This window comes from Gammaproteobacteria bacterium, assembly GCA_017999615.1.
Taxonomy (GTDB): Bacteria; Pseudomonadota; Gammaproteobacteria; order JAABTG01; family JAABTG01; genus JAGNLM01.
The window spans coordinates 1-57,181 of the sequence record JAGNLM010000011.1 but is presented as its reverse complement, the minus strand read 5'-3'; the positions used below and the strand labels follow the sequence as shown (position 1 = coordinate 57,181).

The 57,181-nt window shown below is 71.5% G+C and carries 54 protein-coding genes (1 of these 54 cut by a window edge); 37 read left to right on the top strand and 17 right to left on the bottom strand.

The window, feature by feature from the left end; translation table 11 throughout:
• From KA217_09650 to KA217_09610, 9 genes are all read left to right on the top strand, one after another.
• On the top strand, positions 1–405 hold the 3' portion of the coding sequence (locus tag KA217_09650) for a pilus assembly protein PilM (protein ID MBP7712710.1). The gene continues 657 nt to the left of window position 1, outside the view; only the last 405 of its 1,062 coding nucleotides appear in the window; its start codon lies beyond the left edge, outside the window; the stop codon is at positions 403–405.
• Positions 405–1,019 carry a PilN domain-containing protein gene (locus KA217_09645; protein MBP7712709.1) on the top strand — a complete coding sequence of 205 codons (615 nt, stop codon included), beginning with the start codon at positions 405–407 and terminating at the stop codon, positions 1,017–1,019. The genes KA217_09650 and KA217_09645 overlap by 1 nt, the downstream gene beginning before the upstream one ends.
• Positions 1,016–1,636, top strand: a complete 621-nt coding sequence (locus tag KA217_09640; protein ID MBP7712708.1) for a type 4a pilus biogenesis protein PilO — start codon at positions 1,016–1,018, stop codon at positions 1,634–1,636. The genes KA217_09645 and KA217_09640 overlap by 4 nt, the downstream gene beginning before the upstream one ends.
• 21 nt (positions 1,637–1,657) lie before the next feature.
• On the top strand, positions 1,658–2,218 hold the full coding sequence (locus KA217_09635; protein MBP7712707.1) for a pilus assembly protein PilP: 561 nt from the start codon (positions 1,658–1,660) through the stop codon (positions 2,216–2,218).
• Between the two features lie 21 nt (positions 2,219–2,239).
• Positions 2,240–4,402 carry a type IV pilus secretin PilQ gene (locus KA217_09630; protein MBP7712706.1) on the top strand — a complete coding sequence of 721 codons (2,163 nt, stop codon included), beginning with the start codon at positions 2,240–2,242 and terminating at the stop codon, positions 4,400–4,402.
• A 178-nt stretch (positions 4,403–4,580) separates the two neighbouring features.
• A complete protein-coding gene (aroK, locus tag KA217_09625) occupies positions 4,581–5,099 on the top strand; it encodes a shikimate kinase AroK (GenBank protein MBP7712705.1) in 519 nt (172 codons plus the stop codon).
• Entirely contained in the window at positions 5,096–6,169 is a 1,074-nt protein-coding gene (aroB, locus tag KA217_09620) for a 3-dehydroquinate synthase (protein ID MBP7712704.1), read from the top strand. Before aroK ends, aroB begins: the two co-directional genes overlap by 4 nt.
• 81 nt (positions 6,170–6,250) lie before the next feature.
• On the top strand, positions 6,251–7,420 hold the full coding sequence (locus KA217_09615; protein MBP7712703.1) for a deoxyguanosinetriphosphate triphosphohydrolase: 1,170 nt from the start codon (positions 6,251–6,253) through the stop codon (positions 7,418–7,420).
• Between the two features lie 15 nt (positions 7,421–7,435).
• Entirely contained in the window at positions 7,436–9,007 is a 1,572-nt protein-coding gene (locus KA217_09610) for an AAA family ATPase (GenBank protein ID MBP7712702.1), read from the top strand.
• A gap of 15 nt (positions 9,008–9,022) precedes the next feature.
• Here the strand turns inward: KA217_09610 and KA217_09605 are convergent, their stop codons facing one another.
• A complete protein-coding gene (locus KA217_09605; protein ID MBP7712701.1) occupies positions 9,023–9,826 on the bottom strand; it encodes a hypothetical protein in 804 nt (267 codons plus the stop codon).
• Positions 9,827–10,073: 247 nt separating this feature from the next.
• Here KA217_09605 and gltB point away from each other — a divergent pair, with 247 nt between their 5' ends.
• The 10 genes from gltB (at position 10,074) to KA217_09555 (ending at position 22,374) form a co-directional block, all read left to right on the top strand.
• On the top strand, positions 10,074–14,714 hold the full coding sequence (gene gltB / locus KA217_09600) for a glutamate synthase large subunit (protein ID MBP7712700.1): 4,641 nt from the start codon (positions 10,074–10,076) through the stop codon (positions 14,712–14,714).
• Positions 14,715–14,717: 3 nt separating this feature from the next.
• A complete protein-coding gene (locus KA217_09595) occupies positions 14,718–16,151 on the top strand; it encodes a glutamate synthase subunit beta (GenBank protein MBP7712699.1) in 1,434 nt (477 codons plus the stop codon).
• Between the two features lie 72 nt (positions 16,152–16,223).
• Positions 16,224–17,288: a uroporphyrinogen decarboxylase gene (gene hemE / locus KA217_09590; protein ID MBP7712698.1), complete on the top strand. Its 1,065-nt coding sequence runs from the start codon at positions 16,224–16,226 to the stop codon at positions 17,286–17,288.
• Positions 17,289–17,292: 4 nt separating this feature from the next.
• Positions 17,293–18,108 carry a bifunctional DNA-formamidopyrimidine glycosylase/DNA-(apurinic or apyrimidinic site) lyase gene (mutM, locus tag KA217_09585; GenBank protein ID MBP7712697.1) on the top strand — a complete coding sequence of 272 codons (816 nt, stop codon included), beginning with the start codon at positions 17,293–17,295 and terminating at the stop codon, positions 18,106–18,108.
• A gap of 95 nt (positions 18,109–18,203) precedes the next feature.
• Positions 18,204–18,503: a hypothetical protein gene (locus KA217_09580; GenBank protein ID MBP7712696.1), complete on the top strand. Its 300-nt coding sequence runs from the start codon at positions 18,204–18,206 to the stop codon at positions 18,501–18,503.
• Positions 18,500–19,645, top strand: a complete 1,146-nt coding sequence (locus tag KA217_09575; protein ID MBP7712695.1) for an ABC transporter permease — start codon at positions 18,500–18,502, stop codon at positions 19,643–19,645. Before KA217_09580 ends, KA217_09575 begins: the two co-directional genes overlap by 4 nt.
• Positions 19,642–20,319 (top strand): ABC transporter ATP-binding protein, encoded by a 678-nt coding sequence (locus KA217_09570; GenBank protein ID MBP7712694.1) that lies wholly within the window; start codon positions 19,642–19,644, stop codon positions 20,317–20,319. Before KA217_09575 ends, KA217_09570 begins: the two co-directional genes overlap by 4 nt.
• Positions 20,320–20,348: 29 nt before the next feature.
• Positions 20,349–21,350 carry a hypothetical protein gene (locus KA217_09565; GenBank protein MBP7712693.1) on the top strand — a complete coding sequence of 334 codons (1,002 nt, stop codon included), beginning with the start codon at positions 20,349–20,351 and terminating at the stop codon, positions 21,348–21,350.
• Positions 21,347–21,862 (top strand): TlpA family protein disulfide reductase, encoded by a 516-nt coding sequence (locus tag KA217_09560; protein MBP7712692.1) that lies wholly within the window; start codon positions 21,347–21,349, stop codon positions 21,860–21,862. The genes KA217_09565 and KA217_09560 overlap by 4 nt, the downstream gene beginning before the upstream one ends.
• Positions 21,859–22,374: a nitrous oxide reductase accessory protein NosL gene (locus KA217_09555; GenBank protein MBP7712691.1), complete on the top strand. Its 516-nt coding sequence runs from the start codon at positions 21,859–21,861 to the stop codon at positions 22,372–22,374. Before KA217_09560 ends, KA217_09555 begins: the two co-directional genes overlap by 4 nt.
• Before the next feature lie 31 nt (positions 22,375–22,405).
• Here KA217_09555 and KA217_09550 read toward each other — a convergent pair whose 3' ends face one another.
• From KA217_09550 to KA217_09530, 5 genes are read right to left on the bottom strand one after another with little or no spacing between them, the layout of a single operon-like run.
• Complete coding sequence (locus tag KA217_09550) at positions 22,406–22,654, bottom strand: YfhL family 4Fe-4S dicluster ferredoxin (protein MBP7712690.1); 249 nt, start codon at positions 22,652–22,654, stop codon at positions 22,406–22,408.
• A 4-nt stretch (positions 22,655–22,658) separates the two neighbouring features.
• Positions 22,659–23,171: a pantetheine-phosphate adenylyltransferase gene (coaD, locus tag KA217_09545; protein MBP7712689.1), complete on the bottom strand. Its 513-nt coding sequence runs from the start codon at positions 23,169–23,171 to the stop codon at positions 22,659–22,661.
• A 12-nt stretch (positions 23,172–23,183) separates the two neighbouring features.
• Positions 23,184–23,768, bottom strand: coding sequence for a 16S rRNA (guanine(966)-N(2))-methyltransferase RsmD (rsmD, locus tag KA217_09540; GenBank protein MBP7712688.1), 585 nt, complete (start codon positions 23,766–23,768; stop codon positions 23,184–23,186).
• Positions 23,765–25,108, bottom strand: coding sequence for an insulinase family protein (locus tag KA217_09535; GenBank protein ID MBP7712687.1), 1,344 nt, complete (start codon positions 25,106–25,108; stop codon positions 23,765–23,767). The genes rsmD and KA217_09535 overlap by 4 nt, the downstream gene beginning before the upstream one ends.
• Entirely contained in the window at positions 25,098–26,474 is a 1,377-nt protein-coding gene (locus KA217_09530; protein ID MBP7712686.1) for an insulinase family protein, read from the bottom strand. Before KA217_09530 ends, KA217_09535 begins: the two co-directional genes overlap by 11 nt.
• An 87-nt stretch (positions 26,475–26,561) precedes the next feature.
• On the opposite strand from KA217_09530, the gene ftsY reads away from it, so the two are divergent.
• From ftsY to KA217_09505, 5 genes are all read left to right on the top strand, one after another.
• Complete coding sequence (gene ftsY, locus KA217_09525; protein ID MBP7712685.1) at positions 26,562–27,533, top strand: signal recognition particle-docking protein FtsY; 972 nt, start codon at positions 26,562–26,564, stop codon at positions 27,531–27,533.
• 15 nt (positions 27,534–27,548) lie between these two features.
• Entirely contained in the window at positions 27,549–28,223 is a 675-nt protein-coding gene (gene ftsE / locus KA217_09520; protein MBP7712684.1) for a cell division ATP-binding protein FtsE, read from the top strand.
• 44 nt (positions 28,224–28,267) lie between these two features.
• Positions 28,268–29,206, top strand: a complete 939-nt coding sequence (gene ftsX / locus KA217_09515) for a permease-like cell division protein FtsX (protein MBP7712683.1) — start codon at positions 28,268–28,270, stop codon at positions 29,204–29,206.
• Between the two features lie 99 nt (positions 29,207–29,305).
• On the top strand, positions 29,306–30,157 hold the full coding sequence (rpoH, locus tag KA217_09510) for an RNA polymerase sigma factor RpoH (GenBank protein MBP7712682.1): 852 nt from the start codon (positions 29,306–29,308) through the stop codon (positions 30,155–30,157).
• A gap of 13 nt (positions 30,158–30,170) precedes the next feature.
• A complete protein-coding gene (locus tag KA217_09505) occupies positions 30,171–30,569 on the top strand; it encodes a TraR/DksA family transcriptional regulator (GenBank protein ID MBP7712681.1) in 399 nt (132 codons plus the stop codon).
• A 127-nt stretch (positions 30,570–30,696) separates the two neighbouring features.
• Here KA217_09505 and ccoS read toward each other — a convergent pair whose 3' ends face one another.
• Genes ccoS through bioB form a run of 7 tightly spaced genes read right to left on the bottom strand, consistent with a single transcriptional unit; the run spans position 30,697 to position 38,101 of the window.
• Complete coding sequence (gene ccoS / locus KA217_09500) at positions 30,697–30,984, bottom strand: cbb3-type cytochrome oxidase assembly protein CcoS (protein MBP7712680.1); 288 nt, start codon at positions 30,982–30,984, stop codon at positions 30,697–30,699.
• Between the two features lie 38 nt (positions 30,985–31,022).
• Complete coding sequence (gene cadA, locus KA217_09495; protein MBP7712679.1) at positions 31,023–33,473, bottom strand: cadmium-translocating P-type ATPase; 2,451 nt, start codon at positions 33,471–33,473, stop codon at positions 31,023–31,025.
• A gap of 59 nt (positions 33,474–33,532) precedes the next feature.
• On the bottom strand, positions 33,533–34,216 hold the full coding sequence (bioD, locus tag KA217_09490; protein MBP7712678.1) for a dethiobiotin synthase: 684 nt from the start codon (positions 34,214–34,216) through the stop codon (positions 33,533–33,535).
• Positions 34,213–35,031 carry a malonyl-ACP O-methyltransferase BioC gene (bioC, locus tag KA217_09485; GenBank protein MBP7712677.1) on the bottom strand — a complete coding sequence of 273 codons (819 nt, stop codon included), beginning with the start codon at positions 35,029–35,031 and terminating at the stop codon, positions 34,213–34,215. Before bioC ends, bioD begins: the two co-directional genes overlap by 4 nt.
• Positions 35,032–35,053: 22 nt before the next feature.
• Positions 35,054–35,833, bottom strand: a complete 780-nt coding sequence (gene bioH, locus KA217_09480) for a pimeloyl-ACP methyl ester esterase BioH (GenBank protein MBP7712676.1) — start codon at positions 35,831–35,833, stop codon at positions 35,054–35,056.
• Complete coding sequence (gene bioF, locus KA217_09475) at positions 35,830–36,999, bottom strand: 8-amino-7-oxononanoate synthase (GenBank protein ID MBP7712675.1); 1,170 nt, start codon at positions 36,997–36,999, stop codon at positions 35,830–35,832. Before bioF ends, bioH begins: the two co-directional genes overlap by 4 nt.
• Before the next feature lie 22 nt (positions 37,000–37,021).
• Positions 37,022–38,101 (bottom strand): biotin synthase BioB, encoded by a 1,080-nt coding sequence (gene bioB / locus KA217_09470; protein MBP7712674.1) that lies wholly within the window; start codon positions 38,099–38,101, stop codon positions 37,022–37,024.
• Between the two features lie 452 nt (positions 38,102–38,553).
• On the opposite strand from bioB, the gene KA217_09465 reads away from it, so the two are divergent.
• A complete protein-coding gene (locus KA217_09465; GenBank protein ID MBP7712673.1) occupies positions 38,554–39,234 on the top strand; it encodes a ComF family protein in 681 nt (226 codons plus the stop codon).
• A 65-nt stretch (positions 39,235–39,299) separates the two neighbouring features.
• Here the strand turns inward: KA217_09465 and gyrB are convergent, their stop codons facing one another.
• The 4 genes from gyrB to dnaA all read right to left on the bottom strand — a co-directional run bounded on the left by gyrB (position 39,300) and on the right by dnaA (position 45,517).
• Positions 39,300–41,714, bottom strand: coding sequence for a DNA topoisomerase (ATP-hydrolyzing) subunit B (gyrB, locus tag KA217_09460; protein MBP7712672.1), 2,415 nt, complete (start codon positions 41,712–41,714; stop codon positions 39,300–39,302).
• Positions 41,715–41,747: 33 nt separating this feature from the next.
• Entirely contained in the window at positions 41,748–42,824 is a 1,077-nt protein-coding gene (gene recF / locus KA217_09455; GenBank protein ID MBP7712671.1) for a DNA replication/repair protein RecF, read from the bottom strand.
• A gap of 21 nt (positions 42,825–42,845) precedes the next feature.
• Positions 42,846–43,952: a DNA polymerase III subunit beta gene (locus tag KA217_09450; protein ID MBP7712670.1), complete on the bottom strand. Its 1,107-nt coding sequence runs from the start codon at positions 43,950–43,952 to the stop codon at positions 42,846–42,848.
• Positions 43,953–44,152: 200 nt separating this feature from the next.
• Entirely contained in the window at positions 44,153–45,517 is a 1,365-nt protein-coding gene (gene dnaA / locus KA217_09445) for a chromosomal replication initiator protein DnaA (protein MBP7712669.1), read from the bottom strand.
• A gap of 164 nt (positions 45,518–45,681) precedes the next feature.
• On the opposite strand from dnaA, the gene rpmH reads away from it, so the two are divergent.
• The 12 genes from rpmH to KA217_09385 form a co-directional block, all read left to right on the top strand.
• Complete coding sequence (gene rpmH / locus KA217_09440; protein MBP7712668.1) at positions 45,682–45,816, top strand: 50S ribosomal protein L34; 135 nt, start codon at positions 45,682–45,684, stop codon at positions 45,814–45,816.
• The gene (gene rnpA / locus KA217_09435) at positions 45,758–46,222 is read left to right on the top strand and encodes a ribonuclease P protein component (protein ID MBP7712667.1); all 465 of its coding nucleotides are present in this window, start codon (positions 45,758–45,760) and stop codon (positions 46,220–46,222) included. The genes rpmH and rnpA overlap by 59 nt, the downstream gene beginning before the upstream one ends.
• Positions 46,147–46,407, top strand: a complete 261-nt coding sequence (gene yidD, locus KA217_09430) for a membrane protein insertion efficiency factor YidD (GenBank protein ID MBP7712666.1) — start codon at positions 46,147–46,149, stop codon at positions 46,405–46,407. The genes rnpA and yidD overlap by 76 nt, the downstream gene beginning before the upstream one ends.
• 28 nt (positions 46,408–46,435) lie before the next feature.
• On the top strand, positions 46,436–48,094 hold the full coding sequence (gene yidC / locus KA217_09425) for a membrane protein insertase YidC (GenBank protein ID MBP7712665.1): 1,659 nt from the start codon (positions 46,436–46,438) through the stop codon (positions 48,092–48,094).
• Positions 48,091–49,455, top strand: coding sequence for a tRNA uridine-5-carboxymethylaminomethyl(34) synthesis GTPase MnmE (gene mnmE / locus KA217_09420; GenBank protein ID MBP7712664.1), 1,365 nt, complete (start codon positions 48,091–48,093; stop codon positions 49,453–49,455). The genes yidC and mnmE overlap by 4 nt, the downstream gene beginning before the upstream one ends.
• Before the next feature lie 87 nt (positions 49,456–49,542).
• Positions 49,543–50,505 (top strand): dTDP-4-dehydrorhamnose reductase, encoded by a 963-nt coding sequence (rfbD, locus tag KA217_09415; protein MBP7712663.1) that lies wholly within the window; start codon positions 49,543–49,545, stop codon positions 50,503–50,505.
• A gap of 31 nt (positions 50,506–50,536) precedes the next feature.
• On the top strand, positions 50,537–51,472 hold the full coding sequence (gene lpxL, locus KA217_09410; protein ID MBP7712662.1) for an LpxL/LpxP family Kdo(2)-lipid IV(A) lauroyl/palmitoleoyl acyltransferase: 936 nt from the start codon (positions 50,537–50,539) through the stop codon (positions 51,470–51,472).
• A 198-nt stretch (positions 51,473–51,670) separates the two neighbouring features.
• Positions 51,671–52,426: a polysaccharide deacetylase family protein gene (locus KA217_09405; protein ID MBP7712661.1), complete on the top strand. Its 756-nt coding sequence runs from the start codon at positions 51,671–51,673 to the stop codon at positions 52,424–52,426.
• Positions 52,423–53,511: a glycosyltransferase gene (locus tag KA217_09400; GenBank protein ID MBP7712660.1), complete on the top strand. Its 1,089-nt coding sequence runs from the start codon at positions 52,423–52,425 to the stop codon at positions 53,509–53,511. Before KA217_09405 ends, KA217_09400 begins: the two co-directional genes overlap by 4 nt.
• A 58-nt stretch (positions 53,512–53,569) precedes the next feature.
• Positions 53,570–54,673 carry a glycosyltransferase gene (locus tag KA217_09395; GenBank protein MBP7712659.1) on the top strand — a complete coding sequence of 368 codons (1,104 nt, stop codon included), beginning with the start codon at positions 53,570–53,572 and terminating at the stop codon, positions 54,671–54,673.
• The gene (gene msbA / locus KA217_09390) at positions 54,673–56,445 is read left to right on the top strand and encodes a lipid A export permease/ATP-binding protein MsbA (GenBank protein MBP7712658.1); all 1,773 of its coding nucleotides are present in this window, start codon (positions 54,673–54,675) and stop codon (positions 56,443–56,445) included. The genes KA217_09395 and msbA overlap by 1 nt, the downstream gene beginning before the upstream one ends.
• A partial coding sequence (locus tag KA217_09385; GenBank protein MBP7712657.1) for a glycosyltransferase family 9 protein occupies positions 56,442–57,181 on the top strand: 740 nt, incomplete at its 3' end. The genes msbA and KA217_09385, both read left to right, overlap by 4 nt.

The window sequence follows — 57,181 nt, the reverse complement described above, 5'->3', positions numbered from 1 at the left end:
CAGGTCTTCGGCGGCCGGCAGCTCACGGAGGAGATCCAGCGCCGCTACGGCCTCTCCTACGAGGAGGCCGGTCTCGCGAAGCGCCAGGGCGGACTGCCCGACAATTACGTCCCGGAGGTCCTCGACCCGTTCAAGGAGGCGATGTCGCAGCAGGTCAGCCGCTCGCTGCAATTCTTCTACTCCTCCAGCCAGTACGGCCACGTGGACCACATCCTGCTCGCCGGCGGCTGCGCCTCCATTGCGGGGGCCGACCGCGTGATCGCCGAGCGCACCGGTGTCCCGGTCACCATCGCCAACCCCTTTGCGCGCATGAGCACGTCCTCCCGGGTGCGCTCGTCCTCCCTGGCGAACGACGCCCCGGCGCTCATGATCGCGGCCGGGCTCGCCCTGCGGAGCTTCGACTGATGCCGCGCATCAACCTACTTCCGTGGCGCGCGGAGCTGCGCAAACAGCGCCAGCGCGAATTCGCAACCCTGGCCGGGCTGACGGTCCTGGCGATGGCCGGCGTGGTGGCCCTCGCCCACTTCCAGGTCGAGAGCTGGATCGAGTCCCAGAACGCCCGCAACGCCTTCCTCGACCAGGAGATTGCCCTGCTCGACAAGAAGATCCAGGAGATCAAGGACCTCGAAAAGGAGAAGGAGAACCTCCTGGCGCGCATGCGGATCGTCGAGCAGCTCCAGACGAGCCGCCCCGAGGTGGTTCACCTGTTCACCGAGCTGGTGCAGACGCTGCCCGAGGGGGCGTACCTGACGGGCGTCGCGCAAAAGGAGCGCACGGTGACGCTCGACGGACTCGCGCAGTCGAACGCCCGCGTGTCCTCGCTCATGCGCAACATCGACGCCTCGCCCTGGCTGGGGGTCCCTGACCTGAAGCGCATCCAGGCCATCGCGCCCAAGGACAAAGCCGCCCAGAAGCTCTCCCAGTTCCAGATGTCCGTGGGGCAGACCAACCCCAACGTGCCGGAAGCGACGGACCAGAAGGCGAAGAAGATCGGGCCACAGCAGGGGCAGAAACGATGAAGCTCCAGGACCTGAACAACCTGAGCCTGGGCAATGCCGGCAGCTGGCCCGTTCCGGCGAAGGCCGGCGCCATCGTGCTCCTCTGCGCCGTGGTGCTCGGGGCGGGGTACTGGTTCGACACCAAGGGTCAGCTCGAGAGGCTGACCGCCGCCGAGGAGCAGGAAGTGCAGAAGCGCCAGGCCTTCGAGGCCAAGCAGCGCAAGGCGGCGAGTCTCGAGCCCCTCAAGCAGCAGCTCGAGGAGATGAAACAGTCCTTCGGAGCGATGGTGCGCCAGCTCCCCAACCAGGCCGAGATCGAGGCCCTGCTGGTGGACATCTCCCAGACCGGTCTCGCGAGCGGGTTGGAATTCGAACTGTTCGAGCCGCAGCCCGAGGTCCCGAAGGACTTCTACGCGGAGAAGCCCATCAAGCTGCGGGTCACGGGCACCTATCACGAGTTCGGCGACTTCGTCAGCGGCGTGGCCGCGCTGCCCCGGATCGTGACTCAGCACGACATCTCGATCCGGCCGAAAGGGCAGGACGGCAACCAGCTGGTCATGGAAGCCACGGCCAAGACCTACCGCTACGTGGAGGACGGGACCCCGGCGGCAAAACCCAATCCGAAGCCCGGTAACTGACCGCGCGGTATCGAGACGCCGATGACGACCCAGACGCCCAGTGCCCCGACTGCACGCCACGGCTGGCGGCGCGCCGCCCTCCTGCTGCCCGGTCTGCTGCTGCTCTCCGCTTGCTCCAGCGGCGACATGGACGACCTCAAGACCTACGCGGAAGAGGTCAAGTCCCGCAAGAGCCAGCGCATCGAGCCGCTCCCGGAGATCCGGGTTCCGGAGCTCTTCGCCTACCAGATGCACGACCGGCCCGACCCCTTCCGGCCCTTCGTGGAGGAGGCCCGCGAGGAGACCGGCAGCACGTCGAACAAGGGGATCGCACCGCCCGCCAACCACGTGAAGGAAGAGCTCGAGCAGTTCCCGCTCGACACCCTGCGAATGGTGGGGACACTCCAGAAAGACGCCCAGAACTGGGGCCTGGTGACGGCGCCGGACGGTGCCGTGCACCGGATCCAGCCGGGCAATTACATGGGCAAGAACTACGGGAAGATCACGCTGGTGGCGGATGACCGGGTCGAGTTGGTCGAGATCGTCCCGGACGGGATGGGCGGCTGGCAGGAGCGCGCCGCCCGCCTCGACCTCAGCGAATAGGTATTTGGGGGGGCTCACGCGATGACGACGAAAATTGCCTCGGCTGATCGGCGCGCCTCGGCTGATCGGCGCGCCTCGGCGGGGAATGCGCCGGCGAGCCGGCGGCCCCACGGCCGGGCCTTCCTCGCCGGCGTCCTGGGCTGGCTCGCCCTGGCGTGGGCCGGTCCCGCCAGCGCGGCGACCCTCGACGCGATGAGCTACTCCTCGCTTCCGGGCGACCGGGTGCAGGTGAAGCTCTCCCTCTCGGAGCCCCCCGCGCAGCCAGCGAGCTTCGCCATCGACAACCCCGCGCGCATCGCCCTCGACTTTCCCGGCGTCGGACTGAACGTCGCCCAGAAATCCCAGCCCATCGGGGTCGGCATGGCGCGCAACCTGACCGCCGTCGAGGCGGGCGGGCGCACGCGCGTGGTCCTGAACCTCGTGAAGCTCGTCCCCTACGACGTGAAGGTCGACGGCAACCAGGTCCTCCTGACCCTGGAGGGAGGGGGTGGGGAGCCCGCGGTCACCCCCGCGCGGCGCCAGGTCGCCGCCGCAAGGGCCGCGGCCGCAGGGCCGCGGAGGGTGGAGAACGTCGACTTCCGGCGCGGGTCCTCGGGCGAGGGGCGCGTGCTCGTGACCCTCTCGGACCCCTCCGTAGTGGTCGACAGCCGCGAGGAGGGCGGGAAGATCATCATCGACTTCCTGAACACCTCCGCGCCCGATCGGGTGCAGCGCAAGCTCGACGTGGTGGACTTCGCTACGCCCGTGACTCTGGTGGAGACGGCCGGTCGCAAGGACCGGGTGCGGATGACCATCACGCCCAAGGGGCCTTACGAGTACCTCACCTACCAGTCGGACAACCTCTTCACGGCGGAGGTCCGGCCGGTCACGAAGGAAGAGGACGAGAACGCCCGCAAGCCGAAGGGCGCCTACACGGGCGAGCGGCTCTCGCTCAACTTCCAGAACATCGAGGTGCGGGCGGTGCTGCAGCTGCTCGCCGACTTCACGGGCCTCAATCTGGTGGCGAGCGACACCGTCACCGGCGCGCTCACGCTGCGGCTGAAGAACGTCCCCTGGGACCAGGCCCTGGAGATCATCCTGAAGTCCAAGGGACTCGCGATGCGCCAGGCGGGCAACGTGATCATGGTCGCCCCGACCGAGGAGATCGCGGCCCGCGAGAAGCTCGAGCTCGAGGCGCAGCGCCAGATCGAGGAGCTGTCCCCGCTCACCACGGAGTTCATCCGCGTCAACTACGCCAAGGCCCAGGAGATCGCGGCCCTGCTGAAGGCGGACAAGAACTCGCTGCTCTCGCCCCGGGGCAACGTGACCATCGACGAGCGCACCAACACCCTGCTGGTGCGCGACACGTCCGAGAACCTGGCCAACATCCGCCGGGTGCTCACCGAGCTCGACATCCCCGTGCGGCAGGTCCTGATCGAGTCCCGCATCGTCATCGCGGACGACAAGTTCACCAGGGACCTGGGGGTGAAGTTCGGTTACAGCAAGCGCACGAACTTCAACGGTGACCACTTCCTCGGCTGGGGCGGCAAGAAGCCGGGAGACACCGACTACGGCGGCACGGTGTCCTACGAGACGAGCGGGCGGGAGAACTACATCGTCGACCTGGCGAATCTCTCGCCCCTCGCCAACGGCGCCGCCTTCGGTCTCGCGGTCGGCAAGATCGGGAGCTGGATGCTGCAACTCGAGCTCGAGGCGCTGCAGGTGGAGGGCCGCGGCGAGGTCCTCTCCAACCCGCGCGTGCTCACGGCGAACCGCAAGGAGGCGCTGATCGAGCAGGGCACCGAGATCCCGTACCAGGAGGCCACCTCCAGCGGCGCCACCTCGACCCAGTTCAAGAAGGCGGTGCTCTCGCTGCGGGTCACGCCGCAGATCACGCCGGACGACCGCATCATCATGGACCTGAAGGTCAACAAGGACTCCGTGGGCGCCCAGACGTTCAACGGCGTTCCCACCGTGGACACCAAGACCGTCGACACGCAGGTCCTGGTCAGCCACGGCGAGACCGTCGTGCTCGGCGGCATCTACGAGCGCACCCAGCGCAACCAGGTCGAGCGCGTGCCCTTCTTCAGCGAGATCCCGGTAGTCGGGCACCTCTTCCGCAACAACAGCCAGCGGGACGACAAGACCGAGCTGCTGGTCTTCGTGACCCCCCGCGTGATGAAGGAGTCGCTCTCCGCCCGCTGACACCGGCGTCCTGCGAGCGACGCGCACGGCGCGGATCCGTTCCTCACTGCCGGGCCGGCTCCAACCCTCGCCGGCGGAGGCCCCCACCCGGGGCCTCCGCCGCGCCCTCCCTCCCCGAGGAACATCGGATTCCCTGCATGGCTTGTCCCGGCGCCGGGCCTGGGGGAGGATCGCGCCCATGAAGGGAGCAACCAACGTCTTCCTGGTGGGGCCCATGGGGGCCGGGAAGAGCACCATCGGGCGCCACCTGGCACGGGTGCTCGGTCAGCGTTTCGTCGACGCAGACCGGGAGATCGAGGCCAGGACCGGCGCGAGCATCTCCCTCATCTTCGACCTGGAGGGCGAGGCGGGCTTCCGGCGGCGTGAGAGCGCGGTCATCGCCGAGCTGGCCGCGAGCGACGGGCTGGTCGTCGCGACCGGCGGCGGCGCCGTCCTCGACCCCGCCAACCGGGCTGCGCTGCGCCAGCGGGGCACCGTCGTCTACCTGCACGCCCCGCTCGAGGTCCTGGTCCGCAGGACGCACCGGGACCGGGACCGGCCGCTGCTGCAGACCGCGGACCCGCGGGCGAGCCTGGAACGGATCGTCCTCGACCGCGACCCGCTGTACCGCGAGGTTGCGGACCTCGTGATCGAGACCGATCATCGCAGCGTCCCCAGCGTCGTGAGCGAGGTGGCCCGCAGGCTCTCTGCCCTATGAAGACCCTCCGCGTCGAGCTCGGCCCGCGCAGCTATCCCATCCACATCGGTCCCGGCCTGCTGGGGCGGGCCGACCTCGTCCTTCCCCACCTCGCGGGGCGCCAGGTGCTGGTGGTCACCAACGAGGTCGTCGCTCCTCTCTACCTGGAGCGGGCGCTCGCCGCCTTCGCGGGGCTCGAGACGACGACCGTCGTGCTCCCCGACGGCGAGGCGCACAAGAACCTCGAGAGTCTCACGCGGGTCTTCGACTCGCTGCTCGAGCACCGGCACGCCCGGGACACGACCGTGGTCGCCCTCGGCGGCGGGGTGGTGGGCGACCTGGCCGGGTTCGCGGCGGCGACCTATCAGCGGGGCGTGGCCTTCGTGCAGCTGCCCACCACGCTGCTCGCCCAGGTAGATTCGTCGGTCGGCGGCAAGACCGGCGTCAATCACCCGCGGGGCAAGAACATGATCGGGGCCTTCCACCAGCCGAGCTGCGTGGTCGCCGACACGGACGCCCTCGCGACCCTGGACGACCGCCAGTTGCGGGCCGGGGTGGCCGAGGTCATCAAGTACGGCCTCATCCGGGACCTGGACTTCTTCCTCTGGCTCGAGGACCACGTGGAGGGCGTGTTGCGCCGGGACGCGGACGCCCTCGCGACCGCCATCGAGCGCTCCTGCCGGAACAAGGCCCAGGTGGTGGCGAGCGACGAGCGGGAGACCGGGGTCCGCGCGCTCCTCAACCTCGGGCACACCTTCGGGCACGCCATCGAGACCGGCCTCGGCTACGGCGAGTGGCTCCACGGCGAGGCGGTCGCGGCCGGGATGTGCCTCGCCGCCGACCTCTCGGCCCGGCGGGGCTGGCTGGCGCCCAGGGACCGGGAGCGGGTGTACGCCCTGGTGAACCGGGCCGGTCTGCCGACCCGCCCTCCCGCCGGCCTCGGGAGCGACCGTTTCCTCGACCTCATGGCCGTGGACAAGAAGGTCCGGGGCGGTCGCCTGCGGCTGGTGCTGCTGCGGGACATCGGTGAGGCGGTGCTCACCGACGACTTCGATCCCGGGCTCCTGCGCGCCACCCTTGAAGCGGGCTGACCCCGCGGGCAGAATCGGGACGACGAGCCGTCAGCCGCGATCCCGCCGGCCTGCGAGCCCATCCGCGTGACACCCGTACGCCTGCCCACATCCCCCGGGGCCCAGCTCCTCGCCCCCTACGCCTGCCGCGACGACCGGTCCCGCGGGCGCCGATACCCCGAGCCTGCCCCTTCCTACCGGGGCGAATTCCAGCGGGACCGCGACCGCATCGTGCACTGCGCCGCCTTCCGCCGGCTCGAGTACAAGACACAGGTCTTCGTGAGCCACGAAGGGGACATGTTCCGGACGCGGCTCACCCACTCCCTGGAGGTGGCCCAGATCAGCCGGACGATCGCCCGGGTCCTGCGCCTCAACGAGGACCTCTGTGAGGGCATCGCGCTCGCCCACGACCTGGGGCACACCCCCTTCGGGCACGCCGGCCAGGACGCCCTGAACACTTGCATGGCCCCGTACGGCGGATTCGAGCACAACCTCCAGTCCCTGCGCGTGGTCGACGTCCTGGAGGAGAAGTACGCCGAGTTCCCGGGGCTCAACCTCACCTTCGAGACCCGGGAAGGGATCCTGAAGCACTGCGCCCGGGAGCACGCCGCCGCGCTCGGCGACGTGGGTGAGCGCTTCCTCACGGGCGGTCAGCCGGGCCTGGAGGCGCAGGTCACCAACCGGGCCGACGAGATCGCCTACAATAGCCACGACGTGGACGACGGGCTGCGGGCGGGGTTCCTCACCGTGGAGCGGCTGCGCGAGACCGCCCTGTTTCGGGGGGCCCACGACGAGGTGCAGGGCCGCTGGCCCGGGCTGCCCCTGCGCAGGACCATCCACGAGGTCGTCCGCCGCATGATCCACCGCCAGGTGGTGGACCTCGTCGACGCGACGGCCGCGGCGGTCGCCGAGCGTGGGCCGGAAGGCGTAGACTCGATACGCGCCGCCGGCGCGCCGCTGGTCCGGTTCGGGCCGGTCATGCAAGAGCAGCTCCTGGAGCTCAAGCACTTCCTGAGCGAGCACCTGTACCGCCACTACCGCGTGCACCGGATGGCGCTGAAGGCCAGGCGCATCGTGCGCGAGCTCTTCGAGGCCTTCATGGCCGACCACCGCATCCTGCCCCCGGATTCCCAGGCGCACCTCCGGGAACTGGAGGAGCGCGAGGGGTCGAGTGGCGCCGCCCGAGGTATCGCCGACTACGTGGCCGGGATGACCGACCGCTTCGCAATACGGGAGCACGCCCGCATCTACCAGCCGGCGGAGCTCACCTGAGGGGTGCACACATCGATGCCCACGGACTGGATCCAGCACTTCGGGCTGCGCGAAGACCCGTTCGGGAGCGGCGACGACCCGTTCTTCCTCACGCCGCAGCTCAACCAGCGCATCAACCTCATCCTGCACCTGGTGCAGTACAGCGACCAGATGCTGGTGGTCACGGGACCCCGGGGCAGCGGGAAGACGGCGCTCATCGGCCGCCTGCTGAGCGACGCGGGGCCGCGCTGGCGGGCGTGCCTCCTCGAGGCCAGCCCGGAGATGGACTCCGGACTCCTGCTGTCGGAGGTCCTGGCGGGGTTCGGGCTGCCCGAGCGCAGCGCCACCACGGGGGATCCGGTGGCGGCGCTGGAGGCCTACCTCGCGGGGTTGCGCAAGGGCGCCATGCGCCCCGTCCTGGTGGTCGACGAGGCCCACCTCCTGCCGACGGCCAGCATCGACCCGCTCCTTCGCCTTGCGGGGGAGCGCAAGCGGCTCGGGCTCGCGGTCGTCCTGTTCGGGGAGCCGCCGCTGCTGGAGCGCGTGAGCCGCAGCGTCGGCGGCGGGCTGCTGCACGTCGTCGACATCCCCGCGCTCACCGAAGAGCAGGTGGGTGAGTACCTGGACCTGCGCCTCGGCTGGGCCGGCCTGAAGGGTCGCCGGCCGTTCAACCGCGAGGCCGTGCGGGTCCTCTGGAAGAGCTCCCGGGGACTCCCGGGGGTGCTGAATCGGGCCGCGGCCCGGTTCCTCGCGAATCGCGCGGAGGCCGGCCCCGGCGGGGTGCTCGGCATCCTCCGGCCCATCGGCGAGTGGCTCGGGCGCAACCGCAAGCTGGTGGCCGCAGCGGCCGGCGTGGTGGTGGTGTCCGCCCTCGCCGGGGCGGCGGCCTGGCTGATCGCCGGGAGCGAGCCGGGACCGACGGTCGCCACCACCATCCCCCTGCGCGAGGGCTCCACTCGGGGGACAGAGCCGCCGCAAACCCGGGTGAGGGAGCCCCGCGCACCGCTCGTGCCCCCACCCTCCGCCACGTTCCCGCCGGTCTCGCCCGAGGCGGCCCGCGCCCTGCAGCAGCGGCCTGCCATGCGGCCGCCGGAGACGCCGCGCCCCCCCCAGGGGCCGGCGGAGGGCACCGCGACCGCCCGTCCGTCACCGGGCCCGGCCAGCGAGCCCGGGCCGCGGCCCGCTCCAACGCCCCAGGTGGCCCCACCGGCCCAGCCGGCCCCACCGGCCCAGCCGGCCCCACCGCCGCCCGCCCGCCCCGCCCCGGCCAAGCCGGAGTCCGCCCCGGCCGAGGCACCCCGCCTGGACGAGTCCTGGCTGCTCGCCCAGGCCCCCGACAACTTCACGGTACAGCTGTTCGGGTCCCATGACCGCTACGCCGCGGAGCGCTTCAAGGAGGGCGTTCGGCTCAAGGATCGGCTGGCGGTGTACCGCACGAACCGGGACGGCAAGGACTGGTTCGTGGTGGTGGCAGGCAGCCACTCCACGCGCGAGGCGGCCCAACGGGCCATCCAGGGCCTCCCCGCGGAGGTCAAGCGCAACAACCCCTGGCCGCGCAGTCTCGCCTCGGTGCAGGAGAGCATCCGGCAGGTCGCGCGAAAGAACTGAGCCCCGGCGGGGCTCCTAGGACTCTTCGGGACCCTTGTCCTCGCGCCGGAAGAGCTGGGCGAGCCCCCCCTTGGCCCGGCGGCGCGCCCGGTCTCCGGCCAGTTCGATCGCCTTGCGCCGGGCGTCGACGTACAGGCGCCTCTGCAGCTGGCCGCGCACCTCCTCCGGCACCTGGAAGCCGGTGAGCTCGTTCAGCCGGTTCGGCTCACGCAGGATCGCCTTCTCCACCTCGGCCAGGAGGACGGCGTCCACCCGCTCCGGCACGAGGGGATAGCTTGCGCGCCCCAGCCGCTCGAGGTTCCAGACGTGCAAGCGCAGCGCGCCTCGCTGGAAATCCACGTCGAAGGTCAGGCTGACCGGAACCACCGGCGCCACGTGGATTGCGAGGTGGACCTCGCCGTTCGGGCCGGCGGGGCCGGAGCGATAGAACTTCTCGCTCACGGTGAAGGGGATACCGTGACGCTGCAGGTACTCGACGTGGTGGGTGACGGCCGCCCGCGAAGAGACCACCTCGCGGGCCTTTCCCTCCTCGCCCCGGCAGACGAAGTGCAGCGAAAGGGGGTGCCTGCGCCCGGCCGGGGGGAAGTCGAGCCGGTACTCGCCCTGGCGCAGGGACTTCAGCTCCGCGAACCCCTCGATCCGGTAGCTGGCGAGCACCTCGCGGGGAAAGTAGGTCAGGCGCGCGTTCAGGTCGTACAGGAACTTGCGCACCCGCTGCAGCGGCTCCTCCACACGGCCCCAGAACTCCGCACGGGCCTCCCGGGCGCCGCCGGTGGGGGCCTCCAGGGGGAGCTCCTCGGGACTGGGGTCAGCGCTCACGAACGCACGGTGCTCACAGGGTCGGTCGCCGTCTCTATAGCGTACACCCCCGCAGATCCTGCACCGAAGCGCCGCCGGCACGCCGATCGGGGCTGGCGTGGCGGAGGCTTCTTCATTAGTCTCTTCACCCCCTGCGCGCAGGGATGCCCGTCCCGTCTCCCCCAGTGGGCAAGCTGAAGGCCCGAGGGACCCGGGTGCCCGGCGGTTCCGGTGCGCTGACCAACACGAGCTGCCGATGGGGTCCACTATGAGCAACGGGTTCCGGGCCACCTCCAGGGGTCTCTACGACCCGGGCTTCGAGCACGACGCCTGCGGCGTGGGTTTTTGCGCCCAGATCGACAACCGCAAGAGCCACGAAATCGTCCGCATGGGCCTGCGGATCCTGGCCAACCTGACCCATCGCGGGGCGGTGGGAGCCGACCCCCTCGCCGGGGACGGCGCCGGCATCCTGCTGCAGGTGCCCGACGCGTTCCTGCGTGCCGAGTGCGCGGGGCTCGGCTTCGATCTCCCCCCGGTTGGGGACTACGGCGTCGGCATGCTGTTCCTGCCGCGCAGCGCGGCGGGGCGCAAGGCCTGCGAGGAGCTCGTCGCCCGCTACGTGGAGGCGGAGGGGCAGCGCCTGCTGGGATGGCGCGACGTGCCGACCGACGGCAGCGGGCTCTCGCAGAGCGTGCGGGCCGTCGAGCCCTGGGTGCGGCAGGTCTTCGTGGGCCGTTCCGCCGCCACCCCCGCGGGGGACACCTTCGAGCGCAGGCTCTTCGTCTTGCGCAAGCAGATCGAGAACGCGGTGCGGGCCTCGGACAGCGCGGACCGCGGGCGCTTCTACGTGCCCTCGCTGTCCTCGCGCACCATCGTCTACAAGGGCATGCTGCTCGCGGGCCAGGTCGCGCCCTACTACCCGGATCTCTCCGACGAGCGCGTGGTATCGGCGCTCGCCCTGGTGCACCAGCGCTTCTCGACCAACACCTTCCCGTCCTGGGACCTGGCGCACCCCTTCCGGATGATCGCCCACAACGGCGAGATCAATACGCTGCGCGGCAACCTGAACTGGATGGCCGCCCGGCGCCACTCGATGCGCTCCGAGCTCCTCGGTGAGGACCTGCAGAAGCTCTGGCCGCTCATTGCCGAGGGCCAGTCCGACTCGGCCAGCTTCGACAACGCCCTCGAGCTGCTGGTGACGGGCGGCTACTCCCTCGCCCACGCCATGATGATGCTGATCCCCGAGGCCTGGGCCGGCAATCCGCTCATGGACGCGAAGCGCCGGGCCTTCTACGAGTACCACGCGGCGTTGATGGAGCCCTGGGACGGTCCGGCGGCCGTCGCCTTCACCGACGGGCGCCAGATCGGCGCGACGCTCGACCGCAACGGGCTGCGCCCCGCGCGCTACCTCATCACCGACGACGGCCTGGTGGTGATGGCCTCCGAGATGGGCGTGCTCGACACCCCCGAGGAGCGCGTCGTCCGCAAGTGGCGCCTGCAGCCGGGAAAGATGTTCCTCATCGACCTGGAGCAGGGCCGCATCATCGACGACGCCGAGTTGAAGGCGAGCCTCTCCGAGGCGAGCCCCTACCAGGAGTGGCTCGACCGCACCCAGATCCGGCTGCGGGAGCTCTCTCCCGACATCGGGCCGATGGCCCCGAACGCCCGCACCCTCCTCGACCGCCAGCAGGCCTTCGGCTACACGCAGGAGGACATCAAGTTCCTGATGACCCCCATGGCCCTCACCGGCCAGGAAGCGGTGGGCTCCATGGGCGCGGACAATCCCATCGCCGTGCTATCGAGACGGCCCAAGCCGCTCTTCAACTATTTCCGCCAGACTTTCGCGCAGGTCACCAACCCGCCGATCGACTCGATCCGCGAGGAACTGGTGATGTCGCTCGTCTCGCTGATCGGGCCGCGCCCGAATCTGCTGGGCATCCGCGACGCCGGCACGCACCTGCGGCTGGAAGTCGATCACCCGATCCTCACGAACACCGATCTCGCGCGGATCCGCCACATCGAAGACCACACGGGCGGTGCGTTCCGCACCCGGACCCTCAGCGTCTGCTACCCGGCCGCTGACGGCGCCGAGGGCATGGAAGCCGCGGTCGCGGAGCTCTGCGCGAGCGCAGAGGCGGCGGTGCGCGAGGGCCATAACATCCTCGTGCTCTCGGACCGCGCGGTCGACGCCGATCACATCCCCATTCCCGTGCTCCTCGCCACCTCGGCGGTGCACCATCACCTGGTGCGCGCGGGGCTGCGCACCAGCTCCGGCCTGGTGGTGGAGACGGGCGCCGCGCGCGAGGTGCACCACTTCGCGGTGCTCGCCGGTTACGGCGCCGAGGCGGTGAACCCCTACCTCGCCTTCGACACGATCTCCGCGCTGCGCGCCACCCTGCCCGAGAGGCTCTCCGAGGCGGAGCTGCACAAGCGTTACATCAAGGCCGTCGGCAAGGGCCTCCTGAAGGTCATGTCGAAGATGGGGATCTCGACCTACCAGTCCTACTGCGGCGCGCAGATCTTCGACGCGGTGGGTCTCGCGAGCGATTTCGTCGCGAAGTACTTCACCGGCACCGCGAGCCGGGTGGAGGGCGCGGGCCTGCGCGAGATCGCCCAGGAGGCGGCGCGCTGGCACCACGACGCCTACAGCGAGAGCCTCGTCTACGAGAACGCGCTGGACGTGGGCGGCGATTACGCCTTTCGCGCGCGGGGCGAAGACCACGTGTGGACGCCGGACACGATCGCGAAGCTCCAGCACGCGACGCGCGCGAACGACGCGAAGACCTTCGAGGAGTTCGCGCGGCTCATCGACGACCAGAACGAGCGGCTGCTCACGCTGCGCGGGCTCTTCGAGCTGAAGCCCGCCGACCAGCCGGTCCCGCTCGAGGAGGTCGAGCCGGCGAAGGAGATCGTGAAGCGCTTCGCCACCGGGGCGATGTCCTTCGGTTCGATCTCCTACGAGGCGCACACGAACCTCGCCGTCGCGATGAACCGCATCGGCGGCAAGTCGAACACCGGCGAGGGCGGCGAGGAGCCCACGCGCTTCCGGCCGCTCGCCAACGGGGACTCGCTGCGCTCGGCGATCAAGCAGGTGGCCTCCGGGCGATTCGGCGTCACCACGGAGTATCTGGTCAACGCCGACGACATCCAGATCAAGATGGCCCAGGGCGCAAAGCCTGGCGAGGGCGGCCAGCTGCCCGGGCACAAGGTGGACGCGGTCATCGCGCGGGTGCGCCACTCCACGCCCGGCGTCGGTCTCATCTCGCCGCCGCCGCACCACGACATCTATTCGATCGAGGACCTCGCGCAGCTCATCTTCGATCTCAAGAACGTCAACCCGCACGCGCGCATCAGCGTCAAGCTCGTCTCCGAGATCGGCGTCGGCACCGTCGCGGCGGGCGTCGCCAAGGCGCACGCGGACCACGTGACCATCTCCGGCCACGACGGCGGCACCGGCGCCTCGCCGCTCACTTCGATCAAGCACGCCGGCTCGCCCTGGGAGATCGGCCTCGCGGAGACCCACCAGACGCTCGTGCTGAACCGCCTGCGCGGGCGCATCGCGGTGCAGGTGGACGGCGGCGTCCGCACGGGACGCGACGTGGTGATCGGCGCGCTCCTCGGCGCCGACGAGTTCGGATTCGCCACCGCGCCGCTCGTGGTCTCCGGCTGCATCATGATGCGCAAGTGCCACTTGAACACCTGTCCGGTGGGCGTCGCCACCCAGGACCCGGAGCTGCGCAAGCGCTTCACCGGGAAGCCCGAGCACGTCATCAACTACTTCTTCTTCGTGGCCGAGTCCGTGCGCCGGATCATGGCGCAGCTCGGCTTCCGCACGTTCGACGAGATGATCGGGCGCGCGGACCGCCTCGACATGCGCCGCGCCGTGCGGCACTGGAAGGCGAAGGGCGTCGACCTGTCCGCGGTGCTGCACCGCCCGGAGCTTCCGGGCGAGGTCGCGAGGCACCGCTGCGAGGCGCAGGACCACGGGCTCCATCGCGCCCTCGACCTGCAGCTCATCCCCCAGGCGATGCCGGCGCTCGAGCGCCGCGAGCCGGTGGTGATCGAGACCCCCGTGCGCAACCTCCACCGCACCGTGGGGGCGATGCTCTCGGGCGAGGTCGCGAGGCGCTTCGGCCACGCCGGCCTGCCCGACGACACCATCCACATCCGCCTGAGGGGCACCGCCGGGCAGAGCTTCGGGGCCTGGCTCGCGAGGGGCGTGACGCTCGAGCTCGCGGGCGAAGCGAACGACTACGTCGGCAAGGGGCTCTCGGGGGGCCGGATCGTGGTGTACCCGCCCGAGGGCTCCCGGCTCGCGCCCGAGGAGAACATCATCGCCGGGAACACTGTGCTCTACGGGGCGATCGAGGGCGAGTGCTACCTGCGGGGCGTCGCCGGCGAACGTTTCGCGGTGCGCAATTCGGGCGCCGTCGCGGTGGTCGAGGGCGTCGGCGACCACGGTTGCGAGTACATGACGGGGGGCTGCGTGGTGGTGATCGGGACGACCGGCCGCAACTTCGCCGCGGGCATGAGCGGGGGCGTCGCCTACGTGCTCGACGAGCGGGGAGACTTCGACCGGCGCTGCAATCTGGCGATGGTGGAGCTCCAGCCGGTCGCCGCGGAGGACGCCGCGCTCGAGTCCCGCGCCCACCAGGGCGGGGACCTCGAGCACCACGGGCTGGTAGACGTCATGCGCGACATGACGCGCGACGACGGCCAGCGCGTCCACGCCCTCGTGCGCCGGCACGCGGAGCTGACCGGCAGCGCCCGGGCCCGGGAGATCCTGGCCCGCTGGGAGCACTACCTGCCGAGGTTCGTCAAGGTCATGCCGGTCGACTACCGGCGAGCGCTCGAGAAGATGTCCGGCACGCAGTCCACCGGGCCGCGTGCGGCGGCGGGAGGGCATTGAGCGATGGGCAAGCCCACGGGGTTCATGGAGATCAGCCGTCAGGACCGGGGCCAGGCGCCGGTCGCCGACCGCATCCACCACTATCGGGAGTTCGTGATCCCCCTCTCGGACGAGGAGGTGAGCAAGCAGGGTGCGCGCTGCATGGACTGCGGCATCCCCTTCTGCCACAACGGCTGCCCGCTGAACAACCTGATCCCGGACTGGAACGACCTCGTCTACCGGGGCAACTGGCGGCGCGCCCTGGAGGTGCTCCACGCCACCAACAACTTCCCCGAATTCACCGGCCGCGTCTGCCCGGCGCCCTGCGAGGCGTCCTGCACGCTCAACATCAACGACACGCCGGTGGCCATCAAGACGATCGAGTGCGCGATCATCGACCGGGCCTGGGAGGAGGGCTGGATCGAGCCCCACATCCCGAGCCATCGCACGGGCATGCGGGTCGCGGTGGTCGGGTCCGGCCCCGCCGGCCTCGCCTGCGCCCAGCAGCTCGCCCGCGCCGGCCACAAGGTGCACGTGTACGAGAAGCACGACCGGATCGGCGGGCTGCTGCGCTACGGGATCCCCGATTTCAAGATGGAGAAGCACCTGATCGACCGCCGCATCTCCCAGATGCACGCCGAGGGGGTCAACTTCCACCCCCTGACGCACGTGGGCGTCGACTACCCGGCGCGGCGGCTGCTGGACGAGTTCGACGCCGTCGTGCTCGCCGGCGGGTCGGAGCGACCGAGGGACCTCCAGGTCCCGGGGCGGGAGCTCGGGGGGGTCCTGTTCGCGCTCGACTTCCTGCCCCAGCAGAACCGGCGCGTCGCGGGCGACCGCGTGGCCGGCGTCACCGCGGCGGGCAAGAACGTCGTGGTGATCGGCGGCGGCGACACCGGCTCGGACTGCATCGGAACCTCCGTGCGCCAGGGGGCGCTCTCCATCACCCAGCTCGAGATCCTGCCGCGGCCGCCGGAGCGCGAGGACAAGCCCCTCACCTGGCCGAACTGGCCGAACAAGCTGCGCACCTCGTCCTCCCACGACGAGGGGGCGAGGCGCGAGTGGGCCGTGTCGACAAAGGCCTTCCACGGCGAGGACGGGCACGTCACCGGCATGACCCTCGTCCGGGTCGACTGGCAGAAGGACGCGGCCGGCAACTGGCGGATGGCCGAGGTCCCCGGCAGTGAATTCGCCCTGAAGGCCGACCTCGTCCTCCTCGCCATGGGCTTCGCGCGCCCCGTGCACGAGGGGCTCCTGGAGGAGGTGGGCGTCGCGCTCGACCCCCGGGGCAATGTGCGGGCCGACACGGTCGGCTACCAGACCTCGGTCCCCCGGGTCTTCGCCGCGGGCGACATGCGCCGGGGACAGTCGCTGGTGGTCTGGGCCATCCGCGAGGGGCGCCAGTGCGCCCGCGCGGTGGACGAGTTCCTGATGGGGCGGTCCGAGCTCCCGGGGTAACCTGGGGCCGGGGTGCTCGCGCGGCGCGGGAGGTTCCGCGACAATGGGGGACCCGAGACTGCGGAAGGCGCCATGATCCCCCTCGAGAACGATCGCTTCCTGCGCGCGCTGCTGCGCGAGCCCGTCGACGTGACGCCCGTCTGGATCATGCGCCAGGCCGGGCGCTACCTGCCGGAGTACCGGGAGACCCGCGCCCGCGCCGGGAGCTTCCTCGCGCTCTGCCAGACCCCGGACCTCGCCTGCGAGGTGACGCTGCAGCCCCTCGAGCGCTTCCCCCTGGACGCGGCGATCCTGTTCTCGGACATCCTCACGGTGCCCGACGCCATGGGGCTCGGGCTGGGCTTCGAGGAGGGGGAGGGACCACGCTTCGAGCGTCCCGTGCGCAGGGCCGGCGACATCGCGGCCCTGCCGGTGCCGGACCCCGAGCGGGAGCTGCGCTACGTGATGGACGCGGTGCGCCTCATCCGCCGGGAGCTCGCGGGGCGCGTGCCCCTCATCGGCTTCTCGGGCAGCCCCTGGACCCTCGCGACCTACATGGTCGAGGGGGGAACGAGCAAGGAGTTCCGCATCGCCAAGGGCATGCTCTACGACGACCCGGGCCGGATGCACGAGCTCCTGGAGAAGGTCACCCGGGCGGTTACGGCGTACCTGAATGCCCAGGTGGCGGCAGGGGCCCAGGCCCTGATGCTCTTCGACACCTGGGGCGGCGCGCTCTCCACCCGCGCCTACCAGGAGTTCTCGCTGGCCTACATGGCCCGGGTGGTCGAGGGCCTCACCCGGGTCGCCGAAGGCAGGCGGGTGCCGGTGATCCTGTTCACCAAAGGCGGGGCGAGCTGGCTGGAGGACATGGCCGGTTCCGGGTGCGACGCCCTGGGGGTCGACTGGACCCTCGAGATCGGCGAGGCCCGTCGGCGGGTGGGCGACCGGGTCGCCCTGCAGGGGAACATGGACCCCAGCGTGCTGTACGCGTCCCCGGAGAAGATCCGCGCCGAGGTGGCCACCATCCTCGCGAGCTATGGTCCGGGCACCGGACACGTCTTCAACCTCGGCCACGGGGTGCACCCCCAGGTGCGCCCGGAGCACGTGGGGGTCTTCGTGGAGGCGGTGCACGAACTGAGCCGGCCCTACCACACCTGACGCCGTGCCGGAGCTCCCGGAGGTCGAGACCGCCCGGCGCGGGATCGCACCGCACCTCGAGGGGCGAAGGGTCGAGCGGCTCACGGTGCGCGACCGGCGGCTGCGCTGGCCAGTCCCGGCGGGGCTCGAGGGCGAGGTGCAGGGCCAGACGGTCCTTGCCGTCGACCGCCGGGGTAAGTACTTGCTCCTGCGCACGGGCGCCGGGACGCTCATTCTCCACCTGGGGATGTCCGGCAGTCTCCGGCTGGTGGAAGCCGCAGCCCCCCCGACGGCCCATGACCACCTGGACCTGGTGATCGAGGGCGGAAGGGCGCTGCGGCTCACCGACCCCCGCCGCTTCGGCTGCCTGCTCTGGACCCGCGAGGACCCCTCCCGCCACCCCCTCATCGCGACCCTCGGCCCCGAGCCCTTCGACGCGGCCTTCTCGGGGGATTACCTCTTCCGCCTGAGCCGGGGCCGCCGGTGCCCGGTCAAGGCGTTCCTGATGGACGGCCACGTGGTCACCGGGGTCGGCAACATCTACGCCAGCGAGTCCCTGTTCCTCGCGGGCATCCACCCCGGCCGCGCCGCGGGGAGCATCGCCCGGGCCCGTTACGGACGGCTCGCCGAGGCCGTGCGCTCGGTCCTCGCCGAGGCCATCCGGGCCGGCGGCACGACCCTCCAGGACTTCGTCGGCGCCGACGGCAAGCCCGGCCGCTTCTCCCGGCAACTGCGCGTGTACGACAGGGAAGGTGAGCCCTGCGAGGTGTGTGGGCACTCACTCCGACGGCGGGTCGTCGCCCAGCGCGCGGCCTTCTTCTGCCCCCGGTGCCAACGCTGAAGGCCCCCGCCTGAGGGCCCCGGCGCGGGGCGGAGGTCGCCGGGTATAATCCCGTCGAGCGCCGACCGGGCGCGCCCAGGCCGCTTGCGCGATCGATGTCCCGCCGACGCCGGTCCGACCGATTCTTTGCGGTTCTCGCGGGCCTCGCCCTTCTCGCGGGGGGGACCCTGGCGGATGCGGTCCTGCGCGGACCGGCAGGGCAGGGGGCCGTGGGACCCGGGGCGCTCGGCGGGCAGCTGGGCCTGACGGACCTCGCGCTGGCCACGGCGGCCCGCTACACGCGGCACCCCGCGCTGGCGGACCGTCACGCCGCCTTCCAGGACCACCCCGGGGCCCTCGACCACTTCCCCTCCGGGGCGGTGGTCCCGCCGCCGCCCCACCTGCGGGCCCCCTGAGACCGGTGCTCGCGCGCCAGCGTTACCTCCTGGACTACACGCTGGCGGCGCTCCTGCGGCGCAAGGGCCGCAACCTCTCGCTGCTCCTGGTGTACGGGGCCCTGGTCTTCGCCCTCGCCTCTGTCCTGCTCTTCGGGTCGGCCCTGCGCCGGGAGGCCAGGGCGCTGCTGGAGGGCGCGCCCGAGCTGACCGTCCAGCGGCTCGTCGCAGGACGCCACGACCCGATCCCCGCCGCCTATCTCGAAGAGGTCCGAAAGATCCGCGGCGTGGCCGCTGCCGAGCCCCGCCTCTGGGGCTACCACTACGACCCCGCCAGCGGTGCCAACTACACCGTGCTCGTGCCGGCGGCCGACCCACCGCCCGCCGGCTCCGCCCGCATCGGCCGGGGCGTCGCCCGCTCCCGGGGCCTCGCGGTGGGGGACGTCGTCGCCTTCCGCGACACCCGGGGCGAGCCGCTCGCGCTGCGGGTCACGGACCTGCTGGACCCGGCCAGCGAGCTCCTCACCGCCGACCTCTTCCTGGTCGCCGAGAGGGACTTCCGGCGCTGGCTCGGCGTGCCGGAGGGCCTCTACACCGACCTCGCCCTGCGGGTGCGCAACGCACGCGAGGTGCGTACGGTGGCGGACAAGGTCACCCGGGCCCTGCCCGACACCCGGCCGGTGCTCCGGGAGGAGGTCGCGAGGACCTACGAGGCGGTCTTCGCCTGGCGCGAGGGGGTGGGGCTGCTGCTCCTCAGCGCGGCACTCTTCGCCTTCGCCATCTTCGCCTGGGACCGCGCCTCCGGCCTCTCGGCCGAGGAGCGCCGCGAGATTGGCATCCTCAAGGCCGTGGGGTGGGACACCGGGGACGTGCTGCGCATGAAGCTCTGGGAAGGCGCGGTCGTCTCCCTCACCGCCTTCCTCGTGGGCTACGTCCTCGCCTACGCCCACGTCTTCTGGGCCGGGGCCCCTCTGCTCGCGCCACTCCTCAAGGGCTGGGCGACGCTCTACCCGGAGTTCCGGCTGGTCCCCCACGTGGAGCCCGCCGGGGTGCTGGCCCTCTTCGCGCTCACAGTCGTGCCCTACACCGCGGTGACCCTGGTGCCCACGTGGCGCGCCGCCGTCGCGGACCCCGACGCGGTGATGCGGGGGGCGCAGGAGTGATCCGGCTCGAGGACGTCCGCAAGGCCTTTCACCAGGGCAGCCCGAACGAGGTCTGGGCCGTCCGGGGCGTCACGCTCACCATCGAGCCGGGGTCCGTGACGGTGTTCCGGGGGCCGAGCGGGTCGGGAAAGACGAGCCTGGTGTCGCTCGTCGGGTGCCTCGCCCGGCCGACCTCGGGGCGGGTGCGCCTGGGCGACCGCCTGGTCTCGGCCCTCCCGGAGAAGTTCCTGGCCGAGCTCCGCCGGCGCACCTTCGGCTTCGTGTTCCAGCAGTTCCACCTGGTCCGGGGGCTCAGCGTGCTCGAGAACGTCATGCTGCCCGCCTACCCGGAGGCCCCACCCTACGCTGAGCTGCGGGCGAGGGCCGAGAGGCTCCTCGGGCGCCTCGGCATCGCGGACCGGGCCGGGGCCCGGTCGGAGTGGCTCTCGGGGGGCGAGGCCCAGCGCGCCGCCATCGCGCGCGCCCTGGTGAACGACCCCCAGGTGCTGATCGCCGACGAGCCCACCGCAAACCTGGATACCGGGCACTCGCGCGACTTCCTCGAGATCGTCGCGGGGCTCAAGGCCGAGGGGCGCACGGTGATCCTGACGAGCCACGACCCCCTGGTGTGCGAGGCGACCCTGGTGGACCGGGTGGTCGCCCTGCGGGACGGGCGGGTCGAAGGCGCCGCCTGACGGCGGAATCGCCTTCCGGGCCTATCGCCATGCTGCTCCATCCCCCCGTGCTGGCCCTGCTGGTCGTCTCCTCCCTGGTGACCGTGGGGCTGGCGCTCGCGGTCCCGTTCGCGGTCCGGGTCGTGCGCCGCTGGGACCTGGCGAGCGGGAGCGAGGGGCAGATCCGGCTCGAGCGCGGGACCTCGCTGGTCTCGGCGGTGCTGGGCCTGGTGCTGGCCGCCCAGGCCCTGTCGCTCGGCCTCTTCGTCTTCGCGGCGGAGTCCCTCTCGAGCCAGATCACGGGCGCCATGTGCGCCACCGGGACCCTGAACGCGACCCCCTTCGGCTTCCCTGCCCTCGGCCTGAAGGTCGCGCTGTTCTTCGGGGCCGCGGTCTGGCTCGCCCTCGACCGGCTGGACCGGGACGGCGATGACTATCCCCTGGTGCGCGGCAAGTACGCCCTCCTGGTCGGCCTGGCTCCGGTCGCGGTCGCCGAGGCCCTGCTGCAGTTCCTCCACTTCTCGGGGCTCTCGCCCGAGGTCATCACCTCCTGCTGCGGGTCGCTCTTCAGCGTGGAGGGCGCAGGGGTGGCCTCGGAGGTCGCCGGGCTGCCCGCCGGCCCCACGATGGCGGCCTTCTACCTCACCGGGGCCTTCGTGCTGGCCCTCGCGGCCCGGACCGGGTGGGCCGCGGGCCGCGGCGGGGCGGCGCTGGGGGTGGCCGCCGTGGCCGCCTTTGCGGCCGCCCTGGCGGGCGTGGTGTCCTTCCTCTCCGTCTACGTCTACGAGAGCCCTCACCACCACTGCCCCTTCTGCCTGCTGAAGGGAGGGTACGACTACCTGGGCTACCCGCTGTATTCCGCGCTCTTTGCCGGCACCGCCTGCGCCCTCGCCGCCGCGGTCTCGGGCCCCTTCGCCCGGGTCCCGAGCCTGGCCCTTGCCGCGCCGCGGCGCGCCGCGCGCTGCGCCGGGTGGGCCACCGTCCTGCTCGGGGCCTTCTACCTCCTCGCCACCTGGGCAGTGCTGCGCTCCCACCTGGAGCTCCTGCCGTGACCCGCCTCCTGCTCGCCCTGGCCCTCGTGCTGACGGTCGCCGCCGGTTGTGACCAGGCCCCCTTGCTGGTCCGGACCGGAATGCAGGCCCCCGCCTTCACGCTGCCCCGGCTCGAGGGGGGCACGGCCGCCTTCCCCGGAGGCTACCCGGGGCGGGTGGTCGCCATCCGCTTCTGGGCCGACTGGTGCCCCTACTGCCGGCCCGAGATGACCGCGCTGGAGCCGGTCTACCGCGGGATCCGGGACCGGGGCCTCGTCCTCCTCGCGGTGAACGTCATGCAGCCCCGGGACGCGGTGGCGCGCTTCGCCCGGGAGCTGGACCTCAGCGCCGAGGTGCTGCTCGATGGCGAAGGGGCCGTGACCCGGGCCTACGGGGTGATGGGCCTGCCGGTGACCGTGGTGGTGGACCCGGCGGGCGTGGTGCGAGGCCGGATCGTGGGGGAGTCGAGCCCGGAGACCTTCCTCGGGATGGTCGAGCCCCTGTTGCAGGCGAGGGAGACGGTGGAGCGATGACGAGCCGAAGAAGGTGGTTGCAGGGGGGACTGGGGACCCTGTCGGTGCTGGTGCTGGCGGCTGTGCCGGCCACCCCCCGGGCGGGACCGGTAGAGACACCGCCACCGGGCCCGCGGGACACCTGTCCGGTCTGCGGGATGTTCGTGGCCCGCTACCCCGAGTGGGTGGCGACGGTCCTCTGGCGTGACGGCCACGCCGTCCACTTCGACGGCGCGAAGGACCTCTGCAAGTACCTGCTCGACCTGCGGCGCTACGAGCCCGACCGCCCGGCCGACGGCGTGAGGACCGTCGCCGTCACCGAATACTACGGGCTCGCCCGGGTCGACGCCCGGGAGGCGTGGTACGTCGTCGGCTCGGACGTGCTGGGCCCCATGGGCCACGAGCTCGTCCCGCTGGCCACCCGCGCCGACGCGCAGGAGTTCCTGCGCGACCACCGGGGACGGCGCATCCTGCGCTTCGACGAGGTCGATCGCCCCTGGCTCGAGAGGCTGGACGCCGGCCGCTTCGACTGACGCGACGCGCGGCCGGCGCGCTGGTCCCGGACTACTGGGCGTTCAGGCGGTTGAACTTCGCCTGCAGCTGCTCCTTCGTCTCCGGGTGCGCGGGGTCCGGCTGGATGCACTCCACCGGGCAGACGGAGACGCACTGGGGCTCGTCGAAGAAGCCTACGCACTCGGTGCAGAGCGACGGGTTGATGACGTAGTGGTCATCGCCCTGGGAGATCGCCTCGTTCGGGCACTCGGGCTCGCAGACGTCGCAGTTGATGCACTCTTCGGTGATCACGAGGGCCATTGCGTTACCACCTCTCTGAAGGTTTGACGCCGTTAGGATAACCGAATCGCCGTGCCAGGGCAGCGGCCACCGGCTGGGGCACGAAGGGGCTGACGTCACCGCCGAGGGCCGCGAGCTCCCGGACCAGGGTCGAGGAGATGAACCCGAACTGCTCGGCAGGGGTGAGGAAGAGCGTCTCCACGGTCGGCACCAGGCGCCGGTTCATGCTGGCCAGCTGGAACTCGTACTCGAAGTCCGACACGGCCCGCAGGCCGCGCAGGATGACCGACGCCCCCTGGGCCACCACGAAGTCGACCAGCAGCCCGTCGAGGCGGCGCACCACCACGTTCGAGTGGGCGGGCACCGCCTGCTCGGCGAGCGCCAGGCGCTCCTCGATGGGGAAGAACGCCTGCTTGTGCGTGCTCGCCGCCACCGCCACGATGACCCGCTCGAAGAGCTTCGAGGCCCGCTCGATCAGGTCGCAGTGTCCGTTGGTGATGGGGTCGAAGGTCCCCGGGTAGACGACGGTGAGCGGCATCGTTCTCTCTCCTCAGGCCGGCGCGGCCGGTGCGGTGGGGCGCCGGGCAAGATGGTACCTCACGTCGCCGGCCTTGCCGCTGCGCACGAGCTCCCATCCGGCGGGGAGCGTGGCCTCGTAGACCGCCGCCTCGGACTCCAGGTAGACGTGACCGCCGGGTGCGAGCAGGCCCTGGGACTCCAGGAGCGCGCAGGCGGGCGCGAGCAGGCCCCGATGGAAGGGGGGGTCGAGGAACACGATGTCGAAGCACCCGCTCGCCCGGCGCAGCCAAACGAGCGCCTCGGCCCGATGGACCTCCAGTCCGGCGGCACCCAGCTCGGCCGCGAGCGCGCGGATCCCCGCGGCCGCCCGCTCGCTCTCCTCGACCATCACGACCCGCCCCGCGCCGCGGGAGGCGGCCTCGAACCCGAGGGCCCCGCTACCGGCGAAGAGGTCCAGGCACACCGCCCCCTCGATGACCGGCGCGAGCCAGTTGAAGAGGGTCTCCCGGACCCGGTCCGGGGTCGGGCGAAGGCCGGGCAGGTCCGGCACGGGCAGCCGGCGGCCCCGCCAGCGCCCGCCGATGACCCGGACGCACCCCGGGGGGGCGGGGGTCACGGCGCGCTCGGCGGCGCGCCCTGGGCCGCCTCCCCCGGCTTGCCCACCAGGACCGTGAGCATGCGGTCCGGGTCCACGTGCCGGCGGAAGGCGTCCCGGACGGCCTCGCGCGAGACCGCCCGTACCCGGTCGGTGAAGGTAGCGAGGTAGTCGAGCGGGAGGCCGTAGAAGCCGATGGAGGCGATCTGGCCGAGGACCTTCTTGTTGCTGTCGACCCGCAGGGCGAAGCCGCCGGTGATGTTGCGCTGGGCGGCGTCGAGCTCCTCCTCCGTCGGCCCCTCCCCGATGAATCGGCGCAGGGTGCCGAGGGCCACGGAGAGGGCCTCGCCCGCCTGCTCGTTCCGGGTCTGGAGCCCGATCAGGAAGGGCCCCGGCACCCGCATGGGCGCGATGGCGCTGTAGACGCTGTAGGAGAGCCCACGCTTCTCGCGCACCTCCTCGGCGAGGAGGGAGACGAGGCCACTGCCACCGAGCGCGTGGTTGCCCACGTAGAGCGCGAAGTAGTCCGGGTCGGCCCGCGTGACGGTGGCGTCCCCGAGGCGCACGTGCGTCTGGCTCGAGGGGTGGTCCACCCGCAGGGTCCGCGCCTCCCCGAGGCGCCCCGCGGACGGCAGGGGCGGGGGCGGCTCCCCCGCCGGCAGCCCGCCCACCAGGCGCTCGGCGAGCCGCTCGGCACCGGCCCGGTCCAGGTCGCCCACGATGGACACGACGGCGTTGCGCCCTACGTAGTGGCGCGCGTGGAAGGCCCGCACGTCCTCCCGGGAGAGGCCCTTCAGCCCCTCCGCGGTCCCCTCCGGGGGCGAGGCGTAGGGGTGGCCGGCGTAGAGGGCGCGGAAGAACTCGCGCTCGACCCGGTCGTCGGGCGACTGCTCCACCTGCCGCAGCGCCACCAGCATCTGGGCGCGCACCCGCTCGAAGGCGTCGGGCGCGAAGTCGGGGCGGGTAAGGACGGTCGCCGCGAGCTCGAGCGAGGCCTCCAGCGTGGGGGCGTCGCTCAGGGTGCGGAGCTCCACGCTGGCCATGTCCCGCTGGGAGGCCGCGCCGAACTGGGCGCCGAGCCCCGCGAAGCGCTCCGCGATGGCGTCCGCCGAGAGCCCGCCCGCACCCTCGGCAAGCAGGCCGTTGGTCAGGCGCGCGAGCCCCGGGCGGTCCCCGTCACGGGAGCCGGCCGCGTCGAAGAGGACGCTCACGTCCACGATGGGCAGCTCGCGGGCCTCCACGAACAGGACCCGGGCCCCGTTGGCCGTGTGCCAGGAGGTGATCGTGGGCAGGGCCTGGACGGGCAGGCTGAGGGCGGCGAGGGCCGCCAGGGCAAGGAGCGCAAGGGGCCTAGCGCGCATGGGAGCTCCCCGCCGGCGTGGTGCCGCCGGCACCGCCACCGGCTGCGCTGCGCTCCGCCGGCCGGGGCTCCAGGTGAGCGACGGTGAGGGAGGCGTCCACCAGGTACTTGCGGGCCACCGCGTGGATCTGCTCGGGCGTCACCGCCCGGATGCGCTCCACGTACTCCTCGCCGACCCGCCACCCCGCCCCCACGGTCTCCAGCCGGCCGAGGCGCATGGCCTGGGCCATCACGGAGTCGAGTTGGTAGACGTCGGAGGCGACCACCTGGGTCTTCACCTTGTCCAGCTCCGCCGGGTCGATGGGGGCCTCCCGCAGCCGGCCGACCTCCTCGCGCAGCTTCGCCTCGAGCTCGCCGACGGTGCGGCCCCCGGCCGGCGTCGCCGCGACGGTGAACAGGGTCGTCATGCGGTCGAACGGGTCGTAGGAGGCGCCCGCGTCGGCCGCGATCTCCTCCCCCCGCACCAGCCGGCGCTGCAGGCGCGCACTCTCGTCGCCCCCGAGCACCGCCGCCAGCACGGCCAGGGCGTAAGGCTCCCAGTCCTCCGGCGCGTCCTTCACGGTGGGGGCCTTGTAGCCCAGCACGAGGTAGGGCAGCTCCGCCGGGGCCGAAACGACGACCCGCCTGAGCCCCGTCTGCTCCACCTCCGGGCGCGGCTTCGGCGGCCGCACCTCGGCCGGCGGCAGCGGCCCGAAGTGCTTGCGCGCGAGGGCGAGCACCGCCTCGGGCTCCACGTCGCCCACCACCACCAGCGTGGCGTTGTTGGGGGCGTACCAGCGCCGGTACCAGTCCTTCAGGTCCTGGAGCGTGTAGGCCTCGATGTCCGCCATCCAGCCAATGACGGGGTGGCGGTACGGGCTCGTCTGGTACGCGGTCGCCTGGAACACCTCATAGGTGAGGGACTCCGGCTCGTCCTCCGTGCGCAGCCGCCGCTCCTCGGAGACGACCGCCCGCTCCTTCAGGAAGTCCTCTTCCCGCAGCCGCAGCCCTGCCATGCGGTCCGCCTCCAGACGGAAGCTCACTTCCAGGCGGTCGGAGGCGAGGTTCTGGAAGTACCCCGTGTAGTCCTGCCCGGTGAAGGCGTTCTCCCGCCCCCCTTCGGCCGCGATCAGGCGGGAGAACTCGCCCGGGCCGTAGGTCTCGGTCCCCTTGAACATCATGTGCTCGAGCATATGACTTATGCCGGTGATCCCGTCGTGCTCGTAGCTGGAGCCCACCCGGTACCAGACCTGGGAGACCACCACGGGCGCCCGCCGATCCGGCTTGACCAGCACCCGGAGCCCGTTGTCCAGCACGTACTCCTCGACCCGCCCCCCGGCGGCGGCCGGCATCGCCAGGGCCGCGCCCACCAGCAAGGTCACCCACATCCAGCCGCCCGCTCGCCTGCCCATCGTCCGCTCCGTTCACCCGGAGGTGCTAGCATTGACCCGCAGTGAGACCGCCCGAGAGGCCCCATGTTCCTGTCCCGTCGAGACCCCGCCGCCCCGAACGCAGACACCGGCCGCTCCGGCCTGCTGACGCGCCTGCGCCGAGGGCTCGAGCGCACCCGCGCCGGACTCACCGAGAAGCTGGCCGCCCTGGTGCTCGGGCGCCGGGCCATCGACGCCGACCTCCTGGAGGAGATCGAGACGGTGCTGCTGACGGCCGACGTGGGTGTCGAGGCGACCCGCGACATCGTCGCACGTCTCACCGCCCAGGTCGCGCGCCGCGAGCTCGGTGACGCCGAGGCCCTGTACCGCGCCCTGCGCGAGGACATGATCGCCGTGCTGCGCCCCGCCGCGATACCCCTCACGGTCCCTGCGCCGGGGGAGGGGACCTGGGTCATCCTGGTCGTGGGGGTGAACGGCGCCGGCAAGACCACCACCATCGGCAAGCTCGCCCACCGGCTGCGGGCCGAAGGGCGCTCGGTGATGATGGCGGCCGGAGACACCTTCCGGGCCGCCGCCGTGGAGCAACTCCAGCGCTGGGGCGAGCGCGTGCAGGCGCCGGTCATCGCCCAGCAGACCGGGGCCGATTCCGCCTCGGTCGTGTACGACGCGCTCCAGGCCGCCCGGGCCCGGCGCGTCGACGTGCTGCTGGCGGACACCGCGGGGCGCCTGCACACGCGCGAGCCCCTGATGGAAGAGCTGAAGAAGGTCCGCCGGGTCCTGGGCAAGGTCGACCCGACGGCCCCCCACGAGGTCCTCCTGGTCCTGGATGCCGGCACGGGCCAGAACGCCCTGTCCCAGGCGCGGCACTTCCAGAGCGCGGTGCAGGTGACGGGCCTCGCCCTCACCAAGCTCGACGGGACCGCAAAGGGCGGCATCGTGTTCGCCATCGCCCGGGAGCTGGGGCTGCCCATCCGCTTCATCGGGATCGGCGAGGGCGTCGAGGACCTCCGGCCCTTCGACGCGGAGGCGTTCGTGGACGCGTTGCTGGAGCACTGAGCTGCGCCTCGGCTCGTGATCACCTTCGACGACGTCAGCAAGAGCTACCCCAACGGTCACCAGGCCCTGTCCCACGTGAGCCTGCACGTGGACGCCGGGGAGATGGTTTTCGTGACGGGGCACTCGGGTGCAGGCAAGAGCACGCTGTTGCGGCTCGTGGGCCTCATCGAGCGCAGCACCCAGGGGCAGGTGATCGTGGGGGGACAGAACCTCGGCAAGCTCGCGCCCCGCCGCGTGCCCTACTACCGGCGCAGGGTCGGGATCACCTTCCAGGACCACCGGCTGCTGCTGGACCGCACCGTCTTCGACAACGTGGCCCTGCCGCTGGTGATCGCGGGCTACAGCCATCGGGAGACCGGACGCCGGGTGCGCGCGGCCCTGGACCACGTGGGGCTCCTGGGCAAGGAGCGTCACCTGCCCGAGTCGCTCTCCGGCGGGGAGCAGCAGCGGGTCGGCATCGCACGCGCTGTGGTGAACCGGCCTGCGGTCCTGCTCGCCGACGAGCCCACGGGCAACCTCGACCCCGACCTCTCGCGCGAGGTCATGCGCCTCTTCGAGCGCTTCCAGCAGGTCGGGGTCACCGTCCTCATCGCGAGCCATCACCTGGACCTGATCCGCCAGATGGGCAAGCGCATCCTGTCGCTGCAGTCCGGGCGCCTGGCGACGGACTCCGGGCGCCCGCTGCCGTGACCCGCCGGGCACGCCCCGCGCGCGCCCGGGCGCCGGCCCGGGGTCTGGTGGAGCACTTCTCCGCCTGGCTGACCCGGCACGCCCAGGTGGCGGTCTCGAGCCTCGGGCAGCTGACCCGGACCCCCGTGGCCACCTCGATGACGACGCTGCTCATCGGGATCGCGCTGGCCCTGCCGGCCTCGCTCCACGTCTCGGTAGAGAACCTGCGCGCGGTGATGGCCGCCTGGGACCGCTCCACCCAGGTGTCGGTCTTCCTGAAGACCGAGGTGGACGACCGCAAGGCGGTGGCCCTGGGCGACACGGTGTCCCGCTGGCCCGAGGTGGGCGCGGTCCGCGTGCTCACCCGCGCCGAGGCCCTCGCCGAGTACCGCACCTTCTCCGGCATGGGCGAGCTGGTGGACAGCCTGGACTCCAACCCGCTCCCGGCCGTGCTGCTGGTCCAGCCCCGCCCGGGGCCGAGCCCCGGGCCTCCCGGGGCTCCAGGAGCCCCCGGGGCGCTCGTGGACCGTCTCGCCGCGCTGCCGGAGGCGGACGGCGCCCAGTTCGACCTCGAGTGGGTCCGCCGCCTGCAAGCCACCGCGGGGCTGGGGGAGCGCACCGCGGCGGTACTCGCGGGGGCGCTCGCGCTCGCGGTCCTCCTCGTGATCGCGAACACCACCCGAATGACCATCCAGGGGCGGCGGGACGAGATCGAGATCAGCAAGCTCTTCGGGGCGACGGACGCCTTCGTGCGCCGGCCCTTCCTCTACACCGGCCTCTGGTACGGGGTACTGGGCGGCATCGCCGCCTGGCTCTGCCTCGGGGCCATCGGGCTTGCCCTCGGAGGGCCCGTGGCCCGCCTCGCGGCGCTGTACGGCAGCGACTTCCGCCTGCAGGGAATGGGGGCCGGCGTGGGCGCGGCGCTCGTGCTCGGGGGAGGGCTCCTCGGGCTGCTCGGCGCCTGGCTCGCCGTGAGCCGCTACCTGCGCGCGGTCAAGCCCTGACGGGACGCCCCCCGGGGGGCGAAACTCCCGGGGGACCTGGCACTCTAAAGCAGTGACTGCTAAATTTGTTCCAGACTTCTCGATGGGGACAGGGACGCGATGACCAAGGCTCTCACGCTCGCGATGGCACTGCCGCTCGGTAGCCCGGAAAGCTATGAGCAGGCCGTCGCCCGCTTTCCGATGCTCAGCGCGGAGGAGGAGCGGGACCTCGCGGAGCGCTTCCAGCGGGACCTGGACCTGGACGCGGCGCGGGCGCTCGTCATGTCGCACCTGCGCTTCGTGGTCCACGTGGCCCGGGGCTACAAGGGGTACGGGCTGCCCCAGGCCGACCTGATCCAGGAGGGGAACGTGGGCCTGATGAAGGCCGTGAAGCGCTTCGACCCCTCCCTGGGCGTGCGCCTCGTCTCGTTCGCGGTGCACTGGATCCGCGCCGAGATCCACGAGTACATCCTGCGCAACTGGCGGATCGTGAAGGTCGCGACGACCAAGGCGCAGCGCAAGCTGTTCTTCAACCTGCGCAGCGCGAAGAAGCGCCTCGGCTGGATGAACCGCGAGGAGGTCGAGGCCATCGCGCGCGATCTGGACGTCCCGCCCGAGGCGGTGATCGAGATGGAGCAGCGGCTCAGCGCGACCGACACCGCCCTCGACGGACCCGCGGACGGCAGTGACGAGCACGAGGGGCGTGCGCCCGTCGCCTACCTCGAGGATATGAGGTTCGACCCCGCGACCCGGGTGGAAGAAGAGGAATGGGAGGCCCGGGGCGCGGCCCGGCTGCACGCGGCGCTCACGAAGCTCGACGGGCGCAGCCGTGACATCCTGGAGCATCGGTGGCTTGCCGAAGAGCGGGTCACGCTGCAGGAGCTGGCCGACCGCTACAACGTGTCGGCCGAGCGCATCCGGCAGATCGAGGCCAACGCCATGCGCAAGCTGAGGGCGGAGCTGGCGTTCTGAGGAGAGAAGCCCCATGGCGAGCGACCTGTCTGGCGAACGGCTGGCCAGCCTGAAGCAGCGGCTGGAGCAGCGCTACGAGAAACTGCGGGCGGAGGTGCGCCGCGAGCTGCTGGCGGCGGACAGCGAGGGTTTCCTGGACCTCGCCGGGCGCGTGCACGACCCGGGTGACGAGTCCGTCGCGGACCTGCTGGTGGACGTGGGCCTCGCGGTGGTGGACCTGCACATCGACGCGATACGGGAAACCGAGGCCGCGTTGCTCCGGCTGCGCACGGGCACCTACGGCACCTGTGTCGACTGCGGGACCCGCATCGGCTACGAGCGCCTGCTCACCGAGCCGACGGCCACCCGCTGCGTAACCTGCCAGGAGATCCACGAGCGGGCGTTCGTGCAGCCGGGCCGGGCCACCCTCTGAAGGGGCGTGCTGAAGGGGAGGACGGGAGGTGCGCGCTGGAGGTGCGAACCCCACGGAAACGCTCGGGGAGAGCGGATTCTGGGCCTATAAAAACTAATAAAAACAAATAGTTATAGCCACAAAGCCCTCAGGGTCCATCCCGCTCGGGTCCTCGCCCCTGTCCGTGCCTCGCGGGCGTCCTTGCGGCGACCGCCCCGGACTTCGGGGAATCCTCTCCAGCGTTCGAGCCCTCGCCAACCTTGACTGGCTCGCCTTCGTCCCCATTCCGGGCTCTCGGCTCGTCGTCGAAGAGGATGCGCCACGCAGGGCCTTCCAGGTCGTCGTACTGCCCGGACTTCACCGCCCAGAAGAAGATGCCGACCGCCAGGGCGGCGATCACGAGGCTCACCGGGATCAGCAGATAGAGGATTTCCATGCTCCGCCCCTGAGGCACCCTGTCCGGGCGCGAGTGTCTTACGTGGCCCTCGTCTCCGGAAGGGGCACGATGCGCTTCAGTCGGAGCGCATTCAGGACCACCAGGAGCGAGCTGAACGACATCCCGATGGCCGCCATCCAGGGGAGCACCAGGCCTGCCGCCGCGAGGGGTACCGCGACCAGATTGTAGAGCAGGGCCCACGAGAGGTTCTGCCGGATCACGGTGAGCATCCGGCGTGCCGTCGCCACACCCTCCGCGATGTGGGGCAGGTGCTCGGACAGGAGCACCATGTCCGCGCTCGCCTGGGCCAACTCCGTCGCCCGCCCCATCGCGATGGACACGGAGGCACCGGCGAGGACCGGGGCGTCGTTGACCCCGTCGCCGACCATGGTGACCACTGCGCCCGCCACCTGCAGGGCGCGCACGGCGTCGAGCTTGTCCTGGGGGCGCAACCGCGCCTTCGCCACCCGGATCCCGAGCTCCCGGGCGGTGCGGGCGACCGCCGCATCCGAGTCTCCGGAAAGGAGCCAGACCTCGAGGCCCAGCCGCTGGAGCGCCGTGACCGCGAGCGCCGCGTCGGGCCGCAGGCTATCGGAGAGATCGAAGCGCGCAAGCAGACCTCGCTCGTCGCCGAGCGCCACGGTCGTGGTCCCCGCGTCCTCGCCGGACCCGGCGGTACCGGTGTCGGCCCCGCTCAACCGGGCCACGTAGTCCGGACGCCCCACCCGATAGCGCCGGCCGTCGACGACGCCCTCCACGCCGAGGCCCGGCGTGGCCACCACCGACTCGGCCACCGCCGCGCCTCCCGCGGCGCGCGTCAGGGCCAGGGCCAGGGGGTGTTCCGACCCTGCCTCGAGGCCCGCCGCGATGCGCAGCACCGTCGCGAGGTCCCCGTCCCGGAGCAGCGTGCTCTGGCGGAGCTCCGGCCGCCCCCGCGTCAGCGTCCCCGTCTTGTCGAAGACCACGTGGGTCGATCGCGCGAGCGCCTCGAGGGAGTGGCCCCGGGTCGGCAGGAGGCCGCGCCGGGTGAGCGCGCCGCTCGCGGCGGTGACGGCCGCCGGCGTCGCGAGCCCGAGGGCACAGGGGCAGGTCACCACCAGCACGGAGAGCGTGACCCAGAAGGCGTCTTCCGGGGCGTGCCCGTACCAGTAGGCGTAGACCCCGGCAGCCACGAGGAGCAGGAGGCCGACGAACCACGCCGAGGCGCGGTCGGCGAGCTGGGCGATCCTCGGCTTCTCCGTCTGGGCCCGGTCCAGCAGGCGGACGATCGATGCGACGACCGTGTCCTCCCCGACCCGCTCGACGGTGAGGACCAGGGGACTCTCCACGTTGACCGTGCCCCCGATGATTCGGTCGCCCTCGCGCTTCGCGACCGGCAGGCTCTCCCCGGTCACCAGCGACTCGTCGATAGTGCTCAACCCCTCGGTCACGCGCCCGTCGGTGGGGACGGTCTCCCCGGGCCGCACGCGCACCCGGTCCCCGGGTTGCAGGTCCGAGGCCGGCACCTGCTCCTCGTCGTCGCCCTGGAGCCGGTGCGCGGTCATGGGCAGGAGCTTGACCAGCGATTCACCCGTGGCCGCGGCCCGGTGCCGCGCTGCCATCTCGAGGTACCGGCCGGTCAGGAGGAAGAAGGTGAACATGCTCACCGAGTCGAAGTAGATGTCGCCCTCGTTGCGCACGGTCGCCCAGACACTGGCCAGGAAGGCCGCGCCGATCGCCAGGGACACCGGGACGTCCATGCCGAGCTGGCGCCGTTTCAGCTCGCCCCAGGCGGACGAGAAGAACGGGCGGGCGGAGTACACCACTACCGGCACCGCAACCACCATCGAGACCCAGCGCAGGAAGCGCTCCATGTCCGGGTCGATGCCCGACCAGGCCCCGATGTACAGGCCGATGGCGAACATCATGACCTGCATCGCCCCGAAGCCCGCGACGACCAGCCTGCGCAACGCCAGCTTGCGCTCCCGGTCGGCCACGTCCTGCTGGCGGCTCGGGTCGTAGGGGTGCGCCAGGTAACCGATGGCGGCGATCGCCTTCAGGATGTCGCTCAACTGGATCTTCGTGCGGTCCCACCGCACTCGCGCCCGCTGGGTCGCGTAGTTGACGCGGAACTCGAGGACACCGGGCAGGCGCCCCACGTGCCTCTCGTTGAGCCAGACGCAGGCGGCACAGGTGATCCCCTCCAGGATCAGCGCCGCCTCCCGCTCGTTCTCCGCGTCGACCTGCACGAACCGGCCCTGCAGGTCTTCCCGGTCGTAGAGCGTCATCTGGTCCAGCACAGCCGGCACCAGTTCCTGGGCCGTGAGGGCCGGGCTGGTGCGGTGCCGGTAGTAATCGGAGAGGCCGGCGTCCACGATCGCCTCGGCAACCGCCCCGCAGCCCGGGCAGCACATGGGCCGGTCCCGGCCGTCGATGCGCACGACCCAGTGGCTCCCCGCCGGCACCGGGAGTCCGCAGTGAAAGCAGGTCTCGACGTCGGTGGTCGCCATGGGGCCTCGGGACCGGCGGGTCGCCCGTCCCGAGGGATTCTCGCACAGAACCCCGAGACTCAGCCGGCGCCCGGGAGCCTCAGACCGAGCGCCACCTCTGCCGGGCTCGCGGTGGGCGCATGCGGGAGGCAACCCAGGAGGGGCGCGGGGATCCGGAGCTCCAGTGTGCGGAGGTTCGCCTCTAGCGCGGGCATGGCCGGGTCGGTGACGCTCGCGACCCAACCGAGGAGCCTCGAGCCGTGGGCGGCGACACTCTCCACGGTGAGCAGCGCGTGGCTCAGGCAGCCGAGCCGTACGCCCACCACGAGGACGACCGGGAGACCGAGCTCCGCGGCAAGGTCGGCCACGGTCAGCTCGCCGGACAGCGGAACGAGCCAGCCGCCGACACCTTCCACCACCACGAGGTCAGCGGCCGCCCGCGCCCGGTCCAGGGACTCCCGGATGACCGTGAAGTCCACGCGCGTCGCGACCCGGTCGGCCGCCAGGTGTGGTGCGACCGGCGGTTCGAACGCCCAGGGATTGACGACCGCGTAGGGCAACGGTGCGGTGGCGGCGGCCATCAACTCCAGGGCGTCTGCACTGCGCAGGCCCCCGGGACCGGGGGTGCAACCCGAGGCGACGGGCTTCAGACCAGCGCAGGATCGTCCCTCCTGCCGGCCGCGGGCCAGGAACCCCGTGCAGGCGCGGGTCTTGCCGACACCCGTGTCCGTGCCGGTGACGAAGAAGGCGTGGGGAACGCTCACGGACCACCTCCGATGACAGGTGCGACGCCGGGGACGGGGACCGGCGGCTTCCAGGCGTGCGCGTACACCACCTCATAGGTGGCCGGGAGTCCCTCGGGGCGCCGGAGCGCCTCGTAGCGCCGCTCTACGCTCGCGAGCCGTGAGGGTGGCGTCAGGTGTCTCGGCCGGTCCCGCCGCACGTTGTGGGCCCCGAGGGACTTCAGGCTCTGCATGAGGCCGACGACGCCGGGGTAGAACCACGTGATCCGGTCCACGTCGGTCACGACGTCCCGGAACCCCGTCGCCACCAGGGCGTCGCCCACAAGGTGCATGTCGAGAAAGTGGTTCACGTGAGAGCCCCCGTCGGCCCCCGCCCAGGCATCCGAAAGCTCCCCGAGCGTGTCCGGCCCGAGGGAAGAGAACAGCACCAGGCCGCCCGGAGCGCACACGCGCCAGATCTCCGCGAGTGCGGCGGGCAGGTCTTCGCACCACTGCAGGGTGAGACTGGAGAAGACGAGGGGGAAGGCGTCGTTCCCCAGCGGCAGCCGGAAGGCGTCGCCACAGACGTAGAGGGAATACCCGGGTGCGCCGGGGAGGGCCTGGCGGCGAGCCTCGCGCAGCATCCCGTGGGCGATGTCCATGCCGTACACCTCGGCACGGGGGTAACGCGCCCCGAGGGCACGCATGCCGTAGCCGGTCCCGGCACCGAGGTCGAGGACGCGGTGGGGATCGAGACGGACGAGGTCGAGCCGCTCCAGTACCCGGTCCGCGACCTCCCGCTGGAGGCCGGCCGCTTGGTCGTACCCGGGCGCCGCCCGCTCGAACGCGGCCCGCATCCACCGCCGGTCCAGGCTCTCTTCAGGCGACACGCAGACACCCCCGCAAGAGGAAATCCGAAAAGCCCCGGGGGTCCGAGAGGAAGGGCGCGTGCCCGCTCCCCGGGAGTACGGTGCCCTCGGCGTCCGGCCGCAGCGCCAGGATGTCCCCCAGGCACTCCGGCGGCACGAGCGTGTCCCGCTCCCCCAGCAGGACGTGCACCGGGCAGGCAACGCGGCGCAGCGCGTCCCGCAGGTCGCTCTCCCGAAGCCAGTGGAGACCTCTCCGCAGTCCGGCCCCGCTGGGCGCCGGACCCTCCCGGAGCCTCTGGCGCAGGGCGCGGGCGACCTGGGTCGCACGCTCCGAGCCCCGCGTCTGCAGCGCGATGAAGCGCGCCAGGGTTCCCTCGAGGTCGCGCCCCAGGTCCTCGGCGAAGCTCTCGAGCGTGGCGACGGGGACGCCGTGAGGCCAGTCCGGACCCGACACGAACCGCGGCGTGCTGGCCACGAGAACGAGCCTGCCGACTCCCCCGCGAGCCTCACGGGCGGCACTGAGGGCCACGAGTCCGCCCAGCGACCACCCCACCCAGGTGGCCTCCGGCGGGACGCAGGAGAGGATCTCCTGCGCGGCCTTCTCGAGGGGGTCGTCCTCGCCGGGCTCGGCGCTCGCCCCGTGGCCGGGGAGGTCCGCCAGGTACAGGGAGAAGTGCCCTGCGAGCTCTCGGGCCACCGCGTCCCAGACGCCGGAGTGGGACGCCCAGCCGTGGACGAGGACCAGCGGGGGCCCCTCCCCACCTCGCCGCGCGAGTGCCACCGGACTCACCGGAGCACCGCGGACAGGGCGTCCAGCAGACGGTCCACGTCGGCTGCGCTGTGGGACGCGGAGAAGCTGATCCGGAGCCGGGCCGCACCCTGGGGCACCGTGGGTGGGCGGATCGCGGGAACCAGGATGCCCCGCTCCAGGAGCGCGCGACTGGCGTCCGACGCACGCTCGCTCGGGCCCAGGACCAGGGGCTGGATCGGCGATGGGGTCGGCACCACCGGAAGGCCCAGCTGCGCCGCGCCCTCGCGGAAGCGACCCAGGACCGCCTGCAGTCGCGTGCGGGCCTCTCCCTGCTCGGCGATGCGCACGCTGGCGAGCGTGGCCGCGGCAAGTGCCGGGGGCAGCGCCGTGGTGTAGATATAGCTGCGCGCGAACTGGACGAGGGTCTCCACGAGCGCCTCGCTCCCTGCGACGAAGGCGCCGAAGGTGCCGAAGGCCTTGCCGAGCGTCCCCACCAGAACCGGGACGTCCTCCAGGCCCAGGCCCTCCACCTCCAGCGTGCCTCGCCCCGTCGGTCCGACCACTCCGAGTCCGTGGGCGTCGTCCACGCAGAGCCACGCACCGCCCGCCCGCTCCGACTGGTCCCGCAGTTGTCGCAGGGGGGCGAGGTCACCGTCCATGCTGAAGACGCCGTCCGTCACGACCATCCGGTGCCGTGCGGAAGAGAGCGCGAGCTGCCGGCCGAGCGAGGCGGCGTCGGCGTGGGGGTAACGGCGCAGCTCGGCCCGGGACAGCAGGCCCGCGTCCACCAGCGAGGCGTGGTTGTACCGGTCCTCGAACACGGCGTCGTGCCGATCCAGGAGCGTGGTCACGACTGCCAGATTGGCCATGTAGCCCGTGGAGAACAGCACGGCCCGGGGGCGGCCCGTGAGCTCGGCAAGCGCCTGCTCCAGGTCCCGGTGGGGCCGGGAGTGGCCGGTGAGAAGGTGTGACGCTCCGCTGCCGACACCGTACTCGCGGGCGGCCTCCCGCAGGGCCTGCACGACCCCGGGGTGGGCGGCGAGGCCCAGATAATCGTTGCTGGCGAAGCTGAGGACCCTGCGCCCGTCGATGACGGGGTGGACGCCCTGGGCTCCTTCGAGGAGCGTGCGGGTCCTGAAGAGCCCGTCCGCCGCGCGGCCCGCGACGCGCTCCCGGACAACCTCCTCGAGGCTCCGCATTGCCATGGTGTGAAGGGGGCCCTGGGGGCTACCGGCCCGGTACCAAGTCCGGAGCAGGAGCCGGAACCGACTCCGGGGTCGAGGCCGAAGCCGGGCCTGGGGCCGAGGCCGGGCCTGGGGCCGAGGCCGAGGCCGAAGCCGTGACTGAGTCCAGTTGGGACCGGGCGTGCAGGCCGAGGCGGGCGAGGAGCACCCGGTCCCGCTCGTCGCCTGCGTTGCCCGTGGTGAGGAGGTTCTCCCCGGAGAAGATCGAGTTCGCACCCGCCAGGAACGCGAGCGCGTGGAGCTCGTCGCTCATGCTCGCGCGCCCCGCGGAGAGCCGAATGCTGGACCGGGGCATCAGGATGCGGGCGAGCGCAATGGTTCGCACCAGCTCGAAGGGATGCAGCGTGGCGGTCCCGTGGAGGGGCGTGCCCTCCACCTGCACCAACAGGTTGATGGGCACACTCTCCGGGTGGACGGGTAGGTTCGCGAGCTGGCGGACGAGCTCGGCACGGTCCTCCTGGCTTTCCCCGAGGCCCAGGATGCCGCCCGAGCAGAGGGAAAGGCCTGCCGCACGGGCGTTCTCCAGGGTCTCCAGCCGGTCCGCGTAGGTCCGGGTGGTGACGATCTGGTCGTAGAAACCCGGGGAGGTATCCAGGTTGTGGTTGTAGTAGTCCAGTCCGGCCTCCTTGAGGACGCGCGCCTGGGGCTCCGAGAGCATTCCGAGGGTCAGGCAGGTCTCCATCCCCAGGGCCTTGACGCCCCGGACCATCTCCGCGAGAACGGGGATGTCGCGGTCCCGGGGCTCGCGCCAGGCGGCGCCCATGCAGAAGCGGGTGGCCCCCTGGGCGCGCGCCCGCGCCGCTTCGGCAACGACGGTCTCGGGCCTCAACAGGGCCGAGGGCGCGAGGTCCGTGTGGTGGTGGACACTCTGGGAGCAGTAGGCGCAGTCCTCGGGACAGCCCCCCGTCTTGATGCTGAGCAGCGTGCTCAGCTGGACCTCCTCGGGGTCGAAGTGGCGGCGGTGCACCGTCTGGGCCCTGTGAAGGAGGCTCGAGAGGGGGATGCGGTAAATCGCGAGGGCCTCTTCCAGGGACCAGTCGTGGCGCAGGGTCTCGTCGGTCATGCTCGCTGTCCTCACCCCCGGGCCGGCGCGGTGAGACGCCGGCGAGGCGGGTACCGTTTGAAGTTGACTCTGGATTCCGGCCGGGGCCGGACGGATGATCCTGGTGTCCGGGGGGCTCGCCCCGGTGGCATTGCCGTCGGCCTCGGGCCCCGGACCTTCGCGCCCCGCCGGCCTTCCCCACCGCACTGCCCGAGGCCCCGAGGCCTCTCGGGGTTTCTCGGGGGCCGCCGCCGGGGTGCGGCCCAGCACCGGTCCGATCATAGGGCGCCACCCGCCGCTGTCAACGACAGGGAGAGAAAATGGTCAACAAGTGGATAAGGAATGTCCTCGGGAGGCTTCTGCCCAGCGCTTGCGCCCTCTGCGGGGCGGAGGCGCAGGAGGGCCCTGTGTGTGCGCGGTGCCTCCGGGACCTGCCGCACCTTCGCTCCACGTGTGGCCGTTGCGGTGTGCCGTTGCCGTCCGCAGTGGTGCAGGGGCTGCACGGGCTGCAGGGTGCGCTACCGGGGACGCCCGTTCCGGGGGCCACGCTTTGCGGTTCCTGCACGCGGAACCCGCCGCCCCTGACGCGCTGCGTCGCCGCCCTCGAGTTCCAGGGCACGGCGAGGGCCCTGGTTCACGGGCTGAAATTCCGCGGGCGGCTTCCGTACGCCCGTCCCCTTGGGGAGGTGCTCGCCCAGGCGGTGGCTGAGCGTGGCCCGGTCGGAGCGGAACTGCTGCTCCCCGTGCCTCTGCACCCCGGCCGGCTCCGGGAGCGCGGCTTCAATCAGGCGACGGAGGTGGCGAGGGTCGTTTCCGGCTTTCTGGGGATACCTCTGGCCAGCCCGGGCACGGCCACCCGGCGCAGGAGCACGGTGGCCCAGACCGACCTGCCGGGCGCGAGGGCCCGGCGCAGGAACGTGGCCGGTGCGTTCCTGGTGGACTCGCGCGAGGTGTCCGGGCGCCGCGTGGTGCTCGTGGACGACGTCATGACCACGGGTGCGACCCTGTACGAGTTCGCCCGGACCGTTTGGGCCAGCGGGGCTCGGCAGGTGGAGGCCTGGGCCTGCTGCCGGGCAGGGTCTCCCCAGGCAAGGATGCAGCAACAGGCGCCAGCATCCCTCCGGGCAGGCGTGCCCCCGTCGGGGCTCGGGTAGGGACTCGGACGGGGACTCCAGGAGAAGGCCTCCCGGGTTCGGAGGCCCACCCTGGAAGGCCCGCGCTAGGTGTCCAGGTTGGCCACGGCGAGGGCGTTGGTCTCGATGAACTCCCGCCGGGGCTCCACCTGGTCGCCCATCAGCGTGGTGAAGAGCTCGTCCGCGGCGACGGCGTCCTCGATCCGGACCCGCAGCATCCTGCGCGTTGCCGGATTCAGGGTCGTGTCCCACAGCTGTTCGGGGTTCATTTCACCAAGGCCCTTGTAGCGCTGGATGTGCATTCCGCGCCGCGCGTCCTGCATCAGCCAGGCCATGGCCTCGGAGAGGTACGCGACCGGGCGCTGCACCTCGCCCCGCTGTACGGTGGCACCCTCGGCAAGGGGCGCCTCCAGCTGGCTGGTCAGCGTGACCAGGCTGCGATACTCCGAGGAGTGAAAGAACTCGCGAGGCAGCGTCGGGTAGGCGGTGACCCCGTGTATCCGGGCCTCCACGATGGGCAGGGCACTCTCCGCGGCCGCGTCACCCGACACCGTCACCTGGTAGGACGTGTGGGCCGGGGCCCGCGCCCGCAACTGAGCCTCGAGGGTCTCCGCCCAGGCGGCGAGACGGACCGGGTCCCGGAGGAGCTCCCCCGAGAGCATCGGCGTGCGTGCGAGCGCCTGGAGGATCTCCGGTGAGATGCGCCGCTCGAGGCGCTTGTGGATCGCATTGAGCGCCACGAACTGGCGCGCCACCTGCTCCAGAGCGGTGCCTTCCAGCAGCGGTGCCTCGCTGCCCGGGTTGAGCCGCGCCCCGTCGAGGGCGAGCTGGAGCAGGTGGGCGTCGAGCTCGACGTCGTCCTTCACGTAGCGCTCGGACTTGCCTTTCTTCACCTTGTAGAGCGGCGGCTGGGCGATGTAGACGTGTCCCCGCTCGATGAGCTCCGGCATCTGACGGTAGAAGAAGGTCAGCAGAAGCGTGCGGATGTGGGAGCCGTCCACGTCCGCGTCCGTCATGATGATGATGCGGTGATAGCGAAGCCGCGAGGGGTCGTACTCGTCCTTCCCGATTCCGCAGCCAAGTGCCGTGATCAGCGTGCCCACTTCCGGGGAGGCGAGCATCTTGTCGAAGCGGGCCTTCTCGACGTTGAGGATCTTTCCCTTGAGCGGAAGGATGGCCTGGGACCGGCGGTCGCGCGCCTGTTTTGCAGAGCCGCCCGCGGAGTCGCCCTCCACGAGGAAGAGCTCGGAAAGGGCCGGGTCTCGCTCCTGACAGTCGGCCAGTTTCCCGGGGAGACCGGCGACGTCCAGGGCGCTCTTGCGGCGCGTCATCTCCCGGGCGCGGCGGGCCGCCTCCCGGGCGCGCGCAGCCTCGACGATCTTCCCGGCGATGGAGCGTGCCTCGGCGGGGTACTCCAGCAGGAATTCCTCGAGCTTCTCGGAGACCACCGCCTCGACGACGGGCTTGACCTCCGAGGAGACGAGCTTGTCCTTGGTCTGGGAGGAAAACTTGGGGTTCGGGACCTTGACCGACAGGACCGCGGTGAGGCCCTCCCGGATGTCGTCGCCGCTCGTGGCGACCTTCTGTTTCTTACCGGTCCCGCTGGTCTCGATGAATTGATTCAGTGTGCGCGTGAGCGCCCCGCGGAGACCCGCCAGGTGCGCCCCACCATCGCGCTGGGGGATGTTGTTGGTGAAGCAGAAGACGTTCTCCTGGTAGGAGTCGTTCCACTGCAGGGCGAGCTCCACACCGATGCCGTCTTTCTGGCTGGAAAAATGGAAGACGCTCGGATGGATGGGCGTCTTCATTCGGTTCAGGTGGGTGACGAAGGCGCGGATGCCCCCTTCGTACTGGAAGACGTCCTGCTTGCCCGAACGCTCGTCCAGCAAACGGATCCTGACACCGGAATTGAGGAAGGAGAGCTCCCGCAGCCGGCTGGCCAGGATGTCGTAATGGAACTCCGTGTTGGTAAACGTGCGGCGGCTTGGCGTGAAGCGGACGTGAGTGCCCCGCTCGTTCGATGGCCCCATCTCACGCAACGGATACTGCGGCACTCCCTCGCGGTATTCCTGTTCGTAGCGCTTGCCGTCGCGGTGGATCGTGAGGAGGAGGTATTGGGACAGAGCGTTGACGACGGACACGCCCACGCCGTGGAGGCCACCCGCGACCTTGTAGCTGTTGTCGTCGAACTTACCGCCCGCGTGCAGCACGGTCATGATGACCTCCGCTGCGGAGCGGCCCTCCTCGGCGTGGAGGTCCACGGGGATGCCCCTTCCGTCGTCGGATACGGTCACCGAGCCGTCGTCGTGGATGACGACATCGACGTGGCTGCAGTAGCCGGCGAGCGCTTCGTCGATGGAGTTGTCGACGACCTCGAACACCATGTGGTGGAGGCCCGTTCCATCGTCCGTGTCACCGATGTACATGCCCGGGCGGGCGCGAACGGCTTCGAGTCCCTTGAGGACGCGAATGCTTCGGGAATCGTAGATAGAGTCAGCCACAGGCGCGTGTAAAACCCTTCGGAGGGACGACGATTATAACAGTTCGGTCAGGCGACCTTGTTTCACGTGGAACATTCCGTATTCCGACGCGGAAGGAAGGGAGACTGCGGAGGGTTCCAGTACCGTGAGGAAGGTCTGGCAGCCCGTCCCCCGTATGCCTTCGAGAAACCATTGCCGGGCGCCCGCGTCCAATTCCGAGGGGAAATCGTCGGCGAGCAGGACGGGTTGGCGGTTGCACGTGCATCGCACGTATTCCACGTGGCCCAGCACGAGTGCTGCCGCCAGGGCCTTCTTTTCGCCGCGCGACAGCGTCTCCCGCGCAGGGTGAGCCGCGACCTGCAACGAGAGGTCGGCGACGTGGGGGCCATGGGTTGTCCAGCCTCGTGCTGCGTCGGAGGGCCAGGTGCGCTCCAGGGTACTGGCGATGCTCTCGCCCGCCGGCCAGCCTCTGCGGTAGAGGATCTCGAGGGGTATGGGCGTGAGCCGTGCCAGGGACTCACGCACAAATGGCAACACCTCTTGCGCGTACCTCATCCTCCAGGAATCGATGCGGTCCGCTTCTTCGCAGAGTTCGTGCTCCCAGACCGCAGCTGCGCGGCGGGTTGTGCCGGAGCGCAGGGCTGCGTTTCGCTGGCGGAGGCTTCGGCGGCACCGGAGGATCGAGGGACCGTACTCTGGTTCCACGTGGAACAATGCCCAGTCCATGAGAGAGCGTCTCTCGCCAGGCGAACCTTCCACGATCTCCAGACTGTCCGGCGCAAACACGGCCACGGGCATGAGCCGAGCTACAACGGCCGCACCGGATACGTCCTGTCCATCGACGCGGATGCGCGGTTCCGGTCCCCCCTTCACCACCCCGATCCGACGCAGGGTTCCACCCGGGTCCATTACCTCGCCGAACACGCTGAGCTCGGTGGATTCCCAGCGCACGAGAGGCTCCACGTCCCGGGACCGGAAGGACCGGCCCGTGCCCAGTACGTGGATGGCTTCGAGTATGCTGGTCTTGCCGGCGGCGTTGCCGCCGGCAATGACGTTGAGGATCGGGTGAGGGCGGAGCGCGACGCTCCGGAGAATGCGGAGGTCCCTGACCTCCAGCCGAGTCAGCTGCACGCCGACGCAGTCCTCAGCAAATCAGAGCCTCATGGGCATGACGACGTAGCGGCAGGCGCTGTCGGTCTCTGCCAGCAGCAAGCAACTGCTGTTGTCGTCATTGAGGCACAGGCGCACACGCTCGCCCGGGATGGCGGATACCGCCTCGATGAGGTATCCGACGTTGAAGCCAATCACGAGAGGAGACCCCTCGTAGTCCACCTCCAGGTCCTCCTCGACCTGCTCGTGCTCCGCATTCTCCGACTGGATCCCGAGCCGTCCATTGGTCAGTGCCAACCTCACGGCGCGGTAACGCTCGTTCGCCAGGATCGCCGCTCGGGAAAGCGCCTGCCGGAAGTCGTCACGGTCCACGAGCACGTGCTTGTCCCAAACGTCCGGGTCCGGGATCACCCGCTGATACTCGGGAAAGCGTCCCTCGATCAGGCGCGCGACCAATCTCACGTCCCCCGCGGTCACCCGAAGGGCCTGGGCCCCGATTTCCAGGGTTGCCCCTTCAGCCTCATTGAGGCCCAGGCGCATGAGCTCCCCGACGGCCTTTCGGGGCACGATGGCCTGCAGGAGCTCTCCTTCGTTGCCGAGGAGCTTCGTTTCACAGAGCGCCAGGCGGTGCCCATCCGCACCCACCGCCCTGAGCCTGCCTTCACCGATCTCCAGCAGGAGTCCGTTCAGGTAGTACCGGACGTCCTGTTGCGCCATCGCGAAATGCACACGTTCCAGCAAGCTCTTGAGCTCGGTTGCCGGCAGCGTCACGGTGACCAGGGCCTCGAAGCCCTGGGTGAGAGGGAATCCGTCGGGCTCCAGCGTGGTCAACGAAAAGCGGGTTGGACCGGACCGGATGGTCGCACGGCCACCGCCGGCGGAGAGTTCAGCCACAGAGCCGGGCGGGAGGCTTCGCCAGATCTCCCAGAGTTTGCGCGCCGGGATGGTCGTCTTCCCCTCGGCCTGGACCTCGGCGGGCGCAGTCGCGCTGACCTCGATCTCGAGGTCCGTACCCCACACCTCCACCTTGCCGCGAGTGGCTTCGAGGAGAAGGTTGCCGAGAATCGGTACCGCCTGCTTTCGGTCTACCGCCCCGAAGGCCATTTGCAGTGCCGGCATCCAGGCCTCTCGAGCGACAGTGAGCTTCATGGGGGTATCTATTTCCTTAAAGGTATTTAAAGGCTTTAAGAATAGGATCAGTAGGGGCCGGTGATGTCTGTGTATAAGATTTTAAGTTATTGATTTTTAACTCTTTTAAGAAGAATCAATCGATCCCTGAGCCCGGTGGTATGCCTGTGGATGAATTGTGGATGCAGGCCACCTCGCACTCTGTCCCCAGCTTATTCACCTCAGGTGCTCAGGGTTCTCACCAGGATCGTGTAGTCCTCGGCGAGGCTCGCGTCCCGGCCCCGCAATTCGGCCACCTTCTTGCAGGCATGGAGCACCGTCGTGTGGTCCCTGTCCCCGAACGCCTGGCCGATCTCCGGCAGGCTGTGACTCGTGAGCTCCTTGGAAAGGGCCATGGCCACCTGACGGGGCCTCGCGACCGAGCGGCTGCGCCGCTTGGAGAGCAGGTCGGAGACCTTGACCTTGTAGAACTCCGCCACGGTCTTCTGGATGTTCTCCATGGTGACCAGTTTGTCCTGGAGCGCCAGGAGGTCCTTCAGGGACTCCTTGGCGAACTCCACGGTCACCGGGTGTCCGGTGAACTGGGCATTAGCCAGGACGCGGCGCAGCGAGCCCTCGAGCTCGCGCACGTTCGAGCGGATCCGCTTCGCAATGAAGAAGGCCACGTCCTCGGGGATGGTGATTCCGGAGCTCTGGGCCTTTCGCATGAGGATGGCCACCCGCGTCTCGGTGTCGGGTGGCTCGAGCGCCACGGTGAGCCCCCAGCCGAAGCGCGACTTGAGGCGCTCCTCCAGCCCCTCGACCTCCTTCGGGTAGCGGTCGCAGGTGAGCACCACCTGCTGCTGCTCCTCGAGCAGCGCGTTGAAGGTGTGGAAGAACTCTTCCTGGGATCGCTCCTTGCCCACGAAGAACTGGATGTCGTCGATGAGCAACGTGTCCAGCGAGCGGTAGTGGCGCTTGAAGTCGTTGATGGCGTTGTGCTGCAACGCCTTGACCATGTCGGTGACGAACCACTCCGAGTGCAGATACGACACCCGCGCCTGGGGACGATCGCGCACCAGCAGATTGCCGATGGCGTGCATGAGGTGCGTCTTTCCGAGACCCACGCCACCGTAGATGAAGAGCGGGTTGTAGGAGCCGCCGGGGTTCTGAGCCACCTGCAGCGACGCGGCCCGCGCGAGCTGGTTGCACTTGCCCTCGACGAAGCTCTCGAACGTGAAATCGGTCCTCAGGCCGCTACCGGCCTTGTGCGTAGGGCCCTCGGCGCGCCATCGCCGGGGCGAGCCCTCAGCGGCTCTCGCAGGCGCCGCCGCAGCGGGCTTTGCCGGTGTCTCCCGGGTCTCGCGCGTACCGACGCTCACGGTCACGGCGAGATTGGGGGACCCCGCCGCCGACCGGGCGACTTCGGTGATCCGCTGCGCGAAGTGCTCGCTCACCCAGTCCCGCACGAAACGATTGGGTGCGAGCAGGCGCAGGGACGCCCCTTCCTCCACCGCCTGCAGGGGCCGCAGCCAGGTATTGAGCTGCTGTTCCGAGAGCTCAGCCTCCAGTTCTCCGAGACAACGCTTCCAGAGACCTCCCTTCACGGTCCACCCGCCCCCCCGCTGACCATCCCGTAGCCGCAGTGTACCCCTCGCCCCGGAGGGGTCGAAAGCCCACGGGCACCCCCGCGGTTTGACAGGGGACGACTCCACCGGGTATTTTTCCGCGTCTTGTCCCACGGCCACTGCCCTTTCAGAGCGGTTCCAACATGAAGCAGACCTTTCAGCCGAGTAATCTCAAGCGCAAGCGCCGGCACGGCTTCCGCGCCCGGATGGCCACCCGCAGTGGACGACAGGTCCTGCAGGCCCGCCGGGCCAAGGGCCGCAAGCGGCTCAGCGCCTGAGCGTCGGGCTCCGATTCGGGACGCTCGCTTTCCGCGCTCGCGCCGGCTGACACGCAGCCGGGAGTTCACGAAGCTCTTCGCCGAGTCCTGGCGCTCCCATGACAGCCTGTTCGTGGTTCTCTTCGCTCCGAACGGCCTCGGCCAGCCCCGTCTGGGGATGGCCATCTCGCGGCGCCGGGTTCCCCTGGCCCACGAGCGGAACCGCGTCAAGCGACTGGTCCGGGAGAGCTTCCGGCGGCACCAGGGCGATCTCGGGGGCTTCGACTTCGTGGTCATGGCCCAGGGCAAGCTAGCGGCCTCGGACGACCTGTCGCGGCAGAAGTCTCTCGAATGGCATTGGACCCACCTCGCGACGCGCTGCAGCCGGTTCTCCGCGCGCTCATCCGGGGCTACCAGCGCTTCTTGAGCCCGTTCTTCGGCAGCCAGTGCCGCTTCTATCCCACCTGCTCGGCATACGCCCTGGAGGCGATAGAGACGCACGGCAGCGCGCGCGGAGTCCTGATGGGCCTTCGCCGCATCTCCAGATGTCACCCCTGGCACGCCGGGGGGGTCGATCCGGTCCCGCCGCGGTCCCCACCGCGGCAAGGTTAGCTTCCCGTCTACCGTAGGATTCCAAACCGTGGAAAACGCCCGGTTAGTGTTGTTCGCTGCGCTCGGCATGGTCCTGTTCCTGCTCTGGCAGGCCTGGCAGCAGGACTACGGGGCGCGCCCCGTCGCGTCGGCGCCGAGCGCCTCCCAGAGCGAGGTCGCCGCACCCGCCATCCAGCCGGACATCCCCGTCGCTCCCGCGACAGGCGCCCCCGCGGATGGGGCACCGGCCGCAGAGGCCCGCGCAACTCCGGCAGCGCCCATCGACGCCCCCCGCGTGCAGGTGGTGACCGACGTCTTCCGGGCCGAGATCGACACCGCGGGCGGGACCCTCCGGCGCCTGGACCTCCCCAACTACCCGGTCAGCGCCGACGAGCTGGAGAAGCCCTTCCGTCTCCTGGGGAACGGGGAGGACCTGCTCTTCGTGGCCCAATCCGGCCTCCTATCGTCCGGTCCCGCGCCGACCCACCACGCCCTCTACCAGGCGGAGCGCACCGACTACACGCTGGCCCAGGGCGAGGACACCCTGTCGGTGCCGTTGCGGTGGACGAGCCCCGAGGGCCTCACGGTCACCAAGGTCTATACCTTCCGCCGGGACAGCTTCGTCATTGATCTGGAGTTCCGGGTGGAAAACGCCACCGGGTCCGAGTGGCGTGGCCGACCCTACGGGCAGCTCCTGCGCAACCGGCCCGAGCAGAAGAGCCGCCTGTTCGCGTACACCTACACCGGCGGCGTGCTCCACAACGAGGAGCTGCGCTACGAGAAGGTGGATTTCGACCGGATGCTGAAGGGGCCGGTCACGGTCGACGGCAAGGGTGGCTGGGCGGCGATGATCCAGCACTACTTCGCCGCGGCCTTCCTGCCGGACCAGGCGGCCGAGACGCACCTCTACGCGCGCTCCCTCGACCCGTCCCGGTTCCTCGTGGGCGTGGTCGAGCCCGAGGTGGTGGTGGCGCCGGGCGCCGAGGGCAAGCTCGACCTCCAGCTCTTCGTGGGGCCCAAGGTGCAGGACCGCCTGGCTGCCGCGGCGCCGGGCCTGCACCTGCTCGTGGACTACGGCTACCTCACGGTCCTCGCCGAGCCGCTCTTCTGGCTGCTGCAGCAGATCCAGCGCTTCGTGAAGAACTGGGGCTGGTCGATCGTGATCCTCACGGTGCTCATCAAGCTCGCCTTCTTCCATCTCTCCGCCACGAGCTACCGCTCCATGGCGCGCATGCGCAATCTGCAGCCGCGACTCGTCTCCCTCAAGGAGCGCTACGGGGACGACCGGGCGAAGCTGAACCAGGCGATGATGGAACTCTACCGCACCGAGAAGGTGAACCCACTCGGTGGCTGCCTGCCCATCGTGGTGCAGATCCCGGTGTTCATCGCGCTCTACTGGGTGCTTCTCGAGAGCGTGGAGTTGCGCCAGGCACCGTTCATGCTCTGGATCCGCGACCTGTCCACCCACGACCCGTACTTCGTGCTGCCCATCACCATGGGCATCACCATGCTGATCCAGCAGCGCCTGAACCCCTCGCCGGTGGACCCGATCCAGCAGAAGGTCATGATGGTGCTGCCCGTGGTGTTCACGGTGTTCTTCCTGTTCTTCCCCGCGGGCCTCGTGCTCTACTGGCTCGTGAACAACACCCTCTCGATCCTGCAGCAGTGGGTCATCACCCGCCAGCTGACGAAGGGGTCTGCGGCCTGAGGGCGCCCGGGGGCGGGCCGGCCCCGGACACCATCGCCGCAATCGCCACCGCCCCGGGCCGGGCGGGGATCGCGGTCCTGCGCGTCTCCGGACCGGAGGTGGCGGCCATCGGCGCCGCGGTCCTCGGGGAGCTTCCGGCGCCGCGCCACGCGGCCCTGCGGGCCTTCCTCGACGCCCGGGGCGAGGCCATCGACCGCGGGCTCGCCCTCTACTTCGCGGCGCCCGCGTCCTACACCGGGGAGGACGTCCTCGAGCTCCACGGGCACGGGGGGCCGGTCGTCACGGACCTGCTGCTCGCCCGAGTCCTCGCCCTCGGCGCCCGCATTGCCCGCCCGGGCGAGTTCACCGAGAGGGCCTTCCTCAACGGGCGCATGGACCTGGTCCAGGCCGAGGCCGTCGCCGACCTGATCGACGCGGCGACCGTGGAGGCGGCGCGGGCCGCCCGGCGCACCCTCGACGGTGAGTGGTCGCGGCGCCTCGGCGAGATCGGCAACGCCCTGAACGCCCTGCGGGCCGAGGTCGAGGCCGCCATCGATTTCCCGGACGAGGAGCTCGACGGCGCGGACGAATCGGCGGTCGGCCCCCGCGCCGGCGAGGTCCTGGCGGCCCTCGCCGCGGCCCTCGAGGGCGCGGCCCACGGGCAGGTCCTCGCCGAGGGCCTGCGGGTGGTGATCGCCGGCAGGCCCAACGTGGGCAAGTCGAGCCTCCTGAATGCCCTCACCGGCAGCGACTCCGCGATCGTCACCGAGGTGCCCGGCACCACCCGCGACGCCATCCACGTGCGCGTCCAGGTGGACGGCGTGCCGGTCAGCCTGGTGGACACGGCGGGCCTGCGTCCGACCGAGGACCGGGTGGAGCGAATCGGCGTGGAGCGGGCGTGGGCCGCCGCCCGGGACAGCGACCTCGTGTTGCTCGTCGTGGACTCCGCGGCGGGTTTCGGGCGCGAGGAGGAGGAGATCGTCGCGGGCCTGCCGGCGGAGCTGCCGAGGGTCTTGGTCTGGAACAAGGTCGATCTCACGGGCGAGGCGCCCGGCCTCTGGCCGGCCCCCGATGGCCCGGTCGTCCGGGTCTCCGCGCGCACGGGCGCCGGCCTCGGGGACCTGCGCAGGCTCCTGTCGAAGGCCTGCGGCGGCTCGACCCGGGAGGGGGTCTTCACCGCCCGGCGCCGTCACCTCCAGGCGCTAGCCCGCGTGCGCGACCACCTCGGTGAGGTCCGTCGTCTCGCCGGCGCCAGCCAGCCCGGGGAGTTGGTGGCGGAGGAGCTCCGCCAGGCCCAGCGCGCGCTCGGGGAGATCACGGGAGAGGTCACGAGCGAAGAGGTCCTCGAGCGCATCTTCTCGCGCTTCTGCATCGGGAAATGAGCCGGGTCGCCGTTCCCGCCCGCTCCACGCTGCGCCATAATCCGGGCGCGGCCGGCCCCTCCAACCCGGCCCGAGCGAGGCATCCCCATGGCCGTCCCCTCCGCCAGGCCCACGAAGCGTTACCGCATCCTGCTCACGGGAGTCTCCGGGCAGCTGGGCTGGGAGCTCCGGCGCGCCCTGATGCCCCTCGGCGACCTGGTTTGCACCGCCGGACCGGACATGACGCTGCGCGGCACCGAAACCCTCGACCTGGCCGACGCGGCGGCGACGCGGGACTTCGTGCGCCGCGTGGCCCCGGACTTCGTCGTCAACCCTGCGGCCTACACCCGCGTGGACAACGCCGAGGACGAGGCCCCGCTCGCCCGGGCGATCAACGCCGTGGCCCCGGCCGTGCTGGCCGAGGAGGCGCTGCGCTGCGGCGCCGTGATGGTCCACTACTCGACGGACTACGTGTTCGACGGCCAGGCCAACCGGCCGTACAGCGAGAACTACCCGCCGTCCCCCATCAACGTCTACGGTCAGACCAAGCTGGACGGGGAGCTGGCCATACAGGCCTCGGGGGTGCCGCACCTGATCCTGCGCACGAGCTGGATGTACGGCTGCCGGGGCAACAACTTCCCCCTCACGATCCTGCGCATCGCCGGCCGCCAGGGTGAGGTGCGGGTGGTGGACGACCAGACGGGCTCCCCCACCTGGGCCCGGCAGGTGGCCGAGGCGACCGCCCAGGTCCTCGCCCAGGCCCGCCAGCTCGGCCGTCCCTGGCTCGAGGAGCGCTCGGGTGTCTACCACCTGACGGCGGGCGGGTCGACGACCTGGTTCGGATTCGCGCGGGCGATCCTGCAGCACGTGGAGGGCCCGGCGCGCACGGCCAAGCTGGTGCCCATCCCGACCTCCGATTTCCCCACCCGGGCGGCGCGCCCGACCTACTCGGTGCTCGACTGCGGCAAGGTGGCGGGCACCTTCGAGCTCGCGCTGAGCCCCTGGGAGGAACAGCTCGCGCGGGTGATGGAGGAGCTCAACATGCCCCCGGGCCGGGCACCGGGGGTCTGAGCCGGGCGGCGAGCGGCCGGCGGGCCGGGCCATGGCTGCCCCCTCGGCACACGTCTCCGACCGCGCCTTCCAGGTCCGTTGGCTGGCCCCACACTGCTGGGGGAGCTGGCTCAGCCTCGCGGGCCTGAGGCTCGGGGTCCGGCTTCCCTACGCGAGGCAGCTCCCGCTGGGCCGGGGTATCGGCCGCCTGCTGCACCGCCTGCTCCCCCGGCGGCGGCGCATCGCCGAGCGCAACCTCGCCCTCTGTCTCCCGGAGCTGGCGCCCGAAGGGCGAAGGGAGCTCGTCCGGGCGTGCTTCGAATCCATCGGGATCGCCTTCTTCGAGGTCGCGCTCGCCTGGTGGGGCCCGGACGAGCGCCTGCAGGCACTGGGGCGCGTGGAGGGGCTGGAGCACCTGGAGCGAGCACTCGCGCGGGGCCGGGGCGTGATCCTGTTGAGCGGGCACTTCACCACCCTGGAGATCGGGGCGCGGCTGCTGCACCGGCACCAATCGTTCCGGCCCGTGTATCGCGCGAGCCGGAACGAGGTCTGGGACTGGGCCGTGCTCCGCGAGCGGGAGCGGCACGTGGGGCAGGCCATCGACCGCGGGGACGTCCGCGGGATCCTGCGCGCGCTGCGGGCCAACGGCTGCGTGTGGTACGCGCCCGACCAGGACTACGGCCGCGAGCACAGCGTCTTCGTCCCCTTCTTCGGCGTGCCGGCGGCGACCATCACGGCGACCTCGCGTCTGGCGGCCCTGAGCGGTGCCGCGGTGGTGCCCCTGTTCCAGCGCCGCCTGCCGGGCACGGGTGGCTACGTGGTGACCCTGGAGCCGGCCCTGGACGCGTTCCCGGGCGGGGATGACGCCGCCGACGCGGCGCGCGTGAGCCGGCTGGTCGAGGGGTGGGTGCGGGCCTGCCCGGAGCAGTACCTCTGGACCCACCGGCGTTTCAAGACCCGCCCGGCGGGCGAGCCGCCGGTCTACTGACTGCCTGCTGGGCCGGGATGCCCCGACTCCGGCCCAGGAAGGGGCGGCGGGTGCGACGACGCTCGGCGAGATCAAGGACAAAACCGACTCCGGCCGCGCAGGGGGCGGCGCCCTGCGGCTGGAGCGAAGATGGTAAAGTTCGTCGATCGCCTGCGCCGATGCTGCCCGCGGGCGAGCCTTGCGCCCGCGGTGCACCCGATGACGACGACACCCCCCCCGACCAGACCCAAGCTGGTGATCCTCATGTATCACCAGGTGGGCCAGTTCCGGCGCCCCGCGAGCCACAAGGCCTGCTTCTGCGACACGCGCCGGTTCCGCTCCCAGATGCGCTATCTCGCGCGCATGGGATACGGTGTGATCGGTCTCGAGCAGGCGCTGCGCGGTCTCTTCGAGGGCGGCCCGCTGCCGCGCCGGCCCGTGGTCCTGACCTTCGACGACGGGACGCGGGACTTCCACGACCACGCCCTGCCGGTCCTCCTGGAGCACGGTTTCCCGGCGACCGTCTTCGCGGTCACGGGCCTCCTCGGGGGGCGCGCGGACTTCGTGAGCTACCGCCCCGTGCCCCGCCTGATGACGGGCGAGGCCCTGCGCGCCGTGCACCGGGCGGGGATCCAGGTGGGGTCGCACACGGTGACCCACCCGCGACTCACGCAGCTGGACGACGGCGACCTGCGCCGCGAGGTGGTCGACAGCAAGGCGTTCCTCGAGGACCTGCTCGGGTCGCCGGTGGACCACTTCTGCTACCCCAAGGGCGACTACGACGAGCGGGTGCGCGAGGTGGTGCGCGCGGCCGGTTACCGTAGCGCGTTGACGACGGTGCGCGGCGCGGCGAACACCGCCGCCAACCCCCTGGAGATCCCGCGCAAGGCCGTGTCCTTCGGCGACAACCTGATCGGCTACGCCTGGAAGCTGCACCTCAAGCACCCCCAGAAGATCAAGGCGGGGCCCCGGTGACGCCCGGCTCCTGGCAAGTCATCGGGAGCAGGGATTTCGGGGGGGCGGACCGGTTCTACTGCCGGCTCGTGCAGGCGCTGCAGGGCGCCGGAGACGCCGTGCTGGCGGTGAACCGCACGGGCTCGCCCGTCGGTGAGGTCATCGGCGCCTCCGCGCCCCAGTTCCAGCTCCCCTTCGCGAACCAGTGGGACGCCTACACCGCCTGGCGCATCCACAGCCGCGCGGCCCGGGAGCGGCCCGCGATCGTCCAGACCTACATGGGCCGTGCGACCCGCCTCACGCGACTGCCCCGCCGGGGCCCCACGGTGCACGTCGCGCGCCTGGGGGGCTTCTACAAGGTCCGGGGCTATTACGAGCACGCCCACGCCTGGGTCGGGAACACAAGGGGGGTCTGCGACCACCTGGTGCGGGCGGGCCTGCCCGCCGCGCGCGTCTACCGCATCGGCAACTTCGTACCCCCGGCACGGCCCCTGTCCCCCGGGGAGAGCGAGCGCCTGCGCCGGGCGCAGGCCATCCCCGACGACGCCTGGGTCCTCTTCGCCCTCGGGCGGCTCGTGCCGGGCAAGGGCTTCGAAGACCTGCTGGCGGCGTTCGCTCTCCTGCCCCCGGAGGTGGGGGGCAGGCCGGTGCACCTGGCCGTGGGCGGCGAGGGGGTGCTGCGACCGGCCCTCGAAGGGCAGGCGGCGGAGCTCCGGGTGGCGCGGCGCGTCCACTGGCTCGGCTGGCTCGCGGACCCCGCCCCCTGGTACGGTCTGGCGGACGTGCTGGTCGTACCCTCGCGCCACGAGACCCTGGGCAACGTCATCCTCGAGGGCTGGAGTCACGCCCGTCCGGTGGTCGCGACCCGGACGGCGGGGGCGACCGAGCTCATCGAGGCCGGCGTCAACGGGGTCCTCACGCCGGTCGCAGACACCGGGGCCCTCGCCGCGGCGGTGCGCGAGACCCTGCTGGCGGCGCCCGCGGACCGCGCGGCCCTCGGCCGGGCGGGCGCCGGGTGCGTGGCGCGCGAGCACGGGGAGGAGGCGGTCGTGGGCGCCTATCGCCAGCTCTACCGCGACCTGCACCGCGAGCGGGTGGCCTCGTGAAGCGCCGAGTGAAGCTCCGCCGGCCGGGGGAGTGCCGGGGATCCGAGGGGCGGTCGCCGTGAAGGTCCTCCACGTGGAGTGCGGGCGCCACCTTTACGGCGGGCCGCAGCAGGTGCTGTACCTGCTCCGCGGGCTGGGGGAAGCGACGGGGGAGCGCCAGGTCCTGGCCTGTCCCCCCGGCAGCGGTATCGCCCGGGCGGCCCGGGAGGTCGCCGAGGTCCACGAGCTCCCCCTGGGGGGCGAGCTCGACGCCGGGACCTTCCTGCGCCTCGGGCGGCTCATCCGCTCCTCCCGCCCCGCCCTGGTGCACGTGCACAGCCGGCGCGGCGCGGACTGGTGGGGGGGGCTGGCGGCCCGCCGGGCCGGGGTGCCGGCGGTCGTGAGCCGGCGCGTGGTGAGCCCGGAGCCGGTCTGGGTGGCGCGCCTCAAGTACGGGCTCTATCGCGCCGTCATCGCCATCTCCGAAGGGATCCGCCGCGTGCTGCTCGCCGAAGGGGTGGCGCCCGGCAAGGTGGCTACCGTGCCGAGCGCCGTGGACACGGACGTCTACCGCCCCGGCGGGGACCGCCTGTGGCTGCGCCACGCGTTCGGGTTTCCGCCCGAGGCGCGGGTTCTGGCGATGGTGGGCCAGTTCATCCCCAAGAAGGGCCACCGGCTGCTGCTGCAGGCCCTGGAGGGGCTGCTGCCGGCGTACCCGGACCTGCGGGTCCTGCTGCTGGGGACCGGCGCGCTCCTCGAGGGCGTCCGGGCAGAGGTCGCGGCGCGCGGATGGGGCGAACGGGTGCGCCTGCCGGGGTTTCGCGAGGACCTGCCCCGGGTGCTGCCGGTGCTCGACCTGGTGGTCCACCCGGCCTTCGAGGAAGGCCTCGGGGTGTCGCTGCTCCAGAGCGCCGCGGCGGGTGTGCCCATCGTGGGCTCGGCCGTCGGCGGGATCCCGGAGATCGTGCGCGACGGCGTGAACGGGCTCCTGGTTCCCCCGGGGGACGGGGCGGCCCTGGAGCGGGCCGTGCGCAGCCTCCTCGACGAGCCCGCCCGCGCCCGCGCCATGGGCGCCGAGGGGCGGCGGATCGCCGAGCGGGACTTTGCCCTGGCGGCCATGGTCGCAGGCAACCTGCGGGTCTATCGTGACGTGCTCGGTTCCGACCGGGCGATGGAGCACTGATGGTGGAGCAATCCCCCGGCCCGCGCCCCGGGCACAGCTACCGGCTCTACGTCCGGCTGCTCGGCTACGTGCGGCCCTACTGGCGCCAGTTCGCGGCCTCGCTCTTCGGGATGGTCGTGGTGGCGGCCACCGAGCCGGCCATCCCGGCGCTCTTCAAGCCGCTCCTCGACCAGAACTTCGTCGGCCGGGACCCCGGCGGAATCCTCTGGATGCCGCTTGCGCTCATGGGGCTCTTCCTGGTCCGGGGGCTCGGCGACTACGTGGCCGACGTGGCCATCGCCTGGGTCGGCGGCAAGGTCGTCTACGGCCTGCGCATGCAGATGTTCCAGCGCCTGCTGCACCTGCCGGCGCGCTTCTTCGACGATCACTCGGCCGGCGTGGTGATCTCGAAGGTCACCTACGACGTGAGCCAGGTGACCCAGGCAGCGACGAAGGTCCTGGACGTCGTCGTGCGCGACACCCTCGCCGTGGCGGGCCTGCTCGGGTGGATGCTCTACCTGAACTGGCGGCTCACCCTGGTGGCGCTCGTCGTGGCGCCGCCGGTGGTCCTCATCGTGCGCGCGGTGAGCCGCAGGCTGCGGGACATCAGCCGCTCGCTCCAGCGCACCTACGGCGAGATGACCCACGTGCTGGAGGAGGCGACGGAGGGTCACCGCATCGTGAAGATCTTCGGCGGTCAGCGCTACGAGGCCGAGCGCTTCGGGCGCAGCGCGAACTGGGTGCGGCGCTACACCTTCAAGTCCCGCGCCGCCGCCGGACTGAACGTCCCGCTGGTCCAGTTCACCACGGCGTCGGGCCTGGCGGCCATCGTCTTCATCGCCTCCCGCCAGGCGGTCGACGGCACCCTCACGGTGGGTGCCTTCGTCTCCTTCCTGGGGGCGATGGGCATGCTGTTCTCCCCCATCAAGCGGCTGACGCAGGTGAGCGAGCCGCTGCAGAGGGGGCTCGCCGCCGCCGAGAGCATCTTCGACATGGTCGACGAGCCCGTCGAGGCGGACCACGGCACGAGGCCCTTCGCTCGGGCCGCCGGGCGGCTCGAGCTGCGCGGCGTGACCTTCCGCTACGACCGCACCCTGGAGCCCGCGGTGCGGGAGCTCTCGCTCACGGTGGAGCCGGGCGAGACCGTGGCCCTCGTGGGCCCCTCCGGGGGCGGCAAGACCACGGTGGCGCACCTCGTGCCCCGTTTCTACGACCTCGAGAGCGGCCAGGTCCTCATCGACGGCGAGGACATCTCCACGGTGCGGCTGGCCGACCTCCGGGCCCAGGTCGCCTACGTGGGGCAGGACGTGGTGCTCTTCAACGACACCGTGGCCGCCAACATCGCCTACGGCGCGCGCCAGGGGGCGAGCGAGGAGGCCGTGCGCGAGGCGGCCCGAGCGGCGAACGCCCTCGAGTTCATCGAGGCCCTGCCCGAGGGGTTCCAGACCCGCGTGGGGGACCGGGGGGTGCGGCTCTCCGGGGGACAGCGCCAGCGGGTCGCCATCGCGCGCGCGCTCCTGAAGGACGCGCCGATCCTGATCCTCGACGAAGCGACCTCGGCCCTCGACACCGAGTCGGAGCGCCGGGTGCAGGAGGCCCTGGAACGGCTGCGCCGGGGCCGCAGCACGCTCGTCATCGCCCACCGCCTGTCCACCATCGAGAACGCCGACCGCATCCTGGTCCTGCGCGGGGGGCGGATCGTGGAGCGGGGCACCCATCGGGAGCTGCTTGCGCAAGGCGGCCTGTACGCCGACCTCTACCGGGTGCAGTTCGCGGACGGCGAGCCGTCGTGAAGCGTGTCCTGGTGGTGCGCATGAGCGCCATCGGAGACATCGTGATGGCCTCGGCGCTCATCCCGGCCCTGCGCCGGAGCTGGCCGGACGCCCGCCTGGCCTGGCTGACGGAGCCCGCGGGGGCGGGCCTGCTCCGCCACAACCCGAGACTGGACGAGGTCCTGGTCTGGCCCCGGGGCGAGTGGCTGCGGCTCGGTCGGGAGCGGCGCTACGGTGAGCTCGCGCGCGCCGTCTGGCGCTTCGCCAGCGAGCTTCGCGCCCGGCGCTTCGACCTCGTGCTCGACGCCCAGGGGCTGCTGAAGAGCGCCTTGTGGGCCCGGTTGACCGGGGCACCGAGGCGCATCGGCCTGGGCTCGCGCGAGGGCGGCCAGTGGCTGATGACCGAGACGCTGGGGCGCAGGACGGTCAGCCGCCGGATCGGGGCCGAGTACCGGCTCCTCGTCGAGCACCTGGGGCTCGACCCCGGCGACTTCCCGATGGACGTCCCGGTGGGTGACGGGCCTGCTGCCCGTGCCCGGGCGGCGCTGGCGGGCGTGGGGATCCGCGGCCCCTACGCCGTGCTCTGCCCGTTCACCACGCGGCCCCAGAAACACTGGCTCGAGGAGCGCTGGGTGGGGCTCGCGGGCCCGCTGGAGGACGCGACGGGGCTCGCCCCGGTGGTCCTGGGGGGGCCCGAGGACCGGGCCGCGGCCGAGCGCATCTGCGCCGCGAGCGGCGGCCGGGCGCGCACCCTGGC

What these genes read in the sequence shown, in the direction of transcription:
- KA217_09645 (MBP7712709.1), top strand. Translation starts at nt 405, where the DNA reads ATGCCGCGCATCAACCTACTTCCGTGGCGCGCGGAGCTGCGCAAACAG.
- KA217_09640 (MBP7712708.1), top strand. Translation starts at nt 1,016, where the DNA reads ATGAAGCTCCAGGACCTGAACAACCTGAGCCTGGGCAATGCCGGCAGC.
- KA217_09635 (MBP7712707.1), top strand. Translation starts at nt 1,658, where the DNA reads ATGACGACCCAGACGCCCAGTGCCCCGACTGCACGCCACGGCTGGCGG.
- KA217_09630 (MBP7712706.1), top strand. Translation starts at nt 2,240, where the DNA reads ATGACGACGAAAATTGCCTCGGCTGATCGGCGCGCCTCGGCTGATCGG.
- aroK (MBP7712705.1), top strand. Translation starts at nt 4,581, where the DNA reads ATGAAGGGAGCAACCAACGTCTTCCTGGTGGGGCCCATGGGGGCCGGG.
- aroB (MBP7712704.1), top strand. Translation starts at nt 5,096, where the DNA reads ATGAAGACCCTCCGCGTCGAGCTCGGCCCGCGCAGCTATCCCATCCAC.
- KA217_09610 (MBP7712702.1), top strand. Translation starts at nt 7,436, where the DNA reads ATGCCCACGGACTGGATCCAGCACTTCGGGCTGCGCGAAGACCCGTTC.
- gltB (MBP7712700.1), top strand. Translation starts at nt 10,074, where the DNA reads ATGAGCAACGGGTTCCGGGCCACCTCCAGGGGTCTCTACGACCCGGGC.
- KA217_09595 (MBP7712699.1), top strand. Translation starts at nt 14,718, where the DNA reads ATGGGCAAGCCCACGGGGTTCATGGAGATCAGCCGTCAGGACCGGGGC.
- hemE (MBP7712698.1), top strand. Translation starts at nt 16,224, where the DNA reads ATGATCCCCCTCGAGAACGATCGCTTCCTGCGCGCGCTGCTGCGCGAG.
- KA217_09580 (MBP7712696.1), top strand. Translation starts at nt 18,204, where the DNA reads ATGTCCCGCCGACGCCGGTCCGACCGATTCTTTGCGGTTCTCGCGGGC.
- KA217_09565 (MBP7712693.1), top strand. Translation starts at nt 20,349, where the DNA reads ATGCTGCTCCATCCCCCCGTGCTGGCCCTGCTGGTCGTCTCCTCCCTG.
- KA217_09555 (MBP7712691.1), top strand. Translation starts at nt 21,859, where the DNA reads ATGACGAGCCGAAGAAGGTGGTTGCAGGGGGGACTGGGGACCCTGTCG.
- KA217_09550 (MBP7712690.1), bottom strand. Translation starts at nt 22,654, where the DNA reads ATGGCCCTCGTGATCACCGAAGAGTGCATCAACTGCGACGTCTGCGAG.
- coaD (MBP7712689.1), bottom strand. Translation starts at nt 23,171, where the DNA reads ATGCCGCTCACCGTCGTCTACCCGGGGACCTTCGACCCCATCACCAAC.
- KA217_09535 (MBP7712687.1), bottom strand. Translation starts at nt 25,108, where the DNA reads ATGCGCGCTAGGCCCCTTGCGCTCCTTGCCCTGGCGGCCCTCGCCGCC.
- KA217_09530 (MBP7712686.1), bottom strand. Translation starts at nt 26,474, where the DNA reads ATGTGGGTGACCTTGCTGGTGGGCGCGGCCCTGGCGATGCCGGCCGCC.
- ftsY (MBP7712685.1), top strand. Translation starts at nt 26,562, where the DNA reads ATGTTCCTGTCCCGTCGAGACCCCGCCGCCCCGAACGCAGACACCGGC.
- rpoH (MBP7712682.1), top strand. Translation starts at nt 29,306, where the DNA reads ATGACCAAGGCTCTCACGCTCGCGATGGCACTGCCGCTCGGTAGCCCG.
- KA217_09505 (MBP7712681.1), top strand. Translation starts at nt 30,171, where the DNA reads ATGGCGAGCGACCTGTCTGGCGAACGGCTGGCCAGCCTGAAGCAGCGG.
- ccoS (MBP7712680.1), bottom strand. Translation starts at nt 30,984, where the DNA reads ATGGAAATCCTCTATCTGCTGATCCCGGTGAGCCTCGTGATCGCCGCC.
- cadA (MBP7712679.1), bottom strand. Translation starts at nt 33,473, where the DNA reads ATGGCGACCACCGACGTCGAGACCTGCTTTCACTGCGGACTCCCGGTG.
- bioC (MBP7712677.1), bottom strand. Translation starts at nt 35,031, where the DNA reads ATGCGGGCCGCGTTCGAGCGGGCGGCGCCCGGGTACGACCAAGCGGCC.
- bioF (MBP7712675.1), bottom strand. Translation starts at nt 36,999, where the DNA reads ATGGCAATGCGGAGCCTCGAGGAGGTTGTCCGGGAGCGCGTCGCGGGC.
- bioB (MBP7712674.1), bottom strand. Translation starts at nt 38,101, where the DNA reads ATGACCGACGAGACCCTGCGCCACGACTGGTCCCTGGAAGAGGCCCTC.
- KA217_09450 (MBP7712670.1), bottom strand. Translation starts at nt 43,952, where the DNA reads ATGAAGCTCACTGTCGCTCGAGAGGCCTGGATGCCGGCACTGCAAATG.
- rpmH (MBP7712668.1), top strand. Translation starts at nt 45,682, where the DNA reads ATGAAGCAGACCTTTCAGCCGAGTAATCTCAAGCGCAAGCGCCGGCAC.
- yidD (MBP7712666.1), top strand. Translation starts at nt 46,147, where the DNA reads ATGGCATTGGACCCACCTCGCGACGCGCTGCAGCCGGTTCTCCGCGCG.
- rfbD (MBP7712663.1), top strand. Translation starts at nt 49,543, where the DNA reads ATGGCCGTCCCCTCCGCCAGGCCCACGAAGCGTTACCGCATCCTGCTC.
- lpxL (MBP7712662.1), top strand. Translation starts at nt 50,537, where the DNA reads ATGGCTGCCCCCTCGGCACACGTCTCCGACCGCGCCTTCCAGGTCCGT.
- KA217_09405 (MBP7712661.1), top strand. Translation starts at nt 51,671, where the DNA reads ATGACGACGACACCCCCCCCGACCAGACCCAAGCTGGTGATCCTCATG.
- msbA (MBP7712658.1), top strand. Translation starts at nt 54,673, where the DNA reads ATGGTGGAGCAATCCCCCGGCCCGCGCCCCGGGCACAGCTACCGGCTC.